63 protein-coding genes (2 of these 63 only partly in view) are annotated in these 54,223 nt (G+C 72.4%); 23 read left to right on the plus strand and 40 right to left on the minus strand.

Annotation, left to right across the window (positions count from 1 at the left end; translation table 11 throughout):
* On the minus strand, positions 1-166 hold the start of the coding sequence (locus BJ993_RS14715) for a LysR family transcriptional regulator (RefSeq protein WP_257027440.1). Its footprint begins 713 nt before the window's first position; 166 of the gene's 879 nt are visible here — the first part of the coding sequence; the start codon lies at positions 164-166; its stop codon lies beyond the left edge, outside the window.
* 88 nt (positions 167-254) lie between these two features.
* Between BJ993_RS14715 and BJ993_RS14720 the strand changes: the two genes are divergently transcribed.
* Positions 255-1,535, plus strand: coding sequence for an MFS transporter (locus tag BJ993_RS14720; protein ID WP_218864709.1), 1,281 nt, complete (start codon positions 255-257; stop codon positions 1,533-1,535).
* Here the strand turns inward: BJ993_RS14720 and BJ993_RS14725 are convergent.
* The 4 genes from BJ993_RS14725 to BJ993_RS14740 all read right to left on the minus strand — a co-directional run bounded on the left by BJ993_RS14725 (position 1,474) and on the right by BJ993_RS14740 (position 4,128).
* Positions 1,474-2,076 carry a DUF2238 domain-containing protein gene (locus BJ993_RS14725; protein ID WP_179649568.1) on the minus strand — a complete coding sequence of 201 codons (603 nt, stop codon included), beginning with the start codon at positions 2,074-2,076 and terminating at the stop codon, positions 1,474-1,476. The two genes, BJ993_RS14720 and BJ993_RS14725, sit on opposite strands and share 62 nt — an antisense overlap.
* Before the next feature lies 1 nt (position 2,077).
* A complete protein-coding gene (locus BJ993_RS14730) occupies positions 2,078-2,662 on the minus strand; it encodes a class I SAM-dependent methyltransferase (protein ID WP_257027442.1) in 585 nt (194 codons plus the stop codon).
* A gap of 78 nt (positions 2,663-2,740) precedes the next feature.
* A complete protein-coding gene (locus BJ993_RS14735) occupies positions 2,741-3,262 on the minus strand; it encodes a nuclear transport factor 2 family protein (protein ID WP_179649572.1) in 522 nt (173 codons plus the stop codon).
* Positions 3,259-4,128 (minus strand): LLM class F420-dependent oxidoreductase, encoded by an 870-nt coding sequence (locus tag BJ993_RS14740; protein WP_179649574.1) that lies wholly within the window; start codon positions 4,126-4,128, stop codon positions 3,259-3,261. The genes BJ993_RS14735 and BJ993_RS14740 overlap by 4 nt, the downstream gene beginning before the upstream one ends.
* A gap of 190 nt (positions 4,129-4,318) precedes the next feature.
* Here BJ993_RS14740 and BJ993_RS14745 point away from each other — a divergent pair, with 190 nt between their 5' ends.
* Positions 4,319-5,143, plus strand: a complete 825-nt coding sequence (locus tag BJ993_RS14745; RefSeq protein ID WP_218864710.1) for an IclR family transcriptional regulator — start codon at positions 4,319-4,321, stop codon at positions 5,141-5,143.
* Positions 5,144-5,268: 125 nt separating this feature from the next.
* On the opposite strand, the gene BJ993_RS14750 is transcribed toward BJ993_RS14745, so the two are convergent.
* The 3 genes from BJ993_RS14750 to BJ993_RS14760 are packed head-to-tail and all read right to left on the minus strand — an operon-like array spanning position 5,269 to position 7,500.
* Complete coding sequence (locus tag BJ993_RS14750; RefSeq protein ID WP_179649576.1) at positions 5,269-6,060, minus strand: SDR family NAD(P)-dependent oxidoreductase; 792 nt, start codon at positions 6,058-6,060, stop codon at positions 5,269-5,271.
* A complete protein-coding gene (locus tag BJ993_RS14755) occupies positions 6,053-6,361 on the minus strand; it encodes a ferredoxin (protein ID WP_179649578.1) in 309 nt (102 codons plus the stop codon). The genes BJ993_RS14750 and BJ993_RS14755 overlap by 8 nt, the downstream gene beginning before the upstream one ends.
* Positions 6,358-7,500, minus strand: coding sequence for a 3-ketosteroid-9-alpha-monooxygenase, oxygenase component (locus BJ993_RS14760; RefSeq protein ID WP_179649580.1), 1,143 nt, complete (start codon positions 7,498-7,500; stop codon positions 6,358-6,360). Before BJ993_RS14760 ends, BJ993_RS14755 begins: the two co-directional genes overlap by 4 nt.
* A 156-nt stretch (positions 7,501-7,656) precedes the next feature.
* Here BJ993_RS14760 and BJ993_RS14765 point away from each other — a divergent pair, with 156 nt between their 5' ends.
* From BJ993_RS14765 to BJ993_RS14775, 3 genes are all read left to right on the plus strand, one after another.
* The gene (locus BJ993_RS14765) at positions 7,657-8,295 is read left to right on the plus strand and encodes a TetR/AcrR family transcriptional regulator (RefSeq protein WP_036547339.1); all 639 of its coding nucleotides are present in this window, start codon (positions 7,657-7,659) and stop codon (positions 8,293-8,295) included.
* Complete coding sequence (locus tag BJ993_RS14770; RefSeq protein WP_218864712.1) at positions 8,292-9,092, plus strand: SDR family oxidoreductase; 801 nt, start codon at positions 8,292-8,294, stop codon at positions 9,090-9,092. The genes BJ993_RS14765 and BJ993_RS14770 overlap by 4 nt, the downstream gene beginning before the upstream one ends.
* Before the next feature lie 155 nt (positions 9,093-9,247).
* A complete protein-coding gene (locus BJ993_RS14775; RefSeq protein WP_179649582.1) occupies positions 9,248-10,183 on the plus strand; it encodes a type IV toxin-antitoxin system AbiEi family antitoxin domain-containing protein in 936 nt (311 codons plus the stop codon).
* 111 nt (positions 10,184-10,294) lie between these two features.
* On the opposite strand, the gene BJ993_RS14780 is transcribed toward BJ993_RS14775, so the two are convergent.
* Positions 10,295-11,053 (minus strand): SDR family NAD(P)-dependent oxidoreductase, encoded by a 759-nt coding sequence (locus BJ993_RS14780; protein ID WP_179649584.1) that lies wholly within the window; start codon positions 11,051-11,053, stop codon positions 10,295-10,297.
* A gap of 101 nt (positions 11,054-11,154) precedes the next feature.
* On the opposite strand from BJ993_RS14780, the gene casG reads away from it, so the two are divergent.
* The 8 genes from casG (at position 11,155) to BJ993_RS14820 (ending at position 20,650) form a co-directional block, all read left to right on the plus strand.
* Positions 11,155-12,762: a steroid-24-oyl-CoA synthetase gene (gene casG / locus BJ993_RS14785; protein ID WP_179649586.1), complete on the plus strand. Its 1,608-nt coding sequence runs from the start codon at positions 11,155-11,157 to the stop codon at positions 12,760-12,762.
* On the plus strand, positions 12,759-14,036 hold the full coding sequence (locus BJ993_RS14790; RefSeq protein WP_179649588.1) for an NADH:flavin oxidoreductase: 1,278 nt from the start codon (positions 12,759-12,761) through the stop codon (positions 14,034-14,036). Before casG ends, BJ993_RS14790 begins: the two co-directional genes overlap by 4 nt.
* A 21-nt stretch (positions 14,037-14,057) precedes the next feature.
* A complete protein-coding gene (locus BJ993_RS14795; RefSeq protein WP_036547343.1) occupies positions 14,058-15,011 on the plus strand; it encodes an ABC transporter permease in 954 nt (317 codons plus the stop codon).
* Complete coding sequence (locus tag BJ993_RS14800; protein WP_218864713.1) at positions 14,998-16,053, plus strand: ABC transporter permease; 1,056 nt, start codon at positions 14,998-15,000, stop codon at positions 16,051-16,053. Before BJ993_RS14795 ends, BJ993_RS14800 begins: the two co-directional genes overlap by 14 nt.
* Complete coding sequence (locus tag BJ993_RS14805) at positions 16,050-17,063, plus strand: ABC transporter ATP-binding protein (RefSeq protein WP_179649589.1); 1,014 nt, start codon at positions 16,050-16,052, stop codon at positions 17,061-17,063. Before BJ993_RS14800 ends, BJ993_RS14805 begins: the two co-directional genes overlap by 4 nt.
* Positions 17,053-18,036 carry an oligopeptide/dipeptide ABC transporter ATP-binding protein gene (locus BJ993_RS14810; RefSeq protein WP_179649591.1) on the plus strand — a complete coding sequence of 328 codons (984 nt, stop codon included), beginning with the start codon at positions 17,053-17,055 and terminating at the stop codon, positions 18,034-18,036. The genes BJ993_RS14805 and BJ993_RS14810 overlap by 11 nt, the downstream gene beginning before the upstream one ends.
* Positions 18,033-19,445 carry an amidase gene (locus BJ993_RS14815; protein WP_179649593.1) on the plus strand — a complete coding sequence of 471 codons (1,413 nt, stop codon included), beginning with the start codon at positions 18,033-18,035 and terminating at the stop codon, positions 19,443-19,445. The genes BJ993_RS14810 and BJ993_RS14815 overlap by 4 nt, the downstream gene beginning before the upstream one ends.
* A 224-nt stretch (positions 19,446-19,669) precedes the next feature.
* Positions 19,670-20,650, plus strand: a complete 981-nt coding sequence (locus BJ993_RS14820) for a type IV toxin-antitoxin system AbiEi family antitoxin (protein WP_179649595.1) — start codon at positions 19,670-19,672, stop codon at positions 20,648-20,650.
* 142 nt (positions 20,651-20,792) lie between these two features.
* Here BJ993_RS14820 and BJ993_RS14825 read toward each other — a convergent pair whose 3' ends face one another.
* Positions 20,793-22,412, minus strand: coding sequence for an ABC transporter substrate-binding protein (locus BJ993_RS14825; RefSeq protein ID WP_179649597.1), 1,620 nt, complete (start codon positions 22,410-22,412; stop codon positions 20,793-20,795).
* Positions 22,413-22,564: 152 nt separating this feature from the next.
* Between BJ993_RS14825 and BJ993_RS14830 the strand changes: the two genes are divergently transcribed.
* From BJ993_RS14830 to BJ993_RS14840, 3 genes are read left to right on the plus strand one after another with little or no spacing between them, the layout of a single operon-like run.
* Positions 22,565-23,305 carry a TSUP family transporter gene (locus BJ993_RS14830; protein WP_179649599.1) on the plus strand — a complete coding sequence of 247 codons (741 nt, stop codon included), beginning with the start codon at positions 22,565-22,567 and terminating at the stop codon, positions 23,303-23,305.
* A gap of 59 nt (positions 23,306-23,364) precedes the next feature.
* On the plus strand, positions 23,365-24,126 hold the full coding sequence (locus BJ993_RS14835) for an SDR family oxidoreductase (RefSeq protein ID WP_179649601.1): 762 nt from the start codon (positions 23,365-23,367) through the stop codon (positions 24,124-24,126).
* A 10-nt stretch (positions 24,127-24,136) separates the two neighbouring features.
* Complete coding sequence (locus tag BJ993_RS14840) at positions 24,137-24,583, plus strand: RrF2 family transcriptional regulator (RefSeq protein WP_036547354.1); 447 nt, start codon at positions 24,137-24,139, stop codon at positions 24,581-24,583.
* Positions 24,584-24,602: 19 nt separating this feature from the next.
* Here BJ993_RS14840 and BJ993_RS14845 read toward each other — a convergent pair whose 3' ends face one another.
* Positions 24,603-25,535, minus strand: a complete 933-nt coding sequence (locus BJ993_RS14845; RefSeq protein WP_179649603.1) for an AraC family transcriptional regulator — start codon at positions 25,533-25,535, stop codon at positions 24,603-24,605.
* Between the two features lie 83 nt (positions 25,536-25,618).
* Between BJ993_RS14845 and BJ993_RS25925 the strand changes: the two genes are divergently transcribed.
* The 6 genes from BJ993_RS25925 (at position 25,619) to BJ993_RS14875 (ending at position 32,355) form a co-directional block, all read left to right on the plus strand.
* Positions 25,619-26,458, plus strand: coding sequence for a Rossmann-fold NAD(P)-binding domain-containing protein (locus tag BJ993_RS25925; protein ID WP_179649605.1), 840 nt, complete (start codon positions 25,619-25,621; stop codon positions 26,456-26,458).
* A complete protein-coding gene (locus BJ993_RS25930; protein WP_308645578.1) occupies positions 26,455-26,934 on the plus strand; it encodes an anthrone oxygenase family protein in 480 nt (159 codons plus the stop codon). Before BJ993_RS25925 ends, BJ993_RS25930 begins: the two co-directional genes overlap by 4 nt.
* Before the next feature lie 58 nt (positions 26,935-26,992).
* Positions 26,993-29,107, plus strand: a complete 2,115-nt coding sequence (locus BJ993_RS14860) for an MMPL family transporter (protein WP_179649607.1) — start codon at positions 26,993-26,995, stop codon at positions 29,105-29,107.
* A gap of 162 nt (positions 29,108-29,269) precedes the next feature.
* On the plus strand, positions 29,270-30,082 hold the full coding sequence (locus BJ993_RS14865) for an alpha/beta fold hydrolase (protein ID WP_179649608.1): 813 nt from the start codon (positions 29,270-29,272) through the stop codon (positions 30,080-30,082).
* A 132-nt stretch (positions 30,083-30,214) separates the two neighbouring features.
* The gene (locus BJ993_RS14870; RefSeq protein ID WP_036547368.1) at positions 30,215-30,658 is read left to right on the plus strand and encodes a PaaI family thioesterase; all 444 of its coding nucleotides are present in this window, start codon (positions 30,215-30,217) and stop codon (positions 30,656-30,658) included.
* A gap of 131 nt (positions 30,659-30,789) precedes the next feature.
* Positions 30,790-32,355 carry a GAF domain-containing sensor histidine kinase gene (locus tag BJ993_RS14875; protein WP_179649610.1) on the plus strand — a complete coding sequence of 522 codons (1,566 nt, stop codon included), beginning with the start codon at positions 30,790-30,792 and terminating at the stop codon, positions 32,353-32,355.
* Here BJ993_RS14875 and BJ993_RS14880 read toward each other — a convergent pair.
* The 16 genes from BJ993_RS14880 to BJ993_RS26595 all read right to left on the minus strand — a co-directional run bounded on the left by BJ993_RS14880 (position 32,336) and on the right by BJ993_RS26595 (position 44,727).
* Positions 32,336-32,629, minus strand: coding sequence for a hypothetical protein (locus BJ993_RS14880; protein ID WP_179649612.1), 294 nt, complete (start codon positions 32,627-32,629; stop codon positions 32,336-32,338). The two genes, BJ993_RS14875 and BJ993_RS14880, sit on opposite strands and share 20 nt — an antisense overlap.
* The gene (gene flhA, locus BJ993_RS14885) at positions 32,626-34,695 is read right to left on the minus strand and encodes a flagellar biosynthesis protein FlhA (RefSeq protein ID WP_179649614.1); all 2,070 of its coding nucleotides are present in this window, start codon (positions 34,693-34,695) and stop codon (positions 32,626-32,628) included. Before flhA ends, BJ993_RS14880 begins: the two co-directional genes overlap by 4 nt.
* A gap of 219 nt (positions 34,696-34,914) precedes the next feature.
* Positions 34,915-36,033, minus strand: a complete 1,119-nt coding sequence (locus BJ993_RS14890; protein ID WP_179649616.1) for an EscU/YscU/HrcU family type III secretion system export apparatus switch protein — start codon at positions 36,031-36,033, stop codon at positions 34,915-34,917.
* Positions 36,033-36,800, minus strand: coding sequence for a flagellar biosynthetic protein FliR (locus BJ993_RS14895; RefSeq protein WP_179649618.1), 768 nt, complete (start codon positions 36,798-36,800; stop codon positions 36,033-36,035). Before BJ993_RS14895 ends, BJ993_RS14890 begins: the two co-directional genes overlap by 1 nt.
* Before the next feature lie 14 nt (positions 36,801-36,814).
* Positions 36,815-37,084 carry a flagellar biosynthesis protein FliQ gene (gene fliQ, locus BJ993_RS14900; protein ID WP_036547376.1) on the minus strand — a complete coding sequence of 90 codons (270 nt, stop codon included), beginning with the start codon at positions 37,082-37,084 and terminating at the stop codon, positions 36,815-36,817.
* Between the two features lie 11 nt (positions 37,085-37,095).
* Positions 37,096-37,875, minus strand: coding sequence for a flagellar type III secretion system pore protein FliP (fliP, locus tag BJ993_RS14905; RefSeq protein ID WP_051932417.1), 780 nt, complete (start codon positions 37,873-37,875; stop codon positions 37,096-37,098).
* Positions 37,872-38,324, minus strand: coding sequence for a flagellar biosynthetic protein FliO (locus tag BJ993_RS14910; RefSeq protein ID WP_051932418.1), 453 nt, complete (start codon positions 38,322-38,324; stop codon positions 37,872-37,874). Before BJ993_RS14910 ends, fliP begins: the two co-directional genes overlap by 4 nt.
* 5 nt (positions 38,325-38,329) lie before the next feature.
* Positions 38,330-39,133, minus strand: coding sequence for a flagellar motor switch protein FliN (gene fliN / locus BJ993_RS14915; RefSeq protein WP_179649620.1), 804 nt, complete (start codon positions 39,131-39,133; stop codon positions 38,330-38,332).
* The gene (locus BJ993_RS26590; protein WP_036547381.1) at positions 39,130-40,056 is read right to left on the minus strand and encodes a flagellar motor switch protein FliM; all 927 of its coding nucleotides are present in this window, start codon (positions 40,054-40,056) and stop codon (positions 39,130-39,132) included. Before BJ993_RS26590 ends, fliN begins: the two co-directional genes overlap by 4 nt.
* A 129-nt stretch (positions 40,057-40,185) precedes the next feature.
* Entirely contained in the window at positions 40,186-40,623 is a 438-nt protein-coding gene (locus tag BJ993_RS14925; RefSeq protein ID WP_308645579.1) for a flagellar basal body-associated FliL family protein, read from the minus strand.
* Positions 40,620-41,639, minus strand: coding sequence for an OmpA/MotB family protein (locus BJ993_RS14930; protein ID WP_179649622.1), 1,020 nt, complete (start codon positions 41,637-41,639; stop codon positions 40,620-40,622). The genes BJ993_RS14925 and BJ993_RS14930 overlap by 4 nt, the downstream gene beginning before the upstream one ends.
* On the minus strand, positions 41,639-42,406 hold the full coding sequence (locus BJ993_RS14935; protein WP_036547383.1) for a motility protein A: 768 nt from the start codon (positions 42,404-42,406) through the stop codon (positions 41,639-41,641). The genes BJ993_RS14930 and BJ993_RS14935 overlap by 1 nt, the downstream gene beginning before the upstream one ends.
* A complete protein-coding gene (locus tag BJ993_RS14940; RefSeq protein WP_179649624.1) occupies positions 42,403-42,726 on the minus strand; it encodes a flagellar FlbD family protein in 324 nt (107 codons plus the stop codon). Before BJ993_RS14940 ends, BJ993_RS14935 begins: the two co-directional genes overlap by 4 nt.
* 124 nt (positions 42,727-42,850) lie before the next feature.
* Positions 42,851-43,699 carry a flagellar hook-basal body complex protein gene (locus tag BJ993_RS14945; RefSeq protein WP_036547385.1) on the minus strand — a complete coding sequence of 283 codons (849 nt, stop codon included), beginning with the start codon at positions 43,697-43,699 and terminating at the stop codon, positions 42,851-42,853.
* Between the two features lie 29 nt (positions 43,700-43,728).
* A complete protein-coding gene (locus BJ993_RS14950; protein ID WP_036547388.1) occupies positions 43,729-44,226 on the minus strand; it encodes a flagellar hook assembly protein FlgD in 498 nt (165 codons plus the stop codon).
* A gap of 18 nt (positions 44,227-44,244) precedes the next feature.
* Positions 44,245-44,727, minus strand: a complete 483-nt coding sequence (locus tag BJ993_RS26595) for a flagellar hook-length control protein FliK (protein ID WP_179649626.1) — start codon at positions 44,725-44,727, stop codon at positions 44,245-44,247.
* On the opposite strand from BJ993_RS26595, the gene BJ993_RS26600 reads away from it, so the two are divergent.
* On the plus strand, positions 44,720-45,223 hold the full coding sequence (locus BJ993_RS26600) for a hypothetical protein (protein ID WP_179649628.1): 504 nt from the start codon (positions 44,720-44,722) through the stop codon (positions 45,221-45,223). The two genes, BJ993_RS26595 and BJ993_RS26600, sit on opposite strands and share 8 nt — an antisense overlap.
* A 184-nt stretch (positions 45,224-45,407) precedes the next feature.
* On the opposite strand, the gene BJ993_RS26365 is transcribed toward BJ993_RS26600, so the two are convergent.
* From BJ993_RS26365 to BJ993_RS15025, 13 genes are all read right to left on the minus strand, one after another.
* On the minus strand, positions 45,408-46,358 hold the full coding sequence (locus BJ993_RS26365) for a transglycosylase SLT domain-containing protein (protein WP_179649630.1): 951 nt from the start codon (positions 46,356-46,358) through the stop codon (positions 45,408-45,410).
* Complete coding sequence (locus tag BJ993_RS14970; protein WP_179649632.1) at positions 46,355-46,795, minus strand: flagellar FliJ family protein; 441 nt, start codon at positions 46,793-46,795, stop codon at positions 46,355-46,357. The genes BJ993_RS26365 and BJ993_RS14970 overlap by 4 nt, the downstream gene beginning before the upstream one ends.
* Entirely contained in the window at positions 46,792-48,105 is a 1,314-nt protein-coding gene (locus BJ993_RS14975; protein ID WP_308645580.1) for a FliI/YscN family ATPase, read from the minus strand. Before BJ993_RS14975 ends, BJ993_RS14970 begins: the two co-directional genes overlap by 4 nt.
* Complete coding sequence (locus BJ993_RS14980) at positions 48,102-48,752, minus strand: FliH/SctL family protein (RefSeq protein WP_179649634.1); 651 nt, start codon at positions 48,750-48,752, stop codon at positions 48,102-48,104. Before BJ993_RS14980 ends, BJ993_RS14975 begins: the two co-directional genes overlap by 4 nt.
* On the minus strand, positions 48,736-49,773 hold the full coding sequence (fliG, locus tag BJ993_RS14985; RefSeq protein ID WP_051932422.1) for a flagellar motor switch protein FliG: 1,038 nt from the start codon (positions 49,771-49,773) through the stop codon (positions 48,736-48,738). Before fliG ends, BJ993_RS14980 begins: the two co-directional genes overlap by 17 nt.
* 7 nt (positions 49,774-49,780) lie before the next feature.
* Positions 49,781-51,376: a flagellar basal-body MS-ring/collar protein FliF gene (fliF, locus tag BJ993_RS14990; RefSeq protein WP_179649636.1), complete on the minus strand. Its 1,596-nt coding sequence runs from the start codon at positions 51,374-51,376 to the stop codon at positions 49,781-49,783.
* A gap of 8 nt (positions 51,377-51,384) precedes the next feature.
* The gene (fliE, locus tag BJ993_RS14995) at positions 51,385-51,711 is read right to left on the minus strand and encodes a flagellar hook-basal body complex protein FliE (RefSeq protein ID WP_036547399.1); all 327 of its coding nucleotides are present in this window, start codon (positions 51,709-51,711) and stop codon (positions 51,385-51,387) included.
* Positions 51,711-52,103 carry a flagellar basal body rod protein FlgC gene (locus tag BJ993_RS15000; protein ID WP_036547402.1) on the minus strand — a complete coding sequence of 131 codons (393 nt, stop codon included), beginning with the start codon at positions 52,101-52,103 and terminating at the stop codon, positions 51,711-51,713. The genes fliE and BJ993_RS15000 overlap by 1 nt, the downstream gene beginning before the upstream one ends.
* Positions 52,103-52,474, minus strand: a complete 372-nt coding sequence (gene flgB, locus BJ993_RS15005) for a flagellar basal body rod protein FlgB (protein ID WP_036547405.1) — start codon at positions 52,472-52,474, stop codon at positions 52,103-52,105. The genes BJ993_RS15000 and flgB overlap by 1 nt, the downstream gene beginning before the upstream one ends.
* A gap of 215 nt (positions 52,475-52,689) precedes the next feature.
* Complete coding sequence (locus BJ993_RS15010) at positions 52,690-53,172, minus strand: hypothetical protein (protein WP_036547408.1); 483 nt, start codon at positions 53,170-53,172, stop codon at positions 52,690-52,692.
* A gap of 11 nt (positions 53,173-53,183) precedes the next feature.
* Complete coding sequence (locus BJ993_RS15015) at positions 53,184-53,543, minus strand: response regulator (protein ID WP_036547411.1); 360 nt, start codon at positions 53,541-53,543, stop codon at positions 53,184-53,186.
* Between the two features lie 85 nt (positions 53,544-53,628).
* Positions 53,629-54,126, minus strand: coding sequence for a chemotaxis protein CheX (locus tag BJ993_RS15020; RefSeq protein ID WP_179649638.1), 498 nt, complete (start codon positions 54,124-54,126; stop codon positions 53,629-53,631).
* On the minus strand, positions 54,123-54,223 hold the end of the coding sequence (locus BJ993_RS15025) for a response regulator (protein WP_207011017.1). It continues 286 nt past the right edge of the window; 101 of the gene's 387 nt are visible here — the last part of the coding sequence; its start codon lies beyond the right edge, outside the window; its stop codon occupies positions 54,123-54,125. Before BJ993_RS15025 ends, BJ993_RS15020 begins: the two co-directional genes overlap by 4 nt.

The following is a 54,223-nucleotide window of genomic DNA, read 5'->3' on the forward strand; positions in this document are numbered from 1 at the left end:
TCGTGACCAGGCCGTGGGGCACCCGCTCGAAGAGTCGGGCGCCGAGCTCGTGCTCGGTACGGGCGAGCGCCCGCGACAGCGTCGGCTGGCTCACGCCCAGCGTGGCCGCGGTGTCGGTCACGTGCTCGGTGTCGGCCAGCTCGACGAGCCAGGCGAGGTCGCGCATCAGCACGAGCCTGATCATACGCCTGACGTATCGAGATCCGATCGGGAAGACATTGGACGCATGGCTCCCGGGAGCGCACCCTCGTCGGGTGGTCAGTACGCGGACGATCGAGGAGCAGGCGTCGGGGCACGTCCCGGGAAGCGACGGCTACCGCCGTGTCATGGTCGCGATGTTCGCGGCAGGCGTCGCCACGTTCGTGCTGCTCTACGCCACCCAGGCCCTCCTGCCCGAGCTCCACCACGCGTTCGGCGTGACGCCGGCGCAGGCGACGCTGAGCATGTCGCTGACGACCGCGGGCCTCGCCGTCGGCCTGCTCGTGGCCGGCCCCGCCTCCGAGGTCCTCGGCCGTACGCCGCTGGTCGCCGGGTCGGTCTGGCTGGCGGCGGTGGTGGCCTGCCTGTGCCCGTTCGCCTGGTCCTGGCCGGCCTTCCTCGGGCTGCGGCTGGTCGAGGGCCTCGCCCTCGCGGGGTTGCCGGCCGTGGCGACGGCGTACCTCCGCGAGGAGCTGCACCCCAGCGCGCTGGCGCGCGCGACCGGGCTCTACATCGGCGGCAACGCGATCGGGGGCATGGCGTCGCGGCTGCTGACCGCTCCGGTCGCCGACCTCGCCGGCTGGCGGTGGGCGATGGCGGCCGCCGCCGGGCTCGCGCTCGCCTGCGCGCTGGCGATGACCCTCACGCTGCCGGCGTCGCGGAACTTCGTGCCCCGGCCGCGGGGCCGGGCGGGCCGCTCGGGGATGGCCCGGGCAGCGCTGACCGACCCGGCGCTGCGCCACCTCTATCTGCTCGGCGCCTGCTCGGTGGGGACGCTCATCGCCGTGTTCAACGCCCTCGGCTTCCGGCTGACCGCGGCGCCGTACCACCTCAGCCTCGGCGCGATCAGCCTGCTCTACCTCGTCTATCCGCTCGGCACGGTCAGCTCGTCGGTGTCCGGGGCCCTGGCGGACCGGTTCGGCCGTCGGGCCGTGCTGCCGGCCGGCTGTGCGCTCGCGATGGCCGGCGTCCTGCTCACCCTGCTGCCGTCGCTCGTTGCGGTCGTCGCCGGCCTTGCCTGCCTGACGGCCGGCTTCTTCGTCATGCACGGGCTGGCGAGCAGCTGGGTCGCGGTGCGCGCACACCTCGCGGGCGCGAGCTCCAGCCAGGCGGCGGCGTTCTACCTCTGCTCCTACTACGTCGGCTCGTCCGTCTTCGGCAGCCTCGGCGGCAGTGCGTGGTCGGCCGGGGGCTGGCCGGGCGTCACCCTGCTCGCGGTCGTCCTCCTGACCTGCTCGGGAGTCGCGACGGCGCGGCTGCGCACCATCCCGAACCTCACCCCACCGGACGCGCAGGCCGTCCGCGCTGCCGCCGGGCGAGGAGCAACGCTGCCGTGAAGGCGCCCAGGGTGCCGAGGACCTCGTCGCCGAGCGTGTCCTCGTAGGCGGTGTCGAGCTCCGTGCCGTGGCGGATGAAGGTGAACCACTCGCCGAGCTCCCACCCGATCGCCAGCACGGCGCCGATGCCGGTCACGGCGACGATCACCCAGCCGGGCTCGAGCCGGCCGGCGACGAGCAGGCCGAGGCCGCCGCAGAGCAGGGCCCAGTTGGCGTAGTGGTTGAGGTCGTCCCACCACACGACGGTGTCGTAGAGGTCGAGGCTGTTGCCGGTCACGTCGACCAGGAACGGCATCATGACGAGCGCGAACGCGCCCCACGGTGCGCCGCCGGCGTCGGCCGTACGACGCGCGCGCAGCCACCAGACGGCAGGCACCACCAGCATCAGCACCGGGTAGGCGAGGAGGCGTCCACCGAAGGCCTTGCCCTCGAAGCGGTCGATCCCGGGGACGAAGGTCGCGACGGCCAGCTGGCCCACGGTGAGGACCAGCACGGCTGCCGGCACCCACCACGGGCAGGTCCGTCGTGCGGCCGGGGCCACCTCAGCGCCGTCCGGAGAACCGGTAGGCGCCGGCGATGCCGAGCGGGCGCACGGTGACGTCGCCCAGGCCGAGGCCCTCGAGCTCGGCCGTGAGGTCGTCGGGCGCGACCATCCGCACCGTCGAGCGGGTGACCCGGTGGACGAACCTGCCGCGACGTGAGTCCGACAGGTCGTAGCCGGCGAGCAGCCCACCGGGCCGCAGCACGCGCACCGCGTCGGCGAGCACCTGCTCCCAGGTGATCGTGTGGTGGAGCATCAGCCAGCTGACGACCGCGTCGAAGGAGCCGTCGGCGAACGGCAGGCCGGACGCATCCACCTCCTCCACCGCGGCCCGGTCGCCGAACCCGGCGAGCTGCCGTCGCGCCAGGGCCACCATCGCGGGGTCGACGTCGGTGGCGACGTAGCGCCGGATGTCCGGTCGCGCGCGCAGCACCTCGGCCGCCATCGCACCGCTGCCGCACCCGATCTCGAGCACCTCGGCGCCCAGGGCCGCGGGATCGCGGGGGAGCACCCGCGGGACGACGAAGCGGCGGGCGAACGCGCGCCACGGCGGCGTACGGCAGAAGACGGACTCGAGGTCGGACATGCGGGCCACGGGCGCAAGTCTCCCGGACGGAGGGCCGGCGCGGGAGGGATCCGGGCGACGGGGGCGCCGGCGGGCGCGTCAGCGCACGGGCCCACCCGCGCGGGCGAGCAGCGCACGGGCGTCGGCGCTCCCGTCCAGCCCGCGGGTGGTACGACGGGTGGTGCGCCAGCCGTCGTCGGTGCGGACGAGCTCGAAGTGGTTCGCGCCGATCCGGGCCGGGAAGACCTTGCCGTGGTGGCGCACGAGCAGCACCGACTCGCACACCGCGACCGCGCGGTCGCCGTCCACCGCCACGTGCGCCGGGCCGAGGAAGTGGCTGCACCCGTTGCCGATCAGGCCCTGGTGGGCGTCCGAGCGCACCATCGCGTCGACCTCGGCGCGGCTGCCCATGAAGAGCTCGTCGACGTCGTACACGCCGTCCTCGGTCCACAGGTCGGCGACGCGCTCGGCCTCGCCGGCGTCGACGAGGGGGCCGTAGGAGGCGATCAGCTGGGTGATGGCCTGGACGTCCTCGAGGCGCTGCAGGCGCTCCTCGACGCTGGGCCTGCTCGGGGGCCCGCTCGGGGGTCTGCTCGTCGGCCTGCTCGTGGGGTTGCTCATCGGGCCTCCAGGGGAGTCAGGTCGGCCAGGTCCGCGAGGGCGGCGAGCTGGTCGACGTAGTGGTCCGCCGAGGTGGCGGTGACGTGGACGTTGACCACCGTGGCACCGGCCGCGACGGTGCGGTCGAGCGCGCGGCGGGTGCGGTCGGGGTCGCCGATCGGGTCGACCGGGCGGCCGGCGCCCAGCACCACCTCGAAGCCGTCGGGCAGCGGGGCCTTGTCGAGCATCTCCCGCAGCCGGTCGTGGGGGAGGCCGAAGGGCACCCAGCCGTCGCCGTGCTCGCGGGCGCGGCGCAGGCTGCGGGGCGTGTGGCCGCCGATCCAGAACGGGACCCGAGGCTGGACCGCGTGCGGCTCGACGACCACGTCGGCGAAGGGGAAGCGCGGGCCGTCGTACACGGGGGTGGCCGTGGACAGCGCGGCGCGCAGTGCCGGAAGGGCGTCGTCGGCGACGGCGCCGCGCTCGGCGTACGCCGCACCGAGCAGGTCGAACTCCTCCTCGATCGACCCCACGCCCAGGCCGAGGACGAGGCGGCCGCCGCTGAGGACGTCGAGGGTGCCGTAGCGCTTCGCGATCGCGAGCGGGTGGTGGTACCCGATCACGAGGACCTGGGTGACCAGCCGGATCCGCTGCGTGTGGGCCGCGAGATAGCCGAGGGTCGCCAGCGGGTCCCAGTAGGTGCCACCGCGCTGCTCGGCGATGGCCGTCGGGACGGCCACGTGCTCGGAGCAGGTCAGGTGGTCGAAGCCCAGGCGGTCGGCTGCGGTGGCGATCGCGGCCAGCCCGGCGGGACCGGCCGTGCGCTCCCAGGCGCCGAAGAAGCCGGGCAGGGCGGTGACGACCGGACTGGTGATGCCGACGCGCATGGTGCTCCTCGCTCTCGTGGACGGGTCCCCCATCCAAGCCGTCGGCGGCGTCCGGTGGCGCGGACCGGTCCCGGTGACCGGGCGGCGCAGCTAGCTAGAATGAATTTCAGAAATGGTCTTCCGTCTATCGCTCGGCGGTGTTAGCGTCGTCACTAGAATTCATTTCAATTCTTGGCTGTGGGAGGTAGCGATGTCGGCACTCGCGATGGAGCAGGCGGACGTCACGACGAGTACGACGACGCGCGAGCTGCCGCCGTCGATGGTCGAGCGGATGACGCTGATCCTCGACCTGTTCACCGAGCGGCAGACCTGGCTGACGCTGGAGGAGATCGCCCGCTCGACGGGCCTCCCGCGCTCCACCGCGCACCGCATCCTCGACCAGCTGGTCCGCCTCGACTGGCTCGAGCACGCCTCGGTCGGCTACGGGCTCGGCCGCCGCTCGCTCGTCCTGGGCGGGGGGTCAGCCGAGCACGCGGACCTCCGCTCCGCGGCATCGCCGTACCTCCACGACCTGCTGCTGCGCACCGGCGCCGTGATCCACCTCGGCGTCCTCGAGGGCGCGCGGGTCACCTACCTCGACAAGCTCGGCGGCCGCTTCGCGACCACCGTGCCCTCGCGGGTCGGCGGCTCCGCGCCCGCGCACTGCACCGGCCTCGGCAAGGCGATGCTCGCCTGGCTCGAGCCCGAGCACGTCGACGCGCTGGTGGGGGAGGAGCTCCGGCCCCGCACCCCCTCGACGATCCCCGGTCTCGAGAAGCTCCACGTCGAGCTCGCCCGGATCCGGGCGCGGTCGGGGCTCGCGCTGGAGCGGGGCGAGTGCTTCCCCGACATCGCCTGCGTGGCCGCCGCGGTGCGCGGGCCGCGAGGTCCGGTCGGCGCGATCTCGATCGTCGCCGCGGCAGGTACGGCGCTCGAGCGGGTCGCGCCGCTGGTGCTCGACGCCACGCGGCGCATCGCTGCCGACCTGTTCCCGGACGTGGATCCGTTGAGTCGGCGGTTGCACGTCGTGGACTGAGGGAGTTTCACCGGCCGGCCGGTGAAACTCCCGCGCTGGGACGACAGAACTCACGCTTGGACGACGAAGTTTCATCGTCCAAGCGTGAGTTTCGTCGTCCAGGCTGGCCCCGCCGCGTCGGCGGATCAGTCGTGCGGCACCAGCAGCCGCATGACCTTCTCGGTCCCGGCCACCAGCCGCGCCCGATCCGCCGAGGAGCGCATCTCGACGATCGCCTCGTTGCCGCTCACCACGTGCACCGGTCCATGGGGGAGCGCGACCAGGCCCTCCCGAGCGACGTCGACCGGCTCGGAGACGTGCATGCCGGGCACGTCGAAGTTCAGCCCGGCCCGCTCCATCGCGGGGGTCCGGGTCACGCCGAGCACGAGCTCGAGCACGTCGACGCCGTACTCCCGCAGCTCGGCCCACAGGCCCTCGGCGAAGATCCGGCCGAACGCCTTGACCCCGCCGTAGACGCCCTCGGTCGACGTACCGACGTAGCCGGCGAGGGAGCCGACGAGCAGGATCCCGCCGCGGCCGCGCTCGCGCATGGGTACGGCGTAGTGGTGCACCAGCGCCAGCATCGCGGTGATGTTCAGGTCGATCACCGAGGCGAACCCGTCGAGCGTGCCGCGCGTGAAGGCCCGGCCGTGGGTGTTGGCGCCGGCGTTGTAGACCAGGAGCCCGACCTCGACGTCCGCGGTCGCGGCGGTGATCTCGCCGATCGCGCCGGGCGCGGTCAGGTCGGTGGCGACCGTGCGCACCTCCACCCCGAGCTCGCGGAGCCGTGCAGCGGTCGACTCCAGCGGCCCGGGCGTGCGGGCGACGAGGACGAGGTTGACGCCCGAACCCGCCAACTCTCGGGCGAATTCAGCGCCGACGCCCTCCGAGCCGCCGGCGATGACGGCCCAGGGGCCGTACGGGGACAGGTCAGTCATGGAGTGCCTCCGGGTTGGTCCTCAGGGGTTCGTCGGACTGCACCTCGAGCTCGCCCCGCACAGCAGCCTCGCGGACCGAGGCCCGCAACGCCGAGCAACCCGGGAAGGCGTTGCGGTTGGGGCGCTCGGACCGGGCTGTCGTCGTACGACGCTCGACGCACCGCTCCAGCGCGGCCGCGGTCCACTGCAGGGTCGACTGGTCCCAGCTGCTCTTGCGGGCGAGGACCTCCGCACCGCACGTCAGGCAGGAGACCGGCTGCATCGGTGCGGTCTCGAGGCGCACGTCCTGCCGCGGGCTCATGACTGCCGTGCGGAGCGGGCGGCCAGGTTCTGCTCGACCTCGGACCGCCACGCCTCGTTCGGCCGCGTGGTGTCGATCTCGAACTCGAAGCGGTCGGTCATCTCCGGCGTCACGTCGGCGGCGTCGACGTAGAACTGCTGGTACCACCGCCGCAGCTGGTAGACCGGCCCGTCCTCCTCGCACAGCAGCGGGTTGTCGATGCGCGCCTTGTTCTTCCAGATCGCGACGTCCTGCTCGAAGCCGTACTTGATGAAGGCCCCCGTCTTCGCGGCCATCAGGTCGGCCTCCTCGTCGGAGATGCCCTCCTTCTTCTCCACGATGATCCCGTACTGCAGCACGAAGGAGTTCTCGTCGATCGGGTAGTGGCAGTTGATCAGGATCGTGTCCACGTCGAGGTCCTCGTAGTGGTAGGTCACCTCGTCGATCATGAAGCTGGGCCCGTGGTACGCCGCCACGCTCGTCGTGCCGAGCACGGCCGGGCTGCTCTTCGAGGGCCGGGCCGGACGGACGTCCTCGCGGCCGGCGCCGTTCATGTACTGGTAGGCGCTGGTGCCCTCGAAGACGTTCTTGAAGTACGTCGGGAACGAGTAGTGGATGTAGAAGAAGTGCGCCATGTCCACGACGTTGTCGACGATCTCGCGGCAGTTGGCGCCCTCGATCACGGTCTCGTACCAGAGCCAGTCGGTCCAGCGCTCGTCCTCGACCTGGGGGATCCGCGGGATCGTCACGTCGGCCGGGGGCGGGTTGCCCTCCGGGTCGTTCCAGACGAACACCATGCCGTCCTGCACCATGGTCGGCCACGCCGCCGTACGGGCACGCAGCGGGACGCGGCGCGCGTAGGGGATCTGCTTGCAGCGACCGTCGCCGCCCCAGCGCCAGTCGTGGAACGGGCAGGCGATCTCGTTGCCCTTGACCTCGCCCTGCGACAGGTCGCCGCCCATGTGGCGGCAGTAGGCGTCGAGGACGTTGAGCTCGCCGTCCGCGCCGGCGAAGACCACCAGCTTCTGCCCGAACGCGTTGACCTGGTGGGGCTTGCCGTCGGCGAGGTCGCGGGCGAGGCCGAGGCAGTGCCAGCCGCGCGCGAACCGGCGCGGGCCCGCGTCCACCTCGATCTGCCGGACCTGATCAGTGCTCGTCATGGGCCGAGTGTGGGTCGGGCCGCACGATGTGCGCCGCCGCCGGTCCCACTCACCGGTAGCCTGCTGGAACGCCGGAGCGGGTGCGGGCCCAAGATGGTCGTCGGCCCCTACCGCAGGGTGCCCGACCAGACCACCCGACCAGATCAGGAGAGACGCGTGGCTCGTATCGCCGAGGCCCGGAAGCCCGCCGAGCCGGTCTCCGAGGAGCAGAAGGACCGCTACCGCCGGATCCTCCGTGCCGCCAGCAAGCTGGGCGCCGAGCACGGCCTGGAGCGGATGCAGATGAACGACGTGGCCAAGGAGGCCGGCGTCGCGATCGCCACGCTCTACCGCTACTTCCCGTCCAAGACCGACCTCTTCGTCGGCGTCCTCCACTCGCAGATCCAGCACCTCAGCTCCGGCTCCGGGTCCGGGTCGGGCGTGGTCGCGGCAGCGCCCGCGGGCGAGCGGGCCGCCGCGGTCGCCGAGGTGCTGATCGGCGCGGGTCGCGGCATGCTCGCGCGTCCCCAGCTCGCGATGGCGATGCTGCAGGCCAACAACGCCGCGCAGCTGCAGGGCGGACGCGAGTACACCGAGGCCAACGCCGCCTTCCACGGCGTCCTGCTGCGCGCCCTCGGCGTCACCGAGCCCGACGACGAGGACTACCGGATGGTCCGGATCACCGAGCAGACCTGGTACGGCGTCCTGGTCTCCGTGCTCAACGGCGTGATCACGATCGACCAGGCCGACGCCGACATCCGCCTCGCGGCCCGCCTCCTGCTCGGACCCCGGTACGACGAGGGATCGGCCTCGTGAGCGGCCCGCTGCGGACGGTCGTCGTCACCGGGGCCGCCTCCGGCATCGGCGCCACCACCGCGTCCCTGCTGCGCTCCCGGGGTGATCGGGTCATCGGGGTGGACCTGCGCGACGTCGACGTGTGCGCCGACCTGTCCACGGCGGCCGGCCGGTCGGCCGCAGTCGCCGGGGTCGCGGAGCTGGTCGGCCCGGACGCGCTGGACGGCCTCGTGACCTGCGCCGGCCTGAGCCGCGCGGGTGCCCCCCAGGTCAGCGTCAACTACTTCGGCACCGTCGACCTCGTGCTCGGCCTCCAGCCGCTGCTGGCCCGCTCCGCGGCGCCGCGCGTGGCCCTCGTCAGCTCGATCTCCTCGACCCAGCCCCACGACCCCGCCCTCGTCGAGGCCTGCCTCGCCGGCACCGAGGCGACCGCGCTGGAGCTGGCCGAGGCCGCCGTCGCCGACGGTCGCCCGCACGAGATCTACGCCTCGACCAAGGCGGCCCTGAACCGGTGGCTGCGCCGCGCCGCGGTGTCGCCCGAGTTCGCCGGAGCGGGGATCGCGGTCAACGCGGTGGCACCGGGCGTCGTACTCACACCGATGACGGAGGAGCTGGTCTCCAACCCGCAGTGGAAGGCCGTCATGGACGCCGCCGTCCCCATGCCCCTCAACGGCTACGCCCCGCCCGAGGCCATCGCCCACGCGCTGCTGTGGCTGCTCGCCCCCGAGAACACGCACATGGCCGGGCAGGTGGTCTTCGTCGACGGTGGGGCCGAGGCGCTCACGGTGGCGGTGGGAGTTTCACCGGCCGGCCGGTGAAACTCATGCTTGGACGGCGAAGTTTCGTCGTCCAAGCATGAGTTTCGTCGTCCAACCATCCGCGAAGAGTCCACAACCGCTTTCGGCGGGCTGGTTCTCCACAAGCTGTACGACGTCCAGAGGACTGGCCGGTCCGCGTTGCTGATGCTGGGCGAATGATCGAGTACCTGGTCAACGACAGCGGAATCCTCCTCCGGCGTGATGCCCTTGCAGCGGGTGTCGACGACAACGCCCTCAGGCGAGGCATCGACGCGGGCTTCCTCGTTCGGATGCGGCAAGGCGTCTACGTCCTTGCCGCGGTATGGGAGCAGGCGAACGCGCTGGAGCGACATCGTCTGCTCCTCGAGGGTGTCCGGCTCCTGTACGGCGACGGCGTGGCTGCATCCCACATCAGCGGGTGTGTGGAGCAGGGCGGGCCGACGTGGGGGATGGATCTCTCGGTGGTGCACCTGACGGACCTGACCGGCAAGGGGGAGCGGAGCGTGGGCAAGGTCGTCCACCATCGGGGCGTCTGCCTGGTATCGGACGTCACACGCGACGCCCAAGGTTGGATCACTGCACCCGCACGAACGGCGCTCGACACTGCTTGTCTGGTCAGTCAGGAGGCGGGTGTCGCCGTCGTCGACTGGTACCTCCAGAACGCGCTCACCACGATCGACGAGCTGCGACAACTGCACGAGCGGATGGCGGAGTGGCCGGGATCGATCGGGCTCCACCGCGTTCTCGGACTCGTGGACGGCAAGGCAGAGTCGGTCGGCGAGACGAGGACGAGGCTGATGTGCCGAGCCCACCGACTGCCGCCGCCAATCGCGCAGCTCGAGATCCACGACCACAACGGCCGGCTGATCGGTCGGGTCGACTTCGCGTGGCCACGGCATCGGGTGATGCTGGAGTTCGACGGGATGGTCAAGTACCACCGCCACCGCCGTCCCGGCGAGACCATCGAGGACATGGTGATGCGTGAGAAGCAACGCGAGGACCGGCTTCGTGAGCTCACAGGCTGGACGATGGTCCGCATCACTTGGGCGGACCTGGCGCGACCCGAGGCAACGGTGGCCCGGATCCTCCGTGCGCTGCAGTCAGCAGCCTGATGCTGGACGACGAAACTCACGCTTGGACGATGAAACTTCGTCGTCCAAGCGTGAGTTTCTTCGTCCAAGCGCGGGAGTTTCACCGGCCGGCCGGTGAAACTCCCACCCCGCTCAGAAGTGAGCCTGCCCCCCATCCAACGGAATCGTCGCCCCGGTCAGGTACGCCAGGTCCGGCCCCACGAGCGCCACGACCGCACGGCCGATGTCGGCCTCGGGGTCGCCGATCCGCTTCATCGGGATCGCGGCGACGAACTCGGCCGCCTCCTCGGGGTTGTTCTCGGTCCACCACTTGAGGCCGGGGGAGAGGGCGTGCGGGGCGATGGAGTTGACCCGGATCCCGGCCGCGGCCCACTCGACCGCGGCGGTGCGGGTGAGTGAGCGGAGCGCGGTCTTGGCGGCGGCGTACGCGCCGTAGTTGGTGGGGTCCCAGCGGACCATCGCGGAGGTGACGAGGTTGACGATCGAGCCGCCGCCGGCGGCGACGAGGTGCGGGTGGGCGGCCTGCATGAAGGCGAAGGCGGCGAAGGGGCCGGAGACGAAGCCCTTGGTGAAGTTCTTCAGGCTCATGTCGAGGAGCGGCATCATCACGCCGTCGTAGGCGTTGTTCACCACCACGTCGAGGCGACCGAAGTCGCCGGCGATCCGGTCCACGAGCGGCGCGATCGCCTCGGTGTCGAGCAGGTCGAGCTCGTAGGCCTCGGCGCGCACGCCGCGCTCCCGCAGCAAGGCGCAGGTCCCTTCCAGCTTGGCGAGGGTGCGGCCGACGACGGCCACGGAGACACCCTCCGACGCCAGCGCGAGGGCGATGCCCTGGCCGACTCCCTGACCGGCTCCCGTGACGACGGCGACCTTGTCCTGCAGTGCGTTCATGCCCGCACCCTCGCCGGTACGACGCCCGCCACCGTCGACGCGTCCCGGTCACCGGGAGCCGTCCACGCCCGCGCGGCGAGGGCCGCCGAATACTCCCCGCCATGAGCACGACAGTGACGACGACCGAGCTGGTGGTGGAGGACGTCCTCGGGGCGCCCGTCCAGGTGTTCGCGGAGCGCTTCCGCGCGCTGCACGAGGTGCTGGCCGCATCGGTCGCGCACGGCGACCGGCCCTATGTCGTCACCCTCGAGGGCCGGCTCACCTTCGCCGAGCACGCCCGCCGGGTCTCCTCGCTCGCCCACGAGCTGCGCACGACGTACGGCGTCGACAAGGGCGACCGGGTCGCGATCGACGCCGCCAACTCCCAGGCCTGGATCGAGACCTTCTGGGCGACGGTCTCGATCGGCGCGATCGCCGTCGGCTGCAACGCCTGGTGGTCGGCGCGCGAGCTGCAGGACGCGCTGGAGCTGACCACCCCCAAGCTGGTCGTCGCCGACGCCCGCCGCCGCGCGCTCCTCGCCGACATCGCCACCACGGCGCCGGTCCTCGGCCTCGAGGACGACCACGAGCGTCTCGCCACGCTGCACCCGGACGCGCCGCTGCCGAGCGCCGACGTCGCCGAGGACGACCCCGCGGTCATCCTCTTCACCTCCGGCACGTCGGGGCGTCCCAAGGGCGCCGTGCACACGCACCGCAACCTCTGCTCGGTGATCGGCTTCCACCGCAGCATGGACGCCCTGGCTGCGCAGTACGGCGACCCGGTGGCGCCGCAGGACAAGGTCTACCTGCTGGCGATGCCGCTGTTCCACGTCGGGAGCCTGCACAACCTGGCCGTCCCGCGCCTCGCCAACGGCAGCACGGCCGCCCTCCACCTGGGTGCGTTCGACCCGGAGAAGGTGCTGCAGCTGGTCCAGGACGCCCGGGTCACCCACTGGGGCGCCGTGCCGACGATGGCGAACCGCCTGCTCGGCTTCGACCGCGTCGGCGACTACGACACGTCCTCCCTCTACGCCTTCTCGCTGGCATCCGCGCCGTCGAGCACCGCGTTCAAGGAGCGGCTGCGCACGCACCTGCCGTTCGCCGGTGCGCTCGTCGACAGCTACGGCCTCACCGAGTCGTGCACCGCGGTCGCCCTGGCGACACCCCTCGACCTCGCCGAGGCGCCGGGCACCCTCGGCACGCCGATCATCGGCGTGGAGATGGAGGTGCGCGACCCGCTCGGCAACCCGCTGCCGCCGGGCGAGGAGGGCGAGATCTGCGTCCGCAGCGCCTACAACATGCTCGGCTACTGGGAGAACCCGGACGCCACCGCGGCCGCGATCGACGCCGACCGCTGGCTGCACACCGGCGACATCGGCACCTTCGACGACAAGGGCCGGATCCGGCTCGCCGCACGCCGCTCGGACCTGATCATCCGTGGCGGTGAGAACGTCTACCCCGCCGAGGTGGAGGGCCTCCTCGTGGAGCACCCCGCGGTGCGCGAGTGCGTCGTGCTCGGCGTACCCCACGACGACCTGGGCCAGGAGGTGGGCGCCGTCGTCGTGCCCGAGGACGCCGGGACCGACGCGGCCGCGCTCGTCACCGAGCTGCAGGAGTACGCCGCCCGCGGGCTCGCGCACTACAAGGTGCCCACGCACTGGCGGGTCGCCGCGGAGCCCCTGCCGCGCAACGCCACCGGCAAGGTCGTCCGCCCGGCGGTGACCCTGTGAGCACCCGGAACGAGACGCCCGACGTCTTCTCCGCGGGCAGGCTCGGCCCGCTCACCCTCCGCAACCGCACGATCAAGGCCGCCACCTACGAGGGCCTGAGCCACCGTGGTCGGGTCACCCAGGACCTGGTCGACTTCCATGTCGCCTACGCGAAGGGCGGGGTCGGGATGACGACGGTCGCCTACCTCGCCGTCGCGAAGGACGGCCGCACGGACCGGCACCAGGTGCTCTGGACCGACGAGGCGATGCCCGGCCTGCGGGCGCTCACCGATGCCGTGCACGCCGAGGGTGCGGCGGTCTCGGCCCAGATCGGCCACGGTGGTCCGGTCGCGGAGGCCCGGGGGAACCGGTCGCCCGCGCTGGCACCGTCGGCCCGGACCAACGTGATCGCGATGAACCGTTCGCAGGCCGCCACGCGGGCCGACATCGAGCGGATCGTCGCGGCGCACGGGCACGCGGCGAGCCGGGCCGTCGAAGCGGGCTTCGACGCCGTCGAGGTGCACCTCGGCCACAACTACTTCGCCAGCGCCTTCCTCAGTCCCAAGCTCAACCGGCGCGACGACGAGTTCGGCGGCAGCCTCCGCAACCGGGCGAAGGTCGCCCGCGGCATCCTCCAGGCGGTGCGGGACGCGGTCGGCGACCGGATCGCGATCGTCGCCAAGATGAACATGGACGACGGCGCCCCCGGCGGGTTCTGGCTCGACGAGGCGATCCCGGTCGCGCAGTGGCTGGAGGCCGACGGCACCCTCGACGCGCTGGAGATGACGGCGGGCAGCTCGCTGCTGAACCCGATGTACCTCTTCAAGGGCGACGTCCCGCTCGACGAGTTCGCCGGCGTCATGCCGCAGCCGATCAAGGCCGGCGTGAAGGCGGTCGGGCACCGGCTGCTCAAGGCCTACCCCTACACCGACGGCTTCCTGCTGGAGGACGCCAAGCAGGTCCGCGCTGCCGTCGACCTGCCGATGGTGCTGCTCGGCGGGGTCAGCAGCCGCGAGGTCATGGACACCGCCATGGCCGAGGGCTTCGGCTTCGTCGCGATGGCCCGCGCCCTGCTGCGCGAGCCCGACCTGGTCAACCGGATGCAGGCCGACGAGACGCGCCGCTCGCTGTGCATCCACTGCAACAAGTGCATGCCGACCAACTACACCGGGACTCGCTGCGTGCTGGTCGACCGGCGGACCACCCGCAGCGCCAGCTGGGGCAAGCCGGAGGGCTACGCGGCCACCACGCCGGGCCCTTCCGGTGAGTGGGACGCGTCACATCACGGATCCTGACCGGACTGGGAGATTCCTTCCGTGACCCGCCGATTCCTCCTCCCGCTCCTGGAGCTGGTCGCTGTCCTGTTCCTGGTCAGCATCGGGGTCTTCCTGCTGCTGTCGCTGGTCCCCGGCGACCCGGCCGTCGCCGTGCTCGGCGAGGGCCGCAGCCCGCAGGAGTACGACGCCCTGCGCGAGCAGCTCGGTCTCGACGACCCGCTCCTGGCCCGGTACGCCGACTGGCTCGGCGGCGTCCTGCACGGCGACCTCGGCACGTCGCTGGTCCCGCCGCAGACCGACGTCCTCGACCGGATCGCGTCCGCGTTCCCGGTCAGCCTCGAGCTGGCCGTGCTCGGGCTGGTGCTGGCGCTGCTCATCGCGGTCCCGCTGGCGATGTGGTCGGCGTACCACCAGGGCGGCCGCGCCGACCGCGCCATCAGCGCCGTCACGTTCGGCCTGCTGTCGATGCCGTCCTTCCTGATCGGCATCGTGCTGATCGCGGTGCTGGTGAACTCGCTGGGGATCTTCCCGCGCAACGAGTGGGTGCGCCCCGGTGACAGCCTCGCGGGCAACCTGTCCCACGCCTTCCTGCCGGCGCTGACGATCGCGCTGATGGAGGCGGCGATGTTCACCCGGATCCTGCGCAACGACCTGGTCACCACGCTGCACGAGGACTTCATCCTCGCCGCCCGCGCCCGCGGCATGTCGCCGCTGCGGATCATGGTCAGCGACGCGCTGCGACCCTCGTCGTTCTCGCTCGTCACCGTGCTCGGGCTGAGCATCGGGCGACTCGTCGGCAGCACCGTGATCGTGGAGTACCTCTTCGCGCTGCCCGGCATGGGCAAGCTCGTCATCGACGCCGCCAACCAGGGCAACTACCCGGTCGTTCAGGGCGCGGTGCTCGTCATCGCCGTCGTGTACGTCGGCAGCAACGCCCTGATCGACCGTTCCTACGGACTGCTCGACCCGAGGACCCGCCGTGCTCGCGCCTGAACCCGTCGTCCCGCCCCGTCCCGCCCTCCGCGACCGTCGTACGACGCTCCTGCTGACGGGCGTCCTCCTGCTGGCCGCCGGCCTCGGCGTCGCCGGCTGGGCCGCCGGCACCACCGTGCTGGTCACGCTGGTCCGGATGCTCGTTCTGGTCGCGGGCCTGCTCGCCGCGATCGCCGGCCTCGGCCGGATGGCCCGCGCCGTGCGGGGCAGGCCCGTCGACGTCGTCTTCTGGCTCGGCATGACGTGGCTGGTGCTCGTCCTCGGCGCCGCCGCCCTCGCGCCCTGGCTGCCGCTCGGCAGCGCCGACGACTCGGTGAAGGGCCTGACCTCGCCGATCTTCGCGCCTCCCGGCGGGATCGGTGCCGAGCACCCGCTCGGCACCAACAACTACGGCCTCGACGTCCTCGCCCGTGCCGTGTACGGCGCCCGGACCTCCATCCTCGTCGCCCTGCTGGCCGTGCTCATCGGCACCACCGTGGGCGGTCTCGTGGGCCTGGTGTCCGGCTTCGTGCGCGGCGCCACCGACCGGGTCGTCGGGATCCTGGCCAACGCGCTGCTCGCCGTACCCCCGCTGATCCTGCTCATCGCGCTCGGCACCGTGCTCGACCCGAGCGTGCGCAGCATCGCGTTCGCCCTGTCCCTGCTGACGATCCCCAGCATGGTGCGGCTCGCGCGGGCCAACACGATCACCGTCGCGCAGCGGGAGTACGTGCTCGCCGCGCGGGCGCTCGGCGCCGGCCGGGTGCGGCTGATGCTGCGCGAGGTGCTGCCCAACGTGGTGCTGCCGGTGCTGTCGCTCGCGGTCGTGATGATCTCCGTGCTCGTGGTCGCGGAGGCGTCGCTGTCCTTCCTCGGCATCGGCATCGAGCAGCCGCAGCCGACGTGGGGGAACATGATCGCCGAGGGCCAGGGCGGCGTCATGGAGAAGCACCCCTTCATCGTGGTGGTGCCGGGGATCTGCCTGTTCCTGACCGTGTTCTCCTTCAACCTGCTGGGGGAGAGGGCGCAGAAGCGCTGGGACCCGAGGGCGGCCAAGCTGTGACCACTCCTACCGCACTGCTGGAGGTCGAGGACCTCCGCACGACCTTCCACACCCCGCGCGGCGACGTGCGCGCCGTCGACGGCGTCTCCTTCGCCCTCGCGGCGGGCGAGACCCTCGGACTGGTGGGGGAGTCCGGCTCGGGCAAGTCGGTGCTCGGCCGCACCGTCATGGGGCTGGTCGCCTCCGGTGGCACCACCACCGTCAGCGGGACCGTGCGCCTCGGCGGCCGCTCGGTGCACGAGCTCAGGCCGTCGGCGCGCCGACGGCTCTGGGGGCCGGAGGTCGCGATGGTCTTCCAGGACCCGATGACCTCGCTCAACCCCGTCAAGCGGGTCGGCACCCACCTCACCGAGACCCTCCGGCGCCACCTCCGCTGCTCGCGCGCCGAGGCCACCGAGCGTGCGGTCGACCTGCTCCGCCAGGTCGGGATCCCCGAGCCCGCGCGGCGCCTGCGGCAGTATCCCCACGAGCTCTCCGGCGGCATGCGCCAGCGCGTGGTGATCGCGACCGCGCTGGCCTGCGACCCGCGGCTGCTGATCGCCGACGAGCCGACCACCGCCCTCGACGTCACCGTGCAGAAGCAGATCCTCGACCTGCTCGGCTCGCTCGTCGCGGAGCGCGGCATGGCGATGCTGCTGGTCAGCCACGACCTCGGCGCCGTCGCCGGACGCACCGACAGGGTGCAGGTCATGTACGCCGGCCGCACGGTCGAGTCCGGTCCGACCCGGCCGGTCTTCGCGGCGCCCGCGCACCCCTACACCGACGCGCTGCTCGCCTCGATCCCGCGGCTCGGGAACGCGCCGCACACCGTCCTGCGCACCATCGAGGGCAACCCGCCCGACATGACCCGCCCGCCCGCGGGCTGCCGGTTCGCGCCCCGCTGCGGGTTCGCGACGGACACCTGCCGCGACGCGCTGCCGGTGGCGGCCGTCGTACCGGGTGGGCGCGAGGTGGCCTGCCACCACCCGTTGCGCACTGCCGTCCTGGAAGGAGCCGAGCATGGCCGGTAGCGGTACGGCGCACCTGCGTCCGGACCGGGAGCGGGCGCTCGTCGTCGACGACCTCGTCGTCGAGTTCCCCGTCGCGCGCGGCACGGTGCACGCCGTGTCCGGGCTCAGCCTCGACCTCCTGCCCGGGGAGACCCTCGGCATCCTCGGCGAGTCCGGCTGCGGGAAGTCCAGCGCGGGGCGCGCGGTGATGCAGCTGCCGCCTCCGACGTCGGGATCGGTGCGGCTCGGCGAGGTCGAGCTCACCGGTCTGCCCGCCCGGCGGATGCGCGAGGCCCGGTCCCGGATGCAGCTGGTGCTGCAGGACCCGGTCTCCGCGCTCAACCCACGGCGACGCGTGAAGGACCTCGTCGTGGAGGGCCTGGAGATCTGGGGCTGGGGCGCGCGGGACCGCGACCACTTCGTCGACGAGCTGCTGTCGTCGGTCGGGCTCGACCCCGCGACGGTGCGCGACAAGCGGCCGCACGAGCTGTCCGGTGGCCAGTGCCAGCGGGTCTGCATCGCCCGCTCGCTCGCGCTCGACCCCGACGTGCTGATCTGCGACGAGCCGGTCTCCAGCCTCGACGTGTCCGTCCAGGCGCAGATCCTCAACCTGCTGGAGAAGGCGCGGGAGCGGCTGCGGCTCTCGATGGTCTTCATCGCCCACGACGTGGCCGTCGTGAAGAACATCAGCGACCGGGTGCTGGTGATGTACCTCGGCAAGACCTGCGAGGTGCTGCCGTCGGCGTCGCTGGAGGACGCGCTCCACCCCTACACGCGGCTGCTCCTGGCGTCGGTGCCCGAGGCGGCCGCGCCCGACGGGGAGGGCGCCGAGCCCGCGCGGGCGGTCGAGCTGCCCTCGCCGCTGGACCCGCCGTCCGGGTGCCGGTTCCGCACCCGCTGCCCGCTCGCCACCGACCGGTGTGCGGGCGAGGAGCCCGAGCTGCGGGAGGTCCGCCCCGGACAGTTCGTGGCCTGTCACCACGTGGAGGCATGACCCCGATGTACGACGACGCGATCGCCACTGCCGCCGCCATCCGGTCCGGGGAGGTGTCCGCGCGCGAGGTCGCCGAGGACGCCATCGCCCGCATCGAGAAGCACTCCGCCCTCAACGCGGTCGTGGCGGAGCGCTTCGAGCAGGCCCTCGCCGAGGTCGACGCCGGCCTGCCCGCCGGACCGCTCCACGGTGTGCCGACGCTCATCAAGGACCTCGGCATGCAGGTCGCCGGTCTCCCGCTGACCCGCGGCAGCCGCCTGTGGGACGGCGACGTCCAGGCCGTCGACAGCGAGCTGGTACGGCGCTACCGCGCCGCCGGCATGGTCGTCATCGGCATGTCCAACAGCCCCGAGCTCGGCAAGAACGCGAGCACCGAGCCGCTCCTCCACGGCCCCACCCGCAACCCGTGGGCGCCCACCCACTCGCCGGGTGGCTCCTCCGGCGGGGCCGCCGCTGCCGTGTCCGCCGGGCTGGTGCCGGTGGCCCACGGCAACGACGGAGGCGGATCGATCCGGATCCCGGCGTCGGCCTGCGGGCTGTTCGGTCTCAAGCCGAGCCGGGGCCGCGTGTCGTCGTACCCGGTGGCGGGGATGCTGGCCGCGCCGCTGTCGGTCAACCACGTGCTGACCCGCTCGGTGCGCGACAGCGCGCTGCTGCTCGACCTGTCGTCGGCGCCGTTGCACGGCGACGCCCTCGCCGCGCCCACGCCGTCGTCGCCGTTCGTCGAGCAGGCCGCCACCGCACCGCTGCGGCTGCGGATCGGGCTCGCTGTCGAGCGGGCCGACGGGGGCGAGGTGTCGCCCGAGGTGGTGGCCGCCGTACGGTCCGTCGCCGCGCTCTGCGAGGAGCTCGGCCACGTCGTCGAGGAGACCACGCTGGCCCACGACCACGAGCTCGTGATGAGCGGATTCGCCACCCTGATGGGGGTCTCGCTGCTCGCCGACGTCCAGCACCGGCTCGAGGCGCTCGGCCGTGAGCTGCGGGACGACGACCTCGAGCCGTTCACGCGGATGATCCACGACCACTACCTCGCCACCATGACCCCGGTGCAGGTGTACGACGGACTCGCCGCGGTCCAGCAGGCGGGCTGGCAGCTCGGGACGAGCTTCTCGTCGTACGACCTCCTGCTCACCCCGACCCTCCCGCTGCCCGTCCCCGAGCTCGGCGTCCTCGACACCTCCGACCCGGCCGTGATGTGGCAGCGCGGCGGTGACTACTCGTCGTTCACCGCCGTCGCCAACGCCACCGGCATGCCCGCGATGTCGATCCCCGCCGGCCTCGACACCGCCGGCCTCCCTCTGGGCGCGCACTTCATCGGCGACCTCGGCACCGAGGGCACCCTCCTCGCCTTGGCCACCCAGCTCGAGGCCGCCCGACCCTGGGAGCTCCTCGCGCCGTCGTACCGGTGAGTCTTGTAGCGCGCGAAGTGTGAGGGTTTCTCCGCCGAAGTGTGTGGTTTTCTCCTGCGAGGTGTGACGGTTTCTCCCGCGAGATGTGACTGAGCGCTGTCCCATCCGTCCCACGGGTGCGTCGGAGGACCGACGAGGCGCGACGTCCCTGTGGAGAGAGGCCCCGATCCACAGGTCGTTCCCGGCAGCCCGTCGCCGACGGCCATCGCGCCGATCCTCGAGCGATGACCATCTCCTCTCGGTTCGACGACAGACCGTTCACCGCTGCCATGGCCCGCGAAGCAGGGTTCACGCGCAACTGCCTCCACAAGCTCGTGGCGTCGGGTGAGGTGCGCAAGGTGCTGTCCGACGTGTACGTCGCGACGTGCGTCAAGGACTCCCTCGAGCTCCGAGCCAGCGCCGCAGCGTTGGTCATGCCCGACCACGCGGTGGTCGTCGACCGTTCGGCGGCATGGCTCCACGACGTCGAGATCCTGGACCTCGCGGAGCTGGACCTCGTCCCGGAGCTGGACGCGGTCTCGGTGGGTGGGAAGGAGCCGTCGAGGCGGGTGGGAGTCTTCGGCGGCAAACGCGACCTGTCCGCGGCCGACGTAATGACCTTGCACCCTGGGGTCAAGGTGACCATTCCCGTGCGCACGGCCTGCGACGTCGCCTGTCTCCTGGGCCGCTACCGCGCGATCGCGACGCTGGACGAGTTCCGCCGGAAGCATCGCCTCTCCGTCGCCGACCTGTCCGCTCAGCTCCCGCGCTTCCGGGGCCGACGCGGCGTCATCCAGCTGCGGGAGCTGATCCCCCTGTCGACCGATCGGGCCGACTCACAACCCGAGTCGTGGACCCGGCTGATGATCCGCGACGCCGGCCTGCCGGTGCCGGAGGCGCAGGTGGAGGTGGTGGTGCCGGGCTGGGGCCGCGCTCGGCTCGAGAACGCTTACGCGCACCTGCGTGTCGCCGTCGAGTACGACGGAGAGGCGGATCACAGCTCGACGGCCGACCGCGAACGGGACGAGACCCGGAGAGCGGCGCTGACGGACGCGGGCTGGATCATCCTGGTCCTGCGCAAGGGGGACTTCACGGCGCAGCGACGTGCCGAGTGGCTGGGCGAGCTCGCGGCGGTGATCGCGGAACGGACGCCGGTGAGCGCGGGCAAGCGGATCTACTCCCGCGGTCCCGACCATCCGTCGTACAGGTGGCGCCGGAGGCGCTGACGGCACACCTCGGAGGAGAAAACCTCACACTTGGGCGGAGAAAACCGCACACTTCGGCGGAGAAACCTCCACACTTCGCGCACGACGAGGAGCCCCTTCCCCTCACCACGAGTGGCGAGGGGAAGGGGCTCCTGTGTGGTGCTCAGGCCTTCCAGGCCCCGCCGAGGAGCAGCAGGGTCTCGGAGGTGGAGGTGATCCCGTGGACGTCCTTGTTCCACGGCATGAAGAACGCGCCCGCGCCCATGGCGACGCCGGGGACCGTCTCCTGCCACAGCTCGTTGATCTGCTTCAGCAGGGCGGTGGCGTCGTCGCCGGAGGCCGCCTGCAGCTTCGCGATCAGCTCGTCCATCTCGGGGTTGGCGTAGCCGGAGGGGTTCTGCGGCGACTGGCTGTTGAGGTTGGTCGCGAGCCGCGAGTACGGGTCCTCGTCGGGGACGCTCATCGCCGCGACGGCGAGGTCGTAGTCGTGGGTGACGTAGATCCGCTGGGTCTGGTCGGCGACATTGCGCAGCAGGTCGGTCTCGACGGTGAAGCCGACGGCCTCGAGCATCGCCTCGACGGTGACGGCCTGGGTCTGCGAGGCCTGGTCGGACTGGCCGATGTAGACGATCTTGCCGTCGTACCCGTCGGCCTTGGCGTCCTCGAGCAGCGCCTTGGCCTTCTCGGGGTCGTAGTCGGACGTCTCCACGTCCTCGTAGTACGGCGCGCTGGGGGAGTAGATGTTGCGGCCGGGGAGGCCGGCGCCACCGTTGACCCGCTCGGCGACGACGGTCGGGTCGATCGCGTAGTTGATCGCCTGGCGCACGCGGACGTCCGACGCAGCGCGGCCCTCGCGGTTGTTCAGCCAGTAGATGCTGCCCAGGCCGCTGGGGGCCATGATCCCGGCGAAGCCGTCCTTGCGGGCCTTCTCCAGCGTCTGTGCGGCGCGGATGTTGGCGACGTCGACGGAGCCGTCGGCCAGCGACGAGAGGCGGTCGGCGTCGCTGCCGAGCCACACGAAGCGCACCGCGTCGAGGTGCGGCTTGCCGTTCCAGTAGTCCGGGTTGGCCTCGAGGACGAGCTCCTCGGCCGGCTTGTACGTGTCGAGCGCGAACGGGCCTGCGCCGATCGGCGTGAACTTCTCCGGCCCGCCCTTGTACGCCGCCGGCGCCATGATCATGCCCGGCCCGCTGGCCAGCATGTTCGGGAAGGTGATCCACGGCTGGTTGAGCGTGAAGACGACCTTCGTGGCGCCCTCGGGCCTCATGTCCTTGATGTTCGTGGCGAGCAGGAGCGTGTTGTAGCCGGCGTTCTTCATGTAGTAGCCGATGCTGCCGACGACGGCGTTCGCGTCGAGCGGGGTGCCGTCGCTGAACGTCACGCCGTCCCGGAGCTCGAGCGTCCAGGTCGTGTTGTCCTCCGTGGTGAGCGACTTGGCCAGCCACGGCTCGAACGAGTTCGAGGGCTGGTCGTAGCGCATCAGCACGTCGTACACGGCGGCGAGCGCGTTGCCGCCGGCGGCGCCGTTCGGGATGGTCTTCGTCGGGTCGAGGCTGCGCGCCTCGGAGTAGTCGGCGAGGGTGAGCGTGCCGCCGTCCTTCGGGTCGCCCTCGTCGCCGGAGACGCCGACGATGCCGGCGGCGTAGATCTCCTCCTTCGACAGGGACGAGGTGTCCTGGTTGCCGTCCTCGCTGCCTTCGGAGCTGGCGCATCCGGCCACCAGCAACGTGGTCGCCAGGAGCGCGGTGGCGACGCGGCTGCGCGCCGCGATGCGGTTCCTCACTGATCCTCCAAGTGGGTTGGTCCGACGGCCCGAGACCCCCGGTCTGTGTCGCTCGTCACGCTAGGAGCGGCCGGCTCCGGCGGACGTCGGCCGATCCCACTCACCGGGAGGTGCGGCACGACGCCGCGACGCGAACCGACACCGTCCGGCCGGTGGTCCTGATCCTCGGCGCCCTCGGCGCCTTCGCCTGCTACACCGTCGGTGGGCTGGTCGGGTTCGCGAGCTCGTTGCTCTACCTGCCGGTCCTGCTGGTGCTCGGCGTCCCGCTGTCCCAAGCGGTCGCACTCAACCTGGTGATGGCGGTGCTGACCCGCCTGCCGTCGGTCGTCGTGCTGCGCGACCACCTCGACCTCCGTCGTACGACGGCCATGCTGGCCGGCAGCGTCCCGGGCATCGCCGCGGGGCTGGTCGTCGCGCGGCTCGTGCCCGCCGGCGTGCTCGAGGTCGGGGCCGGCCTGGTGGTGCTGGCCAGCGGGCTGCACCTGGTGCGGGGGAGACGGCGCCCGGCGACGACCCCGTCGGGGGCCGGCACGCGGGCGGCCCTCGTGGCGGGCGGTTGCAGCGGCGTCCTCGGCGTCACCACCAGCCTGAACGGCATCCCTCCCGCGGTGCTGCTCGCCCGCAGCGGCGCGACCGTGAAGGCCCGGCTCGCCGACCTGAGCGCCTTCTTCGTCGTCGGCAACTGCCTGACCCTCGCCGCGCTCGCGGTCGTGGCGGACGTGCCGGTCGTCGAGCCCTCGTCGGAGACGGCGGCGTGGCTCCTGGTGGGGATGGTCGGCAACGCCGTCGGGCTGCGGTTGGCCGAGCTGATCGACCAGCGCCGCTTCGACGACCTGACGATCGGGCTGGTGCTGCTCAGCGGGACCGCGTCGCTCGTCGGGGCCGTCACTTGACTCGGACAGTGTGTGTCGTAGTAATCTCAGATAAACATCATCTGAGTTTGGAGGCGGACATGAGGATCGTGATCTTCGGAGCAGGACTGATCGGGAGCCAGCTCGCGGCGTACCTCGACGGACAGGGCCACGACGTCGTGGCGCTGGGGCGCGAGGCCGGCATCGACACCACCACCGGCGAAGGCGTCGCGGAGGCCGTCGCCGGCGCCGAGGTCGTCGTCGACCTCACCAACTCGCCGTCCTGGGCCGACGACGACGTGCTCGCCTTCTTCCGGGACTCGACGGCCCACCTGGTCGCCGCCGGTGCCGCGGCGGGCGTGCGGCACCACGTGATCCTCTCGATCGTCGGCCTCGACCGGCTGACCGACGCGGGCTACATGCGCGGCAAGCTCGCCCAGGAGGAGGGCGTCCGGGCCGGGGACGTGCCCTTCACGATCGTCAGGTCCACCCAGTTCTTCGAGTTCGTCCCCGGCATCGCCGACGCGTCGACCACCGGCGACACGGTCCGGGCCACGCCCGGCAAGCTGCAGCCGATCGCGTCGGCCGACGTCGTCGCACGCCTCGCCGAGGTCGTGACCGGCGCGCCGGCCGGCGGTGTCGTCGAGATCGCGGGACCCGAGGTCCTCGGCATCGACGAGCTGGTCCGGCGGCTGTTCGCCGCCACGGGCGACCCCCGCACCGTGGTCACCGACCCTGCCGCCGGCTACTTCGGCGCGGCCCTCGACGACACCGCGCTGGTCGCCACCCCGGGCGCCGGTGCGTGGATCGCCCCGACGTCGTACGACGACTGGCTGGCCACGCGCCCGGTGCCGGCCAACTAGGGTTCCCCGTGTGAAGCTGAGTGCGGGTGTCGAGTGGGCGATCCACTGCTGCGTCGTGCTCAGTCAGGCGCAGCAGCCGGTCCCCGCCGCCCGGCTGGCGGACCTGCACGGTGTCTCGCGGACCTACCTGGCCAAGCACCTCCAGGCGCTGGCCCGGGCCGGCATCGTGCGTCCGGTCGAGGGCCGCGACGGTGGCTACGAGCTGACCCGGCCGCCGGCCGAGGTCAGTGTGCTCGCGGTCGTCGAGGCGATCGACGGCCCCGAGCCGGCGTTCCGCTGCACCGAGATCCGCCAGCAGGGCGAGCTCGCGGCACCTCCCGAGCAGTGCACCCGGCCCTGCGGCGTCGCACGCGTGATGGCGGCGGCCGAGCAGGCCTGGCGCCGGTCCCTGGCCGGCAGCTCGGTCGCCGACCTCGCGGCATCCTTCGACACCACGAAGATGCGCTCCCTGCTGTGACGCCGGCCTGGATCCAGGCTCAGCCCCGCGCCGCTCGCCGGTGCTGCTGCGGGCTGACCCCGCGAACGCGCTTGAACGCGGCGCTGAGCGCGAACCCGCTGCCGTAGCCGACCCGTCGCGCCACCGTGTCGATGGCCTCGTCCGAGGCGACGAGCAGGTCGGCGGCGAGCGAGAGCCGCCAGTGGGTCAGGTAGGTCATCGGCGGCTCGCCGACGAGCTCCCCGAACCTCCGCGCCAGGGCCGCCCGGGACACACCCACCTCGGCCGCCAGCGAGGCGATCGTCCACGCGTGGCCGGGGTGGTTGTGCATCAGCCGCAGCGCCTCGCCGACGACCGGGTCGGCGTGGGCGAGGCCCCGGGTGACCTGTGCGTCGTCGGCCAGCCACGAGCGCAGCACGGTGACCAGGACGAGGTCGAGGAGGCGGTCGATGACGACCTCCTGGCCGGGGTCCTCGCGGACGATCTCGTCGGCGAGCACGGTGAGCAGGGGAGAGGACGCGTCGTCGCGTCGCTGCACGATCAGCGGCGGCAGGGCGCCGAGCAGGGGACGGCCGGCCTCGGTCTCGGCCTCCCAGGTGCCGACGAGCAGGACCGTCGACCCGTCGTGGCTGTTGCCCCACGTCCGCACGCCGAGGGCCATCCGCTGCGCCAGCAGCTGCCCGTCGGGGTCGACGCACACATTGCCCCGCAGGATGGTGATGCCCGGCCGGGTCGACGGGTGGTCGGCGACGGTGTAGACCGGGCCGCCGCGGATGACCGCGACATCGCCCTCGCGCAGCTCGACCGGCTCCCCGAGCTCGCCGGTGAGCCACATCGAGCCGCGGGCGACCGACATCAGCGTGAGCGCCGGGTCGTCCTCGATCCGCACCCCCCAGGGCGCCTCCATCACCATCCGCAGCGCGAACGCCTGCCGCGCCCGCGGACCGGAGAGCAGGTGACCGAGTCCGTCCACGGCTCCACCATGCTGGACGATCACGCATGGAATCAAGACCCAGAGCCATGGAGAGTCTCAGCGTTCCGCGATGAGGTGGATCCATGGACATCAACCAGCACCTCGTCATCGGCGGCACCGGCAAGTCCGGTCGCCGCGTCACCGCGCTCCTCCAGGACCGGGGCCTCCCCGTCATCGCACTGTCACGCCCCGCGTTCGACTGGGCCGACCCCGCCACCTGGGCCACCGTCGAGCGGCCCGCCGCGGCGGCGTACCTCACCTTCGCGCCGGACCTCACCTTCCCCGGGGCCCCCGAGGCCGTCGCCGAGGTGGCCGAGCGCATGGCCCGCGCCGGTGTACGACGGGTCGTGCTCCTCTCGGGTCGCGGCGAGGCCGAGGCGCAGCGCGCCGAACGGCTGGTGGCCGACGCAGCGGGGCGCCACGGCGCGGGGTGGGCCGTCGTGCGGTGCGCCTTCTTCCTGCAGAACTTCGACGAGAGCCTCTTCGCCGCACCGCTGGCCGCGGGCCACGTCGCGTTCGTCGCGGGCGACGTCCGGGAGCCCTTCGTCGACCTCGACGACGTCGCCGAGGTGGTCGTCGGCCTGATGACGGGGGAGCTGCCCGGCGACCGGGTGCACGAGCTGACCGGCCCCGAGCTGCTCACCTTCGCCGAGGCGGTCGCCGGGATCGCACGGGCCGTGGGTCGGCCGATCGGCTACGAGCAGGTCAGCCCGGAGCGGCTGCGCAGCGGCCTCGTCGCAGCGGGCCTGCCGGCCGACGACGCCGCCGCGCTGGTCGGCCTGTTCACCGAGGTCCTCGCCGGCCACAACGCCCACCTGGCCGACGGGGTGGAGGCCGCGCTCGGCCGCCCCGCCACCGACCTCGCCACCTGGGCGCGGCGGGCCGCAGGCAACGGCGCGTGGCTGGCGGAGGCGGCGTCGTGAACGGCGTCGTCAACGGCATCGGTCAGGCCGCGACCATCGGCGGCACCGTGACGACCGGGCTGGTCGCCGGCCTCTTCCTCGCCTTCTCGACCGCCGTGATGCCGGGACTCGCGCGCGCCGACGACCGCACCTTCGTGGTCGCCATGCAGGCGATCAACGTCGCGATCCTCAACCCGCTCTTCCTGACCCTCTTCGTCGCCCCGCTGGGCTGCCTCGCGGTCGCGGCCCTCACCGGGCCGGCACGGTGGTGGGTCGTCGCCGCGCTGGTCCTGTACGTCGCCAACGTGGCGATCACCCAGGCCGGCAACATCCCGCTCAACGACGCCCTCATGGCCGCCGGCACCCCCGACGGGCCCGCCGGTTGGGACGCCGCGCGCAGCGCGTTCGAGGACTCGTGGAACCGGCTGCACCTGGTCCGCACCCTCGCGCTGGTGGCGTCCTTCGCCTGCTGCGTGGGCGCGCTGCGCGCCGGCTGAGCCCGGTGAGCTGATCCGGCTACAGACAAGGAGCGGCCGCGACCACTAGTTTCCGGCCATGCTCCGTCGCATCGCCGACCTGACCTGGCGGCGGCCCCGGTCGATCCTGCTGGGCGCCCTCCTCTTCGCCGCACTCGCCGGGTTCTTCGGCCACGACGTCGAGCACCACCTGAAGGCCGCCGGCTTCACGGACCCCGACTCCGAGAGCGAGCGCGCCGCCGCGGTCCTCCACGACGCGCTCGGGCACGGAGCCGAGCCCGGGCTCGTCGTACTCGTGCGGCCCAGGGACGGCGGTGCCCTCGACCTCAGCGACTCGACCGTGCGCGACGAGGTGCTGCGCCTGGCGGAGGAGCTGCGCGGATCGCGGTACGTCGGCCACGTGCCCGACCCGTTCGAGACGCCCGGGCTGATCGCCAGCGACGAGCGGTCCGTGCTGCTGCCGGCGCAGCTGACCACGACGGACCTCGAGGACGAGGGCGGCCTCGCCGACGAGTCGGTGCGCCAGCGGGTCCGCTCCGACATCGTCGACGTCGGCTACGCGGGCTTCGCGCCGGGCTTCAACGAGGTCAACGACCAGACCCGGCGCGACCTCACCCGGGCCGAGCTGATCGCGTTCCCGTTGCTCGGGATCCTGCTTCTCGTCGTCTTCCGCAGCGTGGTCGCGGCGGCCGTGCCGCTGCTGCTGGGCGGCCTGTCGATCCTGGGCACCCTGCTCGCGCTGCGGATCATGGCCGCCCTCGTCGACACCTCGCTGTTCGCGCTCAACATCGCCACCGCGCTGAGCCTGGGGCTCGCCGTCGACTACGCGCTGCTGCTCGTGTCGCGGCACCGCGAGGAGGTCCTGGTCCACGGCCACACGCTCGAGGCGCATCGCCGGGCGGTGGCGACCGCGGGTCGGGCCAGCCTGTTCTCCGGCCTCACCGTGGCGGCCGCGATGGCGGCGCTCATGGTGATGCCGCAGCGCTTCCTCTACTCGATCGGCGCGGCGGGCGCGGCGGTCGGCGTCCTGTCGGCCGTGATGGCGGTGGTCGTCGTACCGGCCCTGCTGGCTGCGCTCGGCCCGCGCATCGACGCGCTGTCCATCCGGAAGGGTCCCTCGCTCGCCGCCACCTCGGACCGCTGGTTCCGGCTCGCGCACGCGGTCATGCGGCGGCCGGTCCTGGTCGCCGTGGCGACGACCGTGGGCCTGCTCGCGCTCGCCGCACCGCTCGTGGCGACGACGCTGACCGGGCCCAGCGCACAGGCGGTGCCGCCCGGCCAGCAGTCGTACGAGGTCAACCGTGCGATCGAGGACCAGTACGGGCGGGCGTTCACCGAGGCCACCTCGATCGTGGTGCGCGGTGACGTCGACGACGACGCCCTGGCGGCCCTCGCGAACCGGGTCGGCGCGGTCCCGGGCGTCGAGTCGGTCGCGCCGTTCGCCCGTGCCGACGCCGATGTCGCCTGGACGACGGTGGTCCTCGACGCCCCGGCGCTCGACGAACGGGCCCAGGACGCGGTCCGCGGCATCCGCGCGGTCGACGGTCCCGGGGAGATGCTGGTGTCGGGCAACACGGCCCGCTTCATGGACGAGAAGTCCAGCCTGATCGGCCACGCGCCCCTGGTCGTCGCGCTGATCGTGCTCCTGATCGTCGTCCTGATCTTCCTGCTGACCGGCTCGGTGATCCTGCCGCTGAAGACGCTGCTGATGAACGCGCTCACCCTGGCGGCGGTCCTCGGCATCCTCGTGCTCGTCTTCGAGCGCAAGGTCGGCACCCAGCTCCTCGACTACCCCGGTCCGTACGCCGTCGAGGTGACCAGTCTCGTCTTCCTGTTCGCCGTCACCTTCGCGCTCGCGACGGACTACGCCGTGCTGGTGATGGCGCGGATCAAGGAGCTCCACGACGGCGGCCTGCCCAACGAGGAGGCGGTCGCCGAGGGCGTGGCTCGCACCGGCCGGATCATCAGCGCGGCCGCGGTGATGATCGCCGTCGTCTTCCTCGCCTTCGCGGTCAGCCCGGTCTTCTTCATGAAGCAGATCGCGGTCGCCATGGCGCTCGGCGTGCTCATCGACGCGACCATCGTGCGGGCCCTGCTCGTGCCCGCCCTGATGCGCCTGCTGGGCGAGGCGAACTGGTGGGCGCCGGCGCCGCTGCGCCGCGTGCAGGAGCGCTTCGGCATCCGCGAGGGCTGACCTCCGTCACGGGCGTGCCCGGATCCGGGATGTGACCCTGACCACACCCCTGCCGCTGGGACGGGTGCTTGCGCGCAGCTAGCACCGGACCTACTCTCGGTATCCGCAACTCCTAGTTGCACCTAAGTCGCACCAGCGTCGGTGCGCGGAATCGAGGTCACCATGCTCGCCCACGAACGCATCGGATCGGGAGAACCGCTGGTCCTCGTCCACGGCATCGGACACCGCCGGCAGGCGTGGTACCCCGTGGTCGACCGGCTGGCCGAGCACCGTGAGGTGATCCTGCTCGACCTGCCGGGCCACGGCGAGTCGCCGGCCATCGTGCCCGACGGCCGGCCGATCAAGGACCAGCTGCACGACGTGCTGGTCGACTTCTTCGCCGAGCAGGGCCTCGACCGCCCGCACATCGCCGGCAACTCGCTGGGCGGCCGGATCGCCCTCGAGGCCGCCGCCGACGACCTCGTCAGCAGCGCCACGACGCTGGCCCCGGCCGGCTTCTGGCGCGGCAGCCTCGACTTCCTCTACATCCGGGCGGTGTTCGTGGCCCTGACCGGCGCCGCCACGCTGCTCGAGCCGGTCGCCCCGGCGGTCATGCGGACGGCCCCCGGCCGGGCCGCCGCGATGGGCCTGCTGATGACCCACGGCGGTCGCCTCGACGCCGAGCGCGCCCTCGGCGACGTCCGGGGCCTGATCCACGCCAAGCCGGCGCTGCGCACCATCATCGACGGCGGCGAGCCCTTCGACCGCCCGATCGACCCGTCGATCCCGGTCACCGTCGCGTGGGGCACCCGCGACCTCGTGCTGCTGCCCTACCAGGCCACGCGCGCCCGCAAGGCGCTGCCGGACGCCACGCACGTGACCCTGCCGAAGTGCGGCCACGTGCCGATGGTCGACGACGTCGACCTCGTCGTCGACGTCCTCCTCGAGGGCTCGAACCACCCGCGCCTGGGCCAGGCGCGCTACGACGTCGCCTGAGCCGGCCCCGCCCGCACACGCGCACGAGCGCCCGGACCGTCACCGGTCCGGGCGCTCGTGCGTTCAGGCTGCGGGATACGGCGGGTGGCACGGGGCGGGTGGCGGCACTCCGCCGTCCACTACGTTGAGCCCGTGGCCACACCCGAGGAAGTCACCGCCCACGTGCGGACCATGATCCCGATCTTCGACGCCATGCAGGTGGAGATCGTCGAGGCCGGCCGGACCACGGTCGCCGCACGACTCCCTTCGGGTCCGAACGTCAACCACTTCGGCACGACCTACGCCGGGTCGCTGTTCTCCGTCGCCGAGGTGCTCGGCGGGGTCTACGCCAGCACGTCGCTCGTGCTCGAGGGCGCCGTACCGCTGGTCAAGCAGGTGACCATCGACTTCCTGCGCCCGGCGACGACCGACGTCGTCGCCCGCGCCACCCTCAGCGAGGAGACGATCGCCCGCGTGCTGGCGGAGACCGAGGCGACCGGCAAGTCCGACTTCGTGCTGGACGCCGACGTCACGGACGAGCAGGGCACCGTCGTCGCCCGGACCCACGGCCTCTACCAGCTGCGCCGACTGGGCTGAGGGGACCGTCCGACCGGGCCCCGAGGACTCAGGTCCAAGGTCCCGGTGCCGATTCCGGTCTCGACTCCCGCGCGCTTGTTACCGGAAGCGATAACCTGACGCCGGAGGGAACGCAGGGGAGGGGACACCTGATGGACCTGGAGCTGCCGCCAGAGGCGCGCGCACTGCTGGACGCGATGGTCGCCATCGGGTCCGACCTGGACCTGCGCGGCGTGCTGACGCGGATCGTCGAGGCCTCGTGCCGCCTCACCGATGCCGAGTACGGCGTCCTGGGCATCGTCGACGACGAGGGGTCCTTCATCGACCTGGTCCCCAACGAGGCGGTCGCGACGCAGTTCGCCGGGATCGGCCGGATGCCCGAGGGCCACGGCCTGCTCGGGCTGGTGCCGCGCGAGCGGCGCGCCATCCGCGTCGACCACGTGGCCGACCACCCCGTCTCCACCGGGCAGTTCCCGCCCACGCACCCCCTGGTCGACAGCTTCCTCGGCGCGCCCGTCCTCGTCGGCGACCAGGCGTTCGGGCACCTCTACCTCGGCAACAAGCGCGGCGGCGAGGGGTTCACCACGACCGACCAGGCCCTGGTCGAGGCGCTCGCCCGCGCCGCCGGCGTCATGATCGACAACGCGCGCACCTTCGAGCAGGTCGAGTGGCGGCGCCGCTGGGTGGCCAGCACCGCCGAGGTCGGCAGCGACGTCTCCGGCACCCTGCGCGTGCAGGAGGCTCTCGACGAGCTGGTGGTGTCGCTGCGGGAGCTGTGCGGCGCTCGGCTGGTCGCCTACGTGCGTCGTGACGGCGAGCTCCTCGAGATCCGTCAGGTCGCCGGCGAGGGCGACGCCGCGGCCGTCGCCGAGCGGCTCAGCGCCGAGATCCGCGACGTCGACGGCTCGGGCGTCCCCACCCGGATCCACGCCGGTCCGGGGCGGGCCACGCTCGTCGTACCCGTGCAGACCCGGCTGGCCGGCTCCGGGGTGATCATCGTCGAGGAGGCCGAGGAGAGCCCGTCGCTGCGGGGGATCATGCTCGACCTCGTGGCCGTGACCGCCGTGCAGGTCGGCCTGATCCTCGATCGTGACCAGGCCCTTCGCGACCGCGCCCAGCTGCTCGTCGCCAAGGACCGCGACCGGATCGCTCGCGACCTCCACGACCTCGTCATCCAGCGGCTCTTCGCCACGGGGATGCAGTTGCAGGGTGCGCGCGACCTCGACGCCTCCGCGCTGCGCAGCCGGGTCGACGGCGCCGTCGCCGAGCTCGACGTGGCGATCAAGGAGCTGCGCGCCGCGATCTTCGAGCTCGGCACCGGATCGGGGCGACCGCTGCTCGACGAGGTCCGCTCGCTGCTCGGCGAGTACGCCGGCATCCTCGGCTTCCAGCCGGTGCTGAGGGTCTCGGGGCCGGTCGACCGCGCGCTCGTGCCCGAGGCGGGGACCCACGTGCTGACCACGCTGCGCGAGGCGCTGTCCAACGTCGCCCGGCACGCCGGGGCCTCGTCGGTCTCGGTGGAGCTCACCGCCTCGTCGGCGTGGTTCCGGGTGCGCGTGACCGACGACGGCGTGGGCTTCGACCCCGACCGCGTCGTCAAGGGCCACGGCACCGGCAACATCCGGGCCCGCGCCGCGGACCTCGGCGGTCACGTCACGGTGACCTCGTCGCCCGGTGCCGGCACCGTCCTGGAGTGGGTCATCCCGGCGGTGGGCTGACCTCCGGGTCTGCCTGGTCCGGGATCTCGGCGGTCTCGACCGCCGGTGTCGCGGGCTCGCCGGCCACCAGCGGCCACGCCGCCCGTAGCACCGCCATCAGCGCCGTGCAGCCGGCCAGGACGACCACGAAGCGCACCAGTGCCTGGTCCGGCGTGAGCAGTCCCTGCCCCGCCCGGTACGCCGCCGGCGCGGACACGACCGCGGCGACGAACAGCACCCGCAGGTCGATGAGGGCGGGCGTGTCCGGCACCGGCCGGCGCTTGCGCGCGCTCACGGGTGGGCCCCTGCCGCGAGCAGCGCGGGATGCGCGCCGCTGGCACCGACCACCCCGACGGAGCGGACCTCGCGTGCGGCCCCGAGCTCGGAGTAGGCGAGCACGGGGAGCCGGTCGACGGCAGGTGCGACGAGGCGTCGTACCGCGGCGCGGATCTGGGGCGCGCAGACCAGGACCGGCCGCACGCCGTTGTTCTCGGCGGCCTGGGCGGCCTGGACGAGGCCGAGCAGCACGTTCTGCGCGGTCTCGGGATCGAGCACGATCACGGATCCCTGCTCGGTCGGCCGCAGCCCCTCGAGCATCTGCTGCTCCAGGACCGGCTCGAGGCTGATCGCGTGCAGGGCGCCGTCGATGACGTACGGCGCGGCGAGCGACGGGTCGAGCGCGGCACGGGCCGCCTCGACCAGGCCGTCGTGGTCCTTGGACACCGCGGCGCGCACGGACAGCGCCTCGAAGATCGAGACCAGGTCGCGGATCGGGATCCGCTCCTCGAGCAGGGAGCGCAGCACGCGCTGCACCTCGCCGAGGGGGAGCTGGGTCGGCGTGAGCTCCTCGATCACCACCGGGTGGCTGCGCTTGACGATGTCGGTGAGCAGGCGGACGTCCTCGCGGCCGAGCAGGCGGCTGGCGTGGTGGTGCACGACCTCGGACAGGTGCGTGGTGACGACCGACGCCCGGTCGACCACGGTCGCGCCGCCGATCTCGGCCTGGTGCCGCAGCTCGGCCGGGATCCACTTCGCCTCGAGGCCGAAGACCGGCTCCTGCGTGGGCGTTCCGGGCAGCGAGCCGAGGAAGTCGCCGATCGCGAGCACGGTCCCGCGCGGCGCCTCGCCGCGCGCGACCTCGGCGCCGAAGAGCGTGATCGCGTAGGTATTCGGCGGCAGCTCGAGGTTGTCGCGGGTGCGGACCGGCGGGATCACGATGCCGAGCTCGCCGGCCACCTTGCGGCGCAGCGCCTTGACCCGGTCGAGCAGGTCGCCGCCGGTTCGGGTGTCGACGAGGTCGATCAGGTCGGCCGACAGCTCGAGCCCCAGCGGGTCGACCCGGATCTCCGCGACCAGGGCCTCGGGGGAGTCCGGCGACTCGACGAGCTCCGCCGCGGCGGCGGCCTCCGTCGTCGTACTCGCGGCCGAGTCGTCGATCCGGCTGGCCGCGATCAGCATCGCGCCTCCGGCGACGAGGAAGGGGAGCTTGGGCAGGCCGGGGATCACGCACAGCGCGAGCGCGCCGAAGCCGGCGACGCGCAGCGGCATCTTCCGGGCGAAGATCTGGCCGACGATGTCGGAGCCCATGTCGGAGTCGGCGACCGAGCGGGTCACGATCAGGCCGGTCGCGACGCTGAGGAGCAGGGCCGGGATCTGCGAGACCAGGCCGTCGCCGATGGACAGCAGCGAGTAGGTGTTGATGGCGTCGCCGAACGGCATGCCGTACTGCGCGACGCCGATCGCGAAGCCGCCCAGCAGGTTGACCAGCGTGATCACGATGGCCGCGATGGCGTCACCCTTCACGAACTTGGACGCGCCGTCCATCGCACCGTGGAAGTCCGCCTCCGCGTGCACCTCGGCCCGCCGCCGCCGCGCCTCCTCCTCGTCGATGAGCCCGGAGTTGAGGTCGGCGTCGATCGCCATCTGCTTGCCGGGCATCGCGTCGAGGGTGAACCGCGCCCCCACCTCGGCGACGCGGCCGGCGCCGTTGGTGATGACGACGAACTGGATGACGAGCAGGATCGAGAAGACGATCAGGCCGACGATGAGGGAGCCGCCGACGACGAAGTGCCCGAACGTGTCGATCACCTTGCCGGCGTACCCGTCCAGCAGGACCAGCCGGGTCGCGCTCACGTTGAGGGCCAGCCGGAAGAGGGTCATCACCAGGATCACCGACGGGAAGGCGGCGAAGTCGAGCGGGCGGTGGATGAACATCGCGACCATCAGGACCAGCAGCGCACCGGTGATGTTGAGGGCGATCAGCAGGTCGAGCATCATCGCCGGCAGCGGGACCACCAGCATGACGACGATGAGCACGATGCCGAGGGGCACGCCGAGCTTCGTCAGCGACTTCACGGGCATGGGGCGTTCGGGCCTCTCACGACAGAGCGAGCGCCGTCCGTGGCACTACGAGTGGCGCCGTCCTGTCGCCGGGGGTCTGATCGGCAGGGTGGGGCTGGGGATGAGGGGTTGACGCCCTGCAGGAATCCCCGCCGGAGCGGGGAAACTCGCGGTTGATGACGGATGCAACCGTCAACAAGCGCAGGAATCCCCGCTCAGCCGGGGATTCCTGCACCCCCTTCACCCCCGCCGCCGAGCTCGGGCCACGACCTCCGGCAGCTCATCGGTACGACGAGGGGTGCGGTGCTCCCCGCCGTACTGGCCCGCGTTCCGGCGGCTCAGCACGAACGCCAGCACCTGCGCGACGGCCGCCCACAGCTCGCGGGGGATCTCCTGGCCCACCTGGCAGTGGCGGTAGATCGCGCGGGCGAGGGGCACGTCCTGGACGAGCGGGATCCGCTCCTCGGCGGCGCGCTCGCGGATCCGGGCGGCGATGGCGCCGGCGCCGCGGGCGACGACCCGGGGGGCGCCCTGCTCGGGGTCGTACCGCAGCGCCACCGCGACGTGGGTCGGGTTGACGAGCAGCACGTCGGCGGTGCCGACGTCGGCGATCATCCGGTTGCGGGCGGCGGCGAGCTGGCGGCTGCGGATGGCGCCCTTGAGCATCGGGTCGCCCTCCGCCTGCTTGTGCTCCTGCTTGATCTCGCTGTGGCTCATCCGGGTCTGCTTGCCGATCCGGCGGCGCATCATCGCGTAGTCGGCGGCGGCCATGACCAGGCCCGCCACGGCGACCGTGGTCAGCAGGTGCGAGACCTCCGCGGTCGCGGTCGCGATCACCGTCTGGATGGGCAGCAGCCCTCCGACGAGCGGCATGATCGAGCGGATGGCGCCCCACGCGAGGAGCCCGACGACGGTGCTCTTCCCGAGCACCTTCACGCCCTCCCACAGGGCGTGCGGGCCGAACAGCCGCTTCGCGCCCTGGAACGGGTTGAGCTTCTTCGGGTCCGGCTTCGCGAGCTTGGGGGAGAGGTAGAAGCCGCCCTGCGCCAGCGCGGACACGACGCCGACGACCAGCACCATCGAGCCGAGCACGACCAGGGTGATCAGCACGTGGCGCGCCGCGTCGCCGAGCATGCCCAGCGCCAGCGGGATCGAGGGCTGCTCGGCCGCGCGCAGGTGGGTGCTCATCATGGTCCGCAGGGCGTCGCCCTCGCGGTCGAGCAGCGGGCCCATCGCGAGCGTGACGACGAGCAGGCCGAGCCAGCCGCCGAGCTCGGGCGTGCGGGGGACCTGGCCGTCCTTGCGGGCCTGCTTCTTCCGCTTCGGTGTGGGCTTCTCGGTCTTCTCCTGGTCGCTCATCAGCCCGCTCCCGCCATGGTCGCCATCGCCTCGTTGGCGAGCTCGACCAGGTGCTCGACCGCACCCGGCAGCATCGGGAATGACATCCCGAGCAGCAGCAGGGTCAGCCCCACCTTCGCCGGGAACATCACGTTCAGCGCGTTGAGCTGCGGCGCGACCTTGGTCAGCAGCGCGAGGGCGAGGTCGGCGACGAAGAGCACCGCGATCATCGGCAGCGCCATCTGCACGGCCACGGTGAAGAACATCGAGAACGCCGTCACCAGGACGCCGTCCCAGTCGGTGATGTCGGGCAGCCCGGTCAGGGGCAGGTACTTGAACGTGCTGAGCAGGCCGCCGATCACCAGCAGGTGGCCGCCGGTCGCGAGCAGCAGCACGGTGGCGAGCATCTGGTGGAAGCGGCCGAAGACGGTGTTCATGTTCATGCCGAGCGGGTCCCACGCGGAGGCGAGCGCGAAGCCGCCGAAGAGGTCGATCAGCGAGCCCGCAGCGCCGACGGCCGAGAAGAGCAGCATGGTCACGAAACCCATGCCCAGCCCGATCAGCGCCTGCGCGGTCGTCGCCAGGACCAGCTCCGGCGTCGTGGTCGGCAGCGTCGTCTCCGCCAGCATCGGTGCCATCGACAGCGACAGCCCCAGCGCCAGCACCACCTTCGCCATCGCGGGGATGCCCCGCGTCGAGAAGGGGGGTACGACGGCCAGCCACGCCACCACCCGCACCGACGCGAGCAGCAGGGCGGTCAGCGCCGCACCGTCCACGGAGAGCACCACGACGTCGTACCTCGTCAGACCAGCAGGTCCGGGAGGACCTCGAAGAGCTCCACCGTGAAGGCCATCAGGGTGTGCAGCATCCAGTTGCCGCAGAAGAGCAGCGCGATGCCGACGCCCACCAGCTTGGGGACGAAGGACAGCGTGAACTCCTGGATCTGCGTCATCGACTGGAACAGCGAGATCGCGAAGCCGATGACGAGCGAGGTCGCCAGGATCGGCGCCGACAGCTTGAGCGCCACCAGCATGGTCTTGAGGGCGATCTCGATGATCGCGGTGTCGGTCATGGCGTCACCACCTAGCCGCCGCCGTACGAGGCGACGAGGGACTTGATCACGAGCGCCCAGCCGTCGACCATCACGAAGAGCAGCAGCTTGAACGGCAGCGACACCATCACCGGCGGCATCATCATCATGCCCAGGCTCATCAGCGCCCCGCTCACGACGATGTCGATGACGAGGAACGGGATGAAGATGATGAAGCCGATGATGAACGCGTCCTTGAGCTCCGAGAGCACGAAGGCCGGGATCAGCGTCGCCGTCGAGACCTCCGTGCGGTCGTCGGGCAGGTCGCGGTCCGCGACGCTGGTCAGGAGCATCAGCTCGTCGTCGTCGGTGTTGTCGAGCATGAACGCGCGCAGCGGCTCCATGCCGTCGTGGAAGGCCGCCGACGTGGTCTTGTCCCCGTTGAGATAGGGCTGCACCCCGGCGTCGTTGATGTCGCCGAGGACCGGGCCCATGATGAACAGGCTCAGGAAGAGCGCGAGGCCGGCCAGCACCTGGTTGTTCGGTGTCTGCTGGAGGCCGAGCGCGTTGCGGGTCAGGCCCAGCACCACGAGGATCTTGGTGAAGCTGGTGCAGGTCAGCACGATCGCCGGCAGCAGGCTCAGCAGGGTCAGCGCGAGGAAGACGACGAGGCTGTTGCTCGGCTTGTCGGTCAGCCCGGTCAGGTCGATCTGCACGGAGCTGTCGGTCCCGGGACCCTTCGGGCCGCCGGGCCCCTTCGGGTCCGCCATCGCCAGCGCGAGGTGGTGGACCACGTGCTGGGCGACGTGGGGGACGTGCTGGGCGAGGGTCACGACGCCCGCTTCCCGCTGACCGCGGCGAAGGTCTGCTTCCAGGTCTGCGCGGACAGCAGCGACCCGGCGAGCGGTCCCTCGTCGGTCCGCGCCGCCTTCGCGACCTGCGGCGCGTCGGGGGACTCCTCGTCACCGGGTACGACGTCCAGCGCGTCCGCCGTGAGGTCGAGGCCGACCTCGTCCGGCTCCACCTCGGCGAGCAGGGTGACCTGCTGCTCGGTGGTGCCGAGGACCAGCACGCGGGTGCCGACGGCGACGACGGCGACGCCCTGGCCGCGGCCCAGCGCCTGGCGGTGGACGACCTGGATGGCCGCGCCGTTCGTCGTACGGAAGCGTCGGCCGGCGAACCGGGCGATCAGGAGCAGCAGACCGACGACGACGGCGAGTGATCCGAGCAGCCGGAGGAGCAGGCCGCCGATGCTCGGGTCGGCGGCGGAGAGGGCCAGCATCGCGGTCAGGCCGTGGCCGCGGCGTCGAGGATCTCGGTGACGCGCAGGCCGAAGTCCTCGTCGACGACGACTACCTCGCCGCGAGCGACGAGGCGGCCGTTGACCAGCAGGTCGGCCGGGCTCCCGGCGGCGCGGTCCAGCTCGAGGACGGCGCCGGGCGTGAGCGCGAGCAGGTCGCGCACGGTCATCCGGGTGCGGCCCAGCTCGACGGTCACCTCCATGTCCACGCCGTGCAGCAGCTCCAGCCCCCGCGGTACGACGGCCGCGGGCCCGGTCCCGAAGGCGGGCACGAACGGCTCGGGAGCAGCGGCCGGCTCGACCGGCGCGGCCACCGCCTCGGCGGCGGGGTCGGCCGTGATCGGCTCGCGCGCCCCGGCGAGGGTCGTTGCGGGCACGAGGACCGCACCAGCGATCCCGGTGCCGATCAGCGGGACGGTGCTGAACTCCCCGCCCAGCACGGCGGCGATGTCGAAGTCGTCGGCCTCCAGGTCGAGGGTGCTCGCGGCGCGGGCCCGGGCGCCGAGCCGGTGGGCGGCCGCGTCCAGCGCGGGCTGCACCGCAGCGGCGACCTCGAGGCCGCCGAGCGGGCTGGAGGCGAGCGCGTCGACCAGCTCGCGGCCGACGAGGACCGCGACGACACCGGGCACGCCGCCGTCGAGCTCGGCGACCGCACCGCCGGCGAAGGCCGCCGCGACGTGCGGCGAGCCGGGCTGGACGGGGCCGAGCACCAGCGGGCTGACCGACGGCAGGACGGCGGCTGCGGCCTCGGCGACGGCCTCGGCGAGGGCCTCGGGGGTGGTGGCGGTCATGGGGTCTCCTCGGGCGTGGTGACGATGAGCGCGGCCAGTCGCTGGCCGCGGGCTCCGGGGGTGGCGTGGGCGAAGGTGCTGCCGTCGACGCAGACGTCGAGCGGTGCGGACGCGGGGTGCTCCAGGCGGACCACCGAGCCGGGCTCGAGCGCGGCGAGCACGCCCGGGTCGAGCGTGATCGGGCGGAAGCGGACGGCGACGGACACCGGCACCCGGTTGAACTGCTCGTGCAGCAGCTGCGCCGACTGGGCGCGCTGGGCGCGCTCGCGGTCGGACATCGCGCCGCTGCCGGACGCGTTGGCGAGGTGGGGGAGCAGGCCGCTGAACGGCAGGCAGACCGACATCTGGTGGGCGCGCTCGCCGATGCGCAGCTCGAGGCTGACCACGACCATCACGTCGGCGGCGGCCGCGACCTGCGCGAACTGCGGGCTGTACTCGATCCCGCTGACGACGGGCTCCAGCGCGACCAGGCCCTCCAGCGAGTAGCGCATCTCCCCGAGCAGCCGCTCGACGAGGCCGCTGATGACGCCGTCCTCGATCTCGGTCAGCGGGCGGTCGGGCTGCTCGTCGGAGCCCGGCCCGCCGAGCATGTGGTCGAGGCAGGACATCGTCGCGAACAGCGGGATCTCCAGCACGCCGGTGCCCGGGATCGGGTCGGCGGTGAAGAGGGTCATGTACGTCGACGGGCCGAGGCTGTCGACGTACTCCGCATAAGTGCGCTGCTCGATGCCGACGAGGGCCACCGTGCAGACCGTGCGCAGCGAGCTCGTGAAGACGGTCGTGGCCTGGCGCGCGAAGCCGTCGAAGCCCAGCTGCAGGGTGCGCTGGTGCTCGCGGCTGAGCTGGATCGGCCGACGGAAGTCGTACGGCGTCGGCTCGGTCGTGCGCGCACGACGCCGGGGCCGTTGCGGGGCGAGGGTCACGACTGGCCCATCGTCGGAGCGCGGGGTGACCTGAGGGGTCGCCCCGGCACCGGACGGTCAGGGTCCCGTGGTCCCGAATGACTACGGAGGGTCCCGGGGACGGTCCCGGGCCGGTGGCCGGTCGGCCGGCTACTGGGTCACGAACTCGGTGAAGTACACGTCCATCACGTCGCCGTGGTAGCGGTGCTCCAGCTCCTCCTCCAGCTCCTTGCGCAGCTTCTCGCGCGCCCCCGGGTTGTTCACCTCGGCGACGGGGAGCCCGCTGAAGATGCCGATCGCGGCGTCCATCGCCTGGCTGCCGTCGGCCTCGTGCGCGCTCGTGGTGAGCTGCAGGGCCATGCCCAGGCGCAGGTAGTGGCCGCCGGAGAGGTTCACCTGGATCGCCTCCAGGGGCATCACCTCGCCCGGCTGCGGCTTGCTCGGGCCGGAGGGCTTGAGGAAGAAGAACCAGCCGGCGCCGGCGGCGACGGCGAGCACGAGCACGCCGACGACCAGCATCTTCGCCTTGCCCTTCGGGGCCGGGGCGTCGGTGGGCGCGGTCGGGCTCGGGGCGATGGTGGTGCTCACGGGAGCTCCTCTCGGGTGGTGGCGGGGCGGCCCGCTGCCGTGGGACCGGCTTCGCCCGTGCGGCGGTCGGCCGCGCTGGTGTCGGGGTCGTCGAGGCCGGCCTCGCGGCGGATCTCGTCGTACGCATCGCTCATCAGCGCCCGGGTCTCGGCGGGGGCCTGGCTCAGGACCACGATGTCGACGCGCTTGTTGACCTTCTGGGAGCCGGCCCGCGCGGGGTCCACGAGCGGCTTGGTGTGGCCGAAGCCGGTGGCGCGCAGGCGTCCGGCCCGGATGCCGTGGACCTCCTCGAGCCGGCGCAGCACGTGCACGGCCCGGGCGAGCGAGAGCTCCCAGTCGGTCGGGTAGTACTTCGGCTTCACCTTCTCCTGGTTGGTGTGGCCGTCGAGCTCGACCGGCTCCGTCAGCTCGGCGAGCACCGGCGCCAGGGTGTCGACCACCCGGCGGCCGCGCTCGGTCAGCTCGGCGACGTTCGGCTCGAAGACGACGTGCTCGGACACCAGGCTGACGACCAGGCCGCGGTCGTCGATCGTGGCGCGGACGTCGTCGCGCAGACCCTGCTTGCGCAGCGCCTTGTCGATGCGCCCCCACACCTTCAGCAGCCGGTCGACCTCGACCTTCGCCTCGCCCGAGGCGCGTTCGTTCCGCAGCCGGTCGGACTCCTGGAGGACCTTGGTCATCGTCTCGCGCTGCGACTCCGGGACCTGCGCCAGCAGCATCTCGTACGACGCATCGCCAGGCTCGTTCACGCCCTCGGAGTTGCTGACCGGGCTGGCGCCGTTGAGGATCGAGTCCTCGCGGCCGAACCCGACGGCGAGCCCCTCCTTGAGCTGCTCGTACTTCTTCTCGTCGACGGTCGACATGGCGAACATGACGATGAACAGCACCATCAGCAGGGTCACCATGTCGGCGTACGTCACGAGCCAGCGCTCGTCGGCGTGGGCCTCGCCGTGGTCGTCGTCGTGGTGGTGCCGCTTGCGGGGCGGTCCGTGCCCCTTGCTGGCTCCGGCGGACATCAGGCGGCCTCCGCCTCGGCGCTGGTGGTCAGCAGGGAGCGCAGCTTCTCCGCGACCAGGCGCGGGTTCGCGCCGGACTGGATGGCGGCGACGCCCTCGACCGCGAGCTCCATCCGGGCCGCCTCGAGCTCACCGATCCGCTTGAGCCGGTTCGAGATCGGCAGCCACACCACGTTGGCGGACATGACGCCCCACAGGGTCGCGACGAACGCGCCGGCGATCAGGTGGCCGAGCTCCTCCGGCGACGCCAGGTTCTCGAGCACGTGCACCAGGCCCATGACGGTGCCGATGATGCCGATCGTCGGGGCGTAGCCGCCGGCGTCGCTGAAGAACTTCGCCGCCTGCTTGTCGTCGCGCTTCTTCGCGCGCAGCTCGGCCTCGAGGATGTCGCGGACGTCCTCGGGGTCGGTGCCGTCGATGGCCATGGTGACGCCCTTGACCAGGAACGGGTCGTCGATCTCGCGCAGGCTGTCCTCGAGCGCCAGCAGGCCCTCGCGGCGGGCCCGCTCGGCGAGGGTCACGACCTGCGGCACGAGCGTCTCGGCCGGCTCGACCGAGCCGGTCATCGCCCGCTTCACGTTGCCCACGGCGGCCTTCGCGTCGGCCATCGTGCCGCCGGCGACGGTCACCATGACCGTCGTACCGAGCACCAGGAGCATCGGCGGCAGCAGGATGAGGCTCATCGGGTTGCCGCCCTCGAGCACGTTGGCGCCGACGATGATCACCAGGCCGAGGACGATCCCGACCGGCGTGGCGATGTCCTTCACGGGGTCACTCCTCGCTGGCGGTCGGTGCGGTCGGGCGTGCGGCCGGTGCGCTCGGTGCGCTCGGGCAGGGGTACGGCGGTCAGGCGCGTCGGGCGCGGCCGCACCGGCGGCAGCGTGGCGGCGTCCGGCAGCGCGGCCCGCGCGACGATGGCGGCGCGGTAGTCGACGACGGCCGCGAGCACCTCGTCGAGGGACTCCGACACGAGGTACTTCGTGCCGTCCACCAGGGTCACCACCGTGTCGGGGGTGCAGTCCACGCGTTCGACGAGGTCCGCGTTCAACAGGAACGTGGTCCCCGAGAGTCGGGTCAGCGAGATCACCGCGGCACCTCCGTGTGCAACTGGTCGAGCGGTCGAGCGGTCGTGCCGTCCGTGGCACTCCGCCGGTTCCATCGGCCGGACGGGTGCGGGTCTGAGCGGTGGACGCAGGCTGGGCCCTAACGACTCAGCGCTTGATGTTGACGAGCTCCTCGAGCACCTGGTCGCTGGTCGTGATCACCCGCGAGCTGGCCTGGAAGCCGCGCTGGGCGAGGATCAGGTTGGTGAACTCGGCGGACAGGTCGACGTTGGACATCTCCAGTGCACCGGCCATGATCTGGCCGCGCTGGCCCTGGCCGGCGACGCCGAGCTGGACGGCGCCGGAGTTGGCGGACTCGCGGAAGGCGGTGTCGCCGATCTTCTCCAGGCCCATCGGGTTGGTGAAGTCGGCGACGGCGAGCTGGCACACGTCGCGCTGGACGCCGTCGGAGAAGACGCCGCGGACCTTGCCGTCGGCCGCGATCGAGTACGACGTCAGCTCGACGCCCGGCGGCAGCGAACCGTCGATCATGTGCAGGTCGACGTCGACCGGCGCACCCGTCGGCAGGCCGGCGGCGTCGAGGGCGTAGCCCTGCACCCGCATGCCGTTCGGCGCCACCAGCACGCCGGTCTGGTCGAAGGTGAACGCACCCGCGCGGGAGTAGACGTTCTCCGCGCCGTCGCGCAGCACGAAGAAGCCGTCGCCCTGCAGCATGATGTCGGTCGGCCGGCCGGTGAGCTGCGCCGAGCCCTGGCCGAAGTTGGTCGACGTGGCGGCGAGCTGCACGCCCAGGCCGATCTGGATCGGGTTGGTGCCACCGCGCTCGGCGTTGCCGCCCGACGCCGCGGTCAGCATCTGGCTGAGCGTGTCGGAGAAGACGGTGGTGCTCGCCTTGAAGCCGGTGGTGTTGGCGTTGGCGATGTTGTTGCCGGTGACGTCGAGCATGGTCTGGTTGACGCGGAGGCCGGAGATGCCGGCGAAGAGCGAACGAAGCATGGTGGTTCTCCTTCTTGGGTCAGGCTGGGTCAGGCGGTGGTGGACGGGGTACCACTAGGTGGCACGTAGGTGCCACCACTGCTGGTGGTGGGCGCCTTGATCGTGGGTGCGTCGCCGACGCTGATCACGTCGGTGATCGGGACCTGCTTGCCGTCGACGCTGAGGACGGGACCGCTGGCGAGGTAGGTGGTGCCCTGCACCTTGCCGCTCTGCTCGGCGCCCGCGTCGTCGTACCAGCGCACGGTCTGGCCGATCAGCGAGCTCGCGCCGAACGCCAGCTGCGTGCTGAGCAGCATCGCGGACTGGTCGGCGACGTCCTGCATCTTCTCCAGGGCCGTGAACTGCGCGGTCTGGGCGAGGAACTGCGAGGAGTCGGTGGGGTTGAGCGGGTCCTGGTACTTCATCTGGGCGACCATCAGCTGCAGGAACATGTCCTTGTCGCCGCTCGTCGCGGTGGGCGCGGTCCCTCCGGTGCTGGCTGCTCCGGTGACGCCGTAGCTGACGCCCTCGGTGGATCCGATCGACATGGTGCCTCCTGGTGGTGGTCAGACGGTGCGGTCGAGGCGACCGGCGACCGGGGTGGTCTCGATGGGGTACGACGCCCGCTGCGGCTCCTGCCGCCGGGGCTGCTCGCGGGGCTGCTCGCGCGCGGCGCGGCCGTCCTGGGCGTCCTGGCGGTCCTGCCGGGCCTGCGCCCCCGAGCGGGCGTCGGTGTCCGGGCCCGCCTGCGGTGACGGCGTGGTCGAGGGCAGCAGGGGTGCGAACGGGTCCCGGACGGTCACCCGCGCCTCGGCGCCGGTCCGCTCGAGGAGCCGCTGCAGCTCGGGGGCCTCGCCGGCGAGCGCCCGGTGCACGGCCGCCCCCTCGATGCCCTCCCCGCCGGCGAGCCGGACGTGCACCGCCCCGTCCTTCACGACGAGCGTCACGCGCACCTCGCCGAGCTGCTCGGGCTGCAGGGTCAGCGTGATCCGGTGCGTCCCGTTGGCCGGTCCCGCGCTCCCGGGCGGCGTCGCGGTCACCGTGCTCACGAACCGCGTCACCTCCGGGAACACCTGCTGCACCACCGCCTTCGTCACCGCCGAGTTGGGCGTTCCGACCGCCGAGTTGGCCGTTTCGACGGTCGACTTGGCGGTTTGGTCGGTCGAGTTGGCCGTTTCGTCGGTCGAGTTGGCCGTTTGGTCGGTCGACTTGGCTGTTTCGCGCGCCGAGGCTCCGGAGACCGACTCCGCACCGGCGTCGACCGGGCTGAGCGCCGAGGTGAGGCCACCGGCGGGCGCGCCGTCCGTCGTACGACGGGAGGCCGGAACGCCCGACTCGGCGGCCGGAACGGCCAACTCGGCGGGCGGAACGGCCAACTCGGCGGACGAAACGGCCAACTCGGCGGACGAAACCGCCAACTCGGCGGGCGGAACGGGCAAGTCGATCGACGAGACCGGCACGTCGACGCGAGTGACCGGCAAGTCGACCGGGAGGACCGGCAAGTCGGCGGGGGAGGGGGTGGCCGGGGTGGGCGCCGCCGGTTGAGCGGTCGCGGTTGCGGATGCGGGGGTGGGGGCGACGGCGAGCGTGCCCGCGAGGGCGGCGGCCAGGGCGTCGCCGAACGCGGAGGCAGCCGACCCGGGGTCGCCGCCGGACCCGTCGGCCGTCGTACCGCCGTCGGTCGCGGCCGGCACGGGAAGTCCCGGAAGGAAGGGCGCGATGCTCACTCTCAGCTCCTCACCATCGCCATGATGTTGCGGACGTAGTTCTGGGTCTCGCGGTAGGGCGGGATGCCGCCGTAGCGGCTGACCGCGCCCGGTCCGGCGTTGTACGCCGCCAGCGCGAGCTCGGTGGTGCCGAACTTGTCGAGCAGCGAGCGCAGCAGGCGCGCGCCGCCGTCGATGGCCTGGGCGGGGTCGAAGGAGTTCTCGACGCCGAGGCCGCGGGCCGTGCCGGGCATCAGCTGCATCAGGCCCTGGGCCCCGGCCGGGCTGACCGCGCGCGGGTTGAAGCCGGACTCCTGCTTCGCGACGGCGGCGAGCAGCTCGCCCGGGACGCCGGTGCGGGCCGCGGCGGAGTTGATCAGGTCGGCGTACGGGATCGACGCGGGGACGCGGGCGGAGATCCCGGCCGTGCCGGCCGTGCCCGAGGCGGCGCCGGAGCCGGTGCCGATGATCCGGCGGATCATGTCGGGCTCCGAGGGCACGTCGACGATCCGCACGTTCAGCCCGGTGCGCGGCGCCTCGATCATCTTGCCGTCGCCGATGTAGATCGCGATGTGGTCGGCGCCGTTGTTGCGGCTGGAGTTGTCCCACGCGATGAGGTCGCCCGGCTGGGCCTCGGCGAGGCTCGCGACGGCGGTGCCCTGACGCGCCTGGTCGGCGGACACCCGCGGCAGGTCGTAGCCGAGCGCCTTGTAGACCGACTGCACGAGTCCGGAGCAGTCGACGCCCTTCTCCTTGCTGGTGCCGCCCCAGACGTACGGGAGACCGAGGTACTTCTTCGCCTCGTTGACGACGTCCTGGCCGCTCACGCCGTTGGCGCCGGCCGCACCCGGTGTCGCCGACGCGAGCTCGGTGGCGAACTCCCCGGACACACCGGAGGTCGCGGACGTGGTCGCGAAGCGCGCGAGCTGGGCCTGGATCGAGGCGATCCGCGAGGTGACGTGGTCGATGCTCATCGCGCCGCCTCCCGCGCCCAGGCCTGCGCGGCCAGGTCGTCGGCCTCGCGGGCCTCCCGCCGCGCCCTTTCGGTACGACGCCCGGTGGCCCGACGCTCGAGCAGCAGCTCGACCGCGGCGAGTCGGGCGCGGTCGGCGCCCCAGCGCACCCGCGCCTCGTCGGCGACGACCTCGGTGGTCGCCAGGGCGGACCGGGTCTCGGCGGCGAGGACGCCGACGTTCGCCAGCGCGGTCCGCTGGGCGAGCAGGTCGCCGGGTGCGCAGACCGGCACGAGCACCGCGGACCCGAGCGTGTCGGTCAACGAGGTGAGCCGGCCGGTCAGCCCGGCTTGCTCGGCGAGCACCTGCTGGAGGCCGATCCGGCTGTCGGTCTCGCGGACCTCGCGGACCCGCGCGACCGCGGCGAGGCCCCGGTCCTCGGCGTGCACGCGGCTCATGACGCCACCAGCCCGGCGAGGCGGTCCCACGTCTCGGTGGGCGGGGTCAGCTCGTCCATGCCCTGCTGCAGGAAGGCCTCGATGCGGGGCAGCCGCGCGAGGGCCGCGTCGGCGTGCTCGTCGGCGCCGGCGACGTACGCACCGATCTCGACGAGCTCCTTCACGGAGCGGTGGGCGGCGAGCATCCGGCGGAGCCGGGTCGCGTCGGCCTGCTGGTCGAGCGTCGTGACCGCGCGGTGGACGCGGGAGATCGACTCGAGCACGTCGATCGCGGGGAAGTGGCCGGCGGTGGCGAGCTCGCGGCTGAGCACGACGTGCCCGTCGAGGATCGACCGGGCGGTGTCGCCGACCGGGTCCTGGAGGTCGTCGCCCTCGACGAGGACGGTGTAGAGGCCGGTGATCGAGCCGCGGGCGGAGGTGCCGGCGCGCTCGAGGAGGCGGGGCAGGAGGCCGAACACGCTGGGCGGGTAGCCGCGGGTCGCGGGCGGCTCGCCGGCGGACAGGCCGATCTCGCGCTGCGCCATGGCCACGCGGGTGAGGGAGTCCATCATCAGCAGCACGTCGCGGCCGCTGTCGCGGAACCACTCGGCGATCCGGGTGGCCGTGAAGGCCGCGCGCAGCCGCTCGACGGCGGGTGCGTCGGACGTCGCGACGACCACGACCGAGCGGGCCAGGCCCTCCGGTCCGAGGTCGCCGTCGATGAACTCGCGCACCTCGCGGCCGCGCTCGCCGACGAGGGCGATCACGTTGACCTGGGCGTCGGTGCCGCGGGCGATCATCGACAGCAGCGACGACTTGCCGACGCCGGAGCCGGCCATGATGCCGAGCCGCTGGCCCCGGCCGGCCGGTACGAGCGCGTCGAGCGCGCGGACGCCGAGGCCGAGCGGCTGGGCGATCCGCGGCCGGGACAGGGCGTCCGGCGCGGCGTTGTCCGTGGAGACCGGGGCGAGGCCGGGGAGGTCGGCGAGGGCGGGACCGCCGTCGACCGGGCGGCCCAGCCCGTCGAGCACCCGGCCGCGGAGCGCGTCGCCCACGAGGATCCGCAGCGGGCCGCCCGTGGCGTGGACGTGGTCGCCGACGCGGACCCCTGTCGTCGTACCCAGGGGGAGGCAGACGGCCGCACCGTCGCGCAGCGCGGCGACCTCGGCGAGCAGCGGACCGCCGGAGGTGCGGACCTCGACCAGGTCGCCGGCGGCGGATGCCAGCCCGCGCACCTCGAGGTGCAGGCCGACGAGCTCGGTGACGGTGCCGAGCCGCAGCGGCCGGGCAGCGCTCGCCGCACGGTCCAGGACGGCGGGGGAGAGCCTCACTTCAGGACCTCCCGGACGCGCTCCATCGCCTCGTCGACGCGGAGGTCGGTGACCGAGCCGTCGGGTGCCTCGACGAGCGCGTCGGCGCGGCCGAGCGACGGGTCGGCGACGACCTCGAGGCCGCGTTCGGCGAGGTCCTGCACGGCGCCGCTCGCGATGATCGAGGGGTGCAGGCGCACCCGGCCGACGGGAACCGCCGGCAGCACCTGGAGCACGCGTACGACGACGTCCGCCGCGGTCAGGGACGCGACGCGCGCGCCCAGGACCTCGGTGGTCAGCGCGAAGGCGAGGTCGGTGGCCTGCTCCTCGATCGCCGCGGCCAGGTCGCCGAGCAGCCCCCTGACCTGCTCGGCGGCCCGGCCCAGCGCGTCGACGGCCGCGCGGTGCTCGGCCTCCCGACGCTGCTCCGCGGCGGCGTGGTGCCCCGCGCGGGTGGCTTCCTCGGCGGCTGCCTGCTCGGCGGCCGCGCGGCGTCCCTCGGCCCAGCCGACGGCGTACCCCTGTGCCCGGGCGGCCTCCTGCGCCTTGGCGGCGAGGCCGTCGAGCATGGACTCGGTGACCGCGTCGCCCAGCACGGCGGAGCCGCCCAGGCGGGTCCAGGTCCCGACCCGCAGCTCGGGATGGGAGACGTCAGACCACGAATTCATCGTCGTTCCCTCGCCGGACCATGATCTGGCCCTGCTCCTCGAGCTGGCGGATGGTGCGGATGACGCCCTGCTGGGCCTCCTCGACCTGCGCCAGGCGGACGGCGCCGAGCATCTCGACCTCGTCGAGCAGGTTCTCCGCGGCACGCTCCGACAGGTTGGACGTGATCTTGGTGCGGACCGACTCGCTGACGCCCTTGAGCGCGAGCGCGAGGTCGGCCGTGTCGACCTGGCGCAGCACCTGCTGCACCGAGCGGTCGTCGAGGCCGACGATGTCCTCGAACATGAACATCCGGCTCTTGACCTCGTCGGCGAGCGACGGGTCGAGGCCCTCGAGGCCCTCGACGATCTGGCGCTCGGTGGGTCGGTCGGAGCGGTTGATGATGTTGACGAGCGGGTCGACGCCGCCGACGCGGGAGACCTCGGCGGGCTGCAGCATCGACGACAGCTTGCGCTCGAGGATCGACTCGACGGTGCGGACGATCTCGGGCGAGGTCCGGTCCATGACGGCGATCCGGTGCGCGACGACGGCCTGCTGGTGGGCGGGCAGTCCGCTCAGCAGCAGCGACGCCTTGTCGGCGGCCATGTGGGCGAGCACCAGCGCGATGACCTGCGGGTGCTCGTCGGCGATGAATCCCCGCAGCTGCGCGGGATCCGCCCGGTGGAGGAACTGGAAGGGCATCTGGACGGCGGCCGCGTGCAGCCGTTCCATGATCTCCTTGGCCCGCTCCGGCCCGAGCGACTGCTCGAGCAGCTGCTGGGCGAACCCGAAGCCGCCCTGGGTCACGTGGGCGTGCGCCGTGGCGAGGTCGTGGAACTCGGTGAGCACCTGGCTGGTCTCGTCGGCCGTCACCGCGTCGAGGCGCGCGATCTCGGCGGAGATGGCCTCGACCTCGGCGTCGGAGAGGTGCGACATCACCTGCGCGGCGCGGTCCTTGCCGAGCTGGATGAGCAGGACGGCGGCCTTGCGCACGCCCATCTGGAGGATCGCGGAACCGCTTCCCGCGGTGAGCATGGCAGTCATCGGTCCATCACTTCCGGGGCTCCACGAGCCATCCGCGCAGGAGCGCGGCGACGTCCTCGGGCTGCTTCTCGACGAGCGCGATGAGCTCGTCACGCATCGAGTCCTCCTCGTCGTTCTCGGCGGCCTCGAGCGCCGCCAGGGCGGGGCTCTCGATCGCCGGCGCGCGGTTCGCGGCGTCCAGGCGGAGCTGCTCGACGACGTACGACGTCGCCTCGTCGCGGGCCTTGGAGCGGCGGCGTGCCTGCCACCAGGCCATGAGGACGACGAGAATCACGCCGCCGCCGATGGCGAGGTTGCGGATCATCGCGTTCTTGCGGTCGGCCGCGTCGGCGGCCTTGGCTGCGGCGATCTCCGCGGCAGCGGTCTCGGCCCCGGTCTTGTCGAAGGGGATCAGCGCGACCTCGATGGTGTCGCCGCGCTCCGGGTCGATCCCGGCCGCGCTGGCGATCTGGTCCTTGATCACCTCGGGCTGGATGTCGGCCGCGGCGGTCGCGTCGAGGGCCACGGCGATGTGGAGCGTCTTCACGCCGCCCGGGGCCGATTCGCGGCGTTCGACCACCTCGTCGAGGGCGTTGTCGCGGACCTCCTCGTCCCTCTGGTACCTGCCGCCGCCGTTCGCGGCGGCCGTCGGGTCCATCTGGCCGTCGGCGCCGACCACGCCACCCGCGCCGTCGTTGCCGCCGGTGGTCCCGGAGTACTTCTCCGACGACTTGGTCTGCGAGATCGGCGGGTTCTTCTTCTCGTTGCTGTAGCTGCGGCTGTTGGTGACCGACTTGTCGAGGTCGAGGTCGGCGGTCACGGTGGCGGTGGAGTTGCCGGCGCCGACCCAGGTGTCCAGGGCGGCCTGGATCTTGCCCTGCATCGAGCTCTCGAACGCCGCGACCTGCTTGTTCCGCAGCGACGCGGCCCCGGCGCCGGACGCACCGTCCGAGGTGTCCGCCGTGAGCAGCTTGCCGCTGGAGTCCGAGATGGTGACGTTCTTGGGGTCGAGGCTGTCGATGCTGCGCGCGACCAGGCTGACCATCGACTGCACCTGCTCCTCGTTGAGCTCGGTGCCGGGGTTGGTGTCGATCAGCACCGACGCGGTGGTCGGGTCCTGCTCGTCGCTGAAGACCTTCTTCTCGGGCATCGCGAAGTGGACGATCGCGGTGTTCACGCCGTCCATCGCCTCGAGCGTGTTGGCGACCTCGCCCTCCATCGCCCGCTTGAAGTTGGTGTTCTCCTGCGACGTGGAGGTGGTGAGGTCCTGGCCCTCGAGCAGTCCGTAGCCGCCTTCGCCCGAGTTGCCCGGCAGGCCCTTGCCCTGCAGCTTCACCCGCGTCGAGTAGACGTCGTTGCGCGGCACCATGATCGTGTTGCCGCCGTCGGCGAGCTCGTAGGAGACGCCCTCGGCGGTCAGCTCGTCGACGATCGCGGAGGCGTCCTCGCCCGACAGGTTGGAGTAGAGCGGCGCGTAGCTCGGCGCGGACACCCAGCGGAAGACGAGGAAGGCGGCGAGGAGCAGGGCCGCCGTACCGATGACGGCGACGGCCTTCTGGCCGGCCGTGAAGGCGGCGAAGGTGTCGCGGAAGCGCGTGAGCGCGCTGTTCAGTCGTTGCTGCATCGTCGGCCTCAGACCTGCATCCGCATGATCTCGTTGAACGCGTCGACGGCCTTGTTGCGCAGCGCCACGGTCAGCTGGCTGGCGACCGACGCCTCACTGGCGGCGATCGTGTAGTCGTGGATGTTCTCGAGCTTGCCGGTGGCCGCCTGCACCGCGAGGCCGTCGGCCTTGTCGGTCAGGCCCTCGAGCCGGTCGAGGCCGTCGAGCACCAGCGACCCGAACTCGGTGTCGGAGCCCGGCGTCGCCTGGACCTGGGTGCTGGGCGTGATCGAGAGCGCGGGGTTGACCGCGGCGGACCCGGACAGGGTCGGGAACTGGAGCGGCGAGATGTCCATCAGCGGTTGCCGATCTGGAGCGCCGCGGAGTAGGTGTCCTGGGCGGTCTTGGTGACCTGCACCGAGGCCTGGTAGCCGCGCTGCGCCATGACCAGCTCGCTCATCTGCGCGGCCATGTCGACGTCGGGCATCCGGACGTAGCCGTCCTCGTCGGCGAGGGGGTGGTTCGGCGAGCTGACCACGCGGCCCTCGGCGGACGACTGGGCGAAGCCCTCGACGTCGACGCCTCCGTCCTGGCGGGGGTCGAAGACGACGTACGTCGCACGGAACGCCTCGTCGTCGGTCGAGCGGACCGTGTTGACGTTGGCGATGTTGCCGGCGAGGGCGTCCAGCCAGACCTGGTGGGCCCCGAGCGCGGTGTTCGCGATGCGGAGCGAGTCGAAGGCGCCCATCAGCCCGCGCCCCCGCCCATGATCGCGAGCCGCGAGCTGCGGTCGCTGATCGCGCGGCCCATGATCTGGTACTGGTACTGCGTCTGGATCGCCGCGATCGACTCCTTGCGGAGGTCGACGTTGTTGTCGTTGGCACCGACCGGCGTGTCCGTCGCGTCCACCGTGACGCCGACCGCCCCGGGGCCCGAGGTGGTCGCGCTGCCGCGCTCGATCGCGCGCTCCAGGGCGGACTCGAACTCGACGGCCCGGGCGCGGAAGCCAGGGGTGTCGACGTTGGCGATGTTGTCCGCGATCACGTTCTGCCGGGTGGACAGTCCGTTGATCGCCGTGTGCAACACGAACCCGACGGCGTCGGACGCTGCGAAGGACACGAGCGGATCTCCTCGGAAGGCACCGCCACCGGTTCTCCGGCTCCTGGTGGGGAGCCGTTCGTCCGGGTTGTGTTGCGGTGCAGTCGGTGCCGATCCGTCGGCGGTGGTGAGCAATCCGTCGCTCAGTGCCCCCGATCGGTCCTCGCGATCCGGACCTGAGGCCGACCCGCTGGGACTTGGTCCCGACTAGTTCGTCCGATCGTCTCCGCCGCAGGTCAGGCCAGCAGTACGACGGACAGCGCGCCGCTGCCGTACCCGCCGATCGACACGGCGAGGTCCTCCCGGCGACCGAGCGTCAGGGCGCTGATCCGCAGCTGCGGGTCCAGTGGGGGACCGGCGGGGTGGAGGGCGTGCAGCTTCAGGTGGTCGGCACCTGCCACGTTGAACATCGACGCCGCGATGTTGAGCACCTCGTAGAGGTTCTCGGCGAGGGTGTCGGTCAGCTTGCCGTCCTCGATCGCGGCCTCGGCACCGCCGACCGGCACCAGGCCGATCGCCGCGCCGGCGTGGGCGGAGAGAGCCAGGTCGCAGGCGATCAGCGCGCAGATGCGGAGCTGGTCGTCGACGTACACGGCGATCGAGGCGGCGGTGTCGGGACCGGGCGCGAAGGGTGCGGCCGGCTCGAGGGTGACGTCGCGGCCGAGCAGGTCGGCGAGCAGCTCGCGCACCTGCTTGGGCTGGGGGAGGTGGATGACCATCGGGTTCCCCCTCAGAGCACGCTGCGGAGGGCGTCGTCGAACGCCTCCGGGGTGAACGGCTTGGCGATGAGGAAGGCGGCGCCGGCCGACGCGGCACGCTGCCGCATCTCCTCGGAGCCCTCCGAGGTGACGAAGCCGAAGGCGACGTCGGAGCCGGACGCGCGCAGCGCGGCGAGGCAGTCGATGCCGTTCATCTCGGGCATGTTCCAGTCCGAGAGGACCAGGTCGGGCGCCTCGGAGCGCACCATCTCGAGCGCCTCGCGGCCGTTCTCGGCCTCCACGATGTCGTGGCCGCCGTGCCCGGCCTGGCGCAGGGTGCGGATCACGATCTGCCGCATCACGCGGCTGTCGTCGGCGATCAGGATCTTCATCAGGACCTCACTGGCTCCGGTTCTCGGGTGGTTCGGGTGGTTCGGGTGGTTCGGGTTGATCGGGTGGTTCGGGTTGATCGGGTGGTCAGGCCGGCACGTGGATGCAGATGCGCACCGGCGCGCCGCGCCAGGCGAGGTCCAGGCGGCACACCTCGGCGACGTCGCTGGCGAAGGCGGCGCGGCCCGCGGCGACGGCCGGCAGAGACAGCACGCTCGGCCCGGGCATGAGGCTCTTCACGTTGCCGCCGACCATGTTGACCAGCTCGCCGACCGCGTCGGCGATGTCGCCGTCGGCGACCGGCTCGCCCTCGGGGAGTGCGAGCATCCGGGCGCTGAGCTGCTGCGCGACGCCCTCGTCGAGCTCGACGGTGACGACGCCGGCCCAGCCGCCGCTCACGGTCACCGAGGACGACCAGACGCCGGTCGCGTCGAAGGGCGTGCCGGGCGGCACCATCCGCGGGACGAGGACCTCGTCCTCGCCGACCAGGGCCAGCCACACGTCCTCGGTGACGGCCTGCAGGTCGTCGACGGTCGGGGCGTCGGCCTCGTCGGGGGAGGCCTCGAAGAAGGTCAGCACGTTCATGCCCACGCCCCCTGCTCGGTCTCGGCCGGGACGAGGCCGAGCAGCGAGAGCTTCTCGACGATCGCGTCCGGCGTGAACGGCTTGATGACGTACTCGT

The organism is Nocardioides aromaticivorans (genome assembly GCF_013408525.1).
Lineage (GTDB): Bacteria > Actinomycetota > Actinomycetes > Propionibacteriales > Nocardioidaceae > Nocardioides > Nocardioides aromaticivorans.

Coding starts and splice junctions, on each gene's coding strand:
- BJ993_RS14730 (WP_257027442.1), bottom strand. CDS start 2,662: ATGTCCGACCTCGAGTCCGTCTTCTGCCGTACGCCGCCGTGGCGCGCG.
- BJ993_RS14735 (WP_179649572.1), bottom strand. CDS start 3,262: ATGAGCAACCCCACGAGCAGGCCGACGAGCAGACCCCCGAGCGGGCCC.
- BJ993_RS14740 (WP_179649574.1), bottom strand. CDS start 4,128: ATGCGCGTCGGCATCACCAGTCCGGTCGTCACCGCCCTGCCCGGCTTC.
- BJ993_RS14745 (WP_218864710.1), top strand. CDS start 4,319: ATGTCGGCACTCGCGATGGAGCAGGCGGACGTCACGACGAGTACGACG.
- BJ993_RS14750 (WP_179649576.1), bottom strand. CDS start 6,060: ATGACTGACCTGTCCCCGTACGGCCCCTGGGCCGTCATCGCCGGCGGC.
- BJ993_RS14755 (WP_179649578.1), bottom strand. CDS start 6,361: ATGAGCCCGCGGCAGGACGTGCGCCTCGAGACCGCACCGATGCAGCCG.
- BJ993_RS14760 (WP_179649580.1), bottom strand. CDS start 7,500: ATGACGAGCACTGATCAGGTCCGGCAGATCGAGGTGGACGCGGGCCCG.
- BJ993_RS14775 (WP_179649582.1), top strand. CDS start 9,248: ATGATCGAGTACCTGGTCAACGACAGCGGAATCCTCCTCCGGCGTGAT.
- BJ993_RS14780 (WP_179649584.1), bottom strand. CDS start 11,053: ATGAACGCACTGCAGGACAAGGTCGCCGTCGTCACGGGAGCCGGTCAG.
- casG (WP_179649586.1), top strand. CDS start 11,155: ATGAGCACGACAGTGACGACGACCGAGCTGGTGGTGGAGGACGTCCTC.
- BJ993_RS14810 (WP_179649591.1), top strand. CDS start 17,053: ATGGCCGGTAGCGGTACGGCGCACCTGCGTCCGGACCGGGAGCGGGCG.
- BJ993_RS14815 (WP_179649593.1), top strand. CDS start 18,033: ATGACCCCGATGTACGACGACGCGATCGCCACTGCCGCCGCCATCCGG.
- BJ993_RS14820 (WP_179649595.1), top strand. CDS start 19,670: ATGACCATCTCCTCTCGGTTCGACGACAGACCGTTCACCGCTGCCATG.
- BJ993_RS14835 (WP_179649601.1), top strand. CDS start 23,365: ATGAGGATCGTGATCTTCGGAGCAGGACTGATCGGGAGCCAGCTCGCG.
- BJ993_RS25925 (WP_179649605.1), top strand. CDS start 25,619: ATGGACATCAACCAGCACCTCGTCATCGGCGGCACCGGCAAGTCCGGT.
- BJ993_RS14860 (WP_179649607.1), top strand. CDS start 26,993: ATGCTCCGTCGCATCGCCGACCTGACCTGGCGGCGGCCCCGGTCGATC.
- BJ993_RS14865 (WP_179649608.1), top strand. CDS start 29,270: ATGCTCGCCCACGAACGCATCGGATCGGGAGAACCGCTGGTCCTCGTC.
- BJ993_RS14875 (WP_179649610.1), top strand. CDS start 30,790: ATGGACCTGGAGCTGCCGCCAGAGGCGCGCGCACTGCTGGACGCGATG.
- flhA (WP_179649614.1), bottom strand. CDS start 34,695: ATGCCCGTGAAGTCGCTGACGAAGCTCGGCGTGCCCCTCGGCATCGTG.
- BJ993_RS14890 (WP_179649616.1), bottom strand. CDS start 36,033: ATGAGCGACCAGGAGAAGACCGAGAAGCCCACACCGAAGCGGAAGAAG.
- fliQ (WP_036547376.1), bottom strand. CDS start 37,084: ATGACCGACACCGCGATCATCGAGATCGCCCTCAAGACCATGCTGGTG.
- BJ993_RS14910 (WP_051932418.1), bottom strand. CDS start 38,324: ATGCTGGCCCTCTCCGCCGCCGACCCGAGCATCGGCGGCCTGCTCCTC.
- fliN (WP_179649620.1), bottom strand. CDS start 39,133: ATGACCGCCACCACCCCCGAGGCCCTCGCCGAGGCCGTCGCCGAGGCC.
- BJ993_RS14930 (WP_179649622.1), bottom strand. CDS start 41,639: ATGTCCGCCGGAGCCAGCAAGGGGCACGGACCGCCCCGCAAGCGGCAC.
- BJ993_RS14945 (WP_036547385.1), bottom strand. CDS start 43,699: ATGCTTCGTTCGCTCTTCGCCGGCATCTCCGGCCTCCGCGTCAACCAG.
- BJ993_RS14950 (WP_036547388.1), bottom strand. CDS start 44,226: ATGTCGATCGGATCCACCGAGGGCGTCAGCTACGGCGTCACCGGAGCA.
- BJ993_RS26365 (WP_179649630.1), bottom strand. CDS start 46,358: ATGAGCATCGACCACGTCACCTCGCGGATCGCCTCGATCCAGGCCCAG.
- BJ993_RS14970 (WP_179649632.1), bottom strand. CDS start 46,795: ATGAGCCGCGTGCACGCCGAGGACCGGGGCCTCGCCGCGGTCGCGCGG.
- BJ993_RS14980 (WP_179649634.1), bottom strand. CDS start 48,752: ATGAATTCGTGGTCTGACGTCTCCCATCCCGAGCTGCGGGTCGGGACC.
- fliG (WP_051932422.1), bottom strand. CDS start 49,773: ATGACTGCCATGCTCACCGCGGGAAGCGGTTCCGCGATCCTCCAGATG.
- fliF (WP_179649636.1), bottom strand. CDS start 51,376: ATGCAGCAACGACTGAACAGCGCGCTCACGCGCTTCCGCGACACCTTC.
- fliE (WP_036547399.1), bottom strand. CDS start 51,711: ATGGACATCTCGCCGCTCCAGTTCCCGACCCTGTCCGGGTCCGCCGCG.
- BJ993_RS15000 (WP_036547402.1), bottom strand. CDS start 52,103: ATGGGCGCCTTCGACTCGCTCCGCATCGCGAACACCGCGCTCGGGGCC.
- BJ993_RS15010 (WP_036547408.1), bottom strand. CDS start 53,172: ATGGTCATCCACCTCCCCCAGCCCAAGCAGGTGCGCGAGCTGCTCGCC.
- BJ993_RS15015 (WP_036547411.1), bottom strand. CDS start 53,543: ATGAAGATCCTGATCGCCGACGACAGCCGCGTGATGCGGCAGATCGTG.
- BJ993_RS15020 (WP_179649638.1), bottom strand. CDS start 54,126: ATGAACGTGCTGACCTTCTTCGAGGCCTCCCCCGACGAGGCCGACGCC.